53 protein-coding genes, 1 tRNA gene and 2 pseudogenes (2 of these 56 running past the window's edge) are annotated in these 57,243 nt (G+C 70.1%); 34 read left to right on the plus strand and 22 right to left on the minus strand.

Features of this window, described 5'->3' with window-relative positions:
* Positions 1-6, minus strand: partial view of a BlaI/MecI/CopY family transcriptional regulator gene (locus MMF94_RS06070; RefSeq protein ID WP_241035269.1) — the beginning only. It extends 363 nt beyond the left edge of the window; 6 of the gene's 369 nt are visible here — the first part of the coding sequence; it begins with the start codon at positions 4-6; the stop codon falls past the left edge of the window.
* A 166-nt stretch (positions 7-172) separates the two neighbouring features.
* Between MMF94_RS06070 and MMF94_RS06075 the strand changes: the two genes are divergently transcribed.
* From MMF94_RS06075 to MMF94_RS06120, 10 genes are all read left to right on the plus strand, one after another.
* Positions 173-427 carry an SHOCT domain-containing protein gene (locus MMF94_RS06075; RefSeq protein ID WP_241035270.1) on the plus strand — a complete coding sequence of 85 codons (255 nt, stop codon included), beginning with the start codon at positions 173-175 and terminating at the stop codon, positions 425-427.
* Positions 428-621: 194 nt separating this feature from the next.
* Positions 622-1,560: a cytochrome c biogenesis protein CcdA gene (locus tag MMF94_RS06080; RefSeq protein ID WP_241035271.1), complete on the plus strand. Its 939-nt coding sequence runs from the start codon at positions 622-624 to the stop codon at positions 1,558-1,560.
* 137 nt (positions 1,561-1,697) lie between these two features.
* Positions 1,698-2,291: a redoxin domain-containing protein gene (locus MMF94_RS06085; RefSeq protein WP_241035272.1), complete on the plus strand. Its 594-nt coding sequence runs from the start codon at positions 1,698-1,700 to the stop codon at positions 2,289-2,291.
* Positions 2,292-2,296: 5 nt separating this feature from the next.
* Complete coding sequence (locus MMF94_RS06090; protein ID WP_241035387.1) at positions 2,297-2,593, plus strand: glutaredoxin family protein; 297 nt, start codon at positions 2,297-2,299, stop codon at positions 2,591-2,593.
* A 97-nt stretch (positions 2,594-2,690) separates the two neighbouring features.
* On the plus strand, positions 2,691-3,299 hold the full coding sequence (locus MMF94_RS06095) for a TlpA family protein disulfide reductase (RefSeq protein WP_241035273.1): 609 nt from the start codon (positions 2,691-2,693) through the stop codon (positions 3,297-3,299).
* Positions 3,296-4,141, plus strand: a complete 846-nt coding sequence (locus MMF94_RS06100) for a cytochrome c biogenesis CcdA family protein (protein WP_241035274.1) — start codon at positions 3,296-3,298, stop codon at positions 4,139-4,141. Before MMF94_RS06095 ends, MMF94_RS06100 begins: the two co-directional genes overlap by 4 nt.
* A 239-nt stretch (positions 4,142-4,380) precedes the next feature.
* Entirely contained in the window at positions 4,381-4,575 is a 195-nt protein-coding gene (locus MMF94_RS06105; protein WP_241035275.1) for a hypothetical protein, read from the plus strand.
* Positions 4,576-4,858: 283 nt separating this feature from the next.
* On the plus strand, positions 4,859-6,937 hold the full coding sequence (locus MMF94_RS06110; RefSeq protein WP_241035276.1) for a copper resistance CopC/CopD family protein: 2,079 nt from the start codon (positions 4,859-4,861) through the stop codon (positions 6,935-6,937).
* An 88-nt stretch (positions 6,938-7,025) separates the two neighbouring features.
* Positions 7,026-7,280 (plus strand): hypothetical protein, encoded by a 255-nt coding sequence (locus MMF94_RS06115; protein WP_241035277.1) that lies wholly within the window; start codon positions 7,026-7,028, stop codon positions 7,278-7,280.
* 913 nt (positions 7,281-8,193) lie between these two features.
* Positions 8,194-8,832 carry a DUF305 domain-containing protein gene (locus tag MMF94_RS06120; protein ID WP_241035278.1) on the plus strand — a complete coding sequence of 213 codons (639 nt, stop codon included), beginning with the start codon at positions 8,194-8,196 and terminating at the stop codon, positions 8,830-8,832.
* Positions 8,833-9,115: 283 nt separating this feature from the next.
* Here MMF94_RS06120 and MMF94_RS06125 read toward each other — a convergent pair whose 3' ends face one another.
* Complete coding sequence (locus tag MMF94_RS06125; protein ID WP_241035279.1) at positions 9,116-11,200, minus strand: heavy metal translocating P-type ATPase; 2,085 nt, start codon at positions 11,198-11,200, stop codon at positions 9,116-9,118.
* Positions 11,201-11,705: 505 nt separating this feature from the next.
* Here MMF94_RS06125 and MMF94_RS06130 point away from each other — a divergent pair.
* The gene (locus MMF94_RS06130) at positions 11,706-13,142 is read left to right on the plus strand and encodes an MFS transporter (protein WP_241035388.1); all 1,437 of its coding nucleotides are present in this window, start codon (positions 11,706-11,708) and stop codon (positions 13,140-13,142) included.
* Positions 13,143-13,715: 573 nt separating this feature from the next.
* Here MMF94_RS06130 and MMF94_RS06135 read toward each other — a convergent pair.
* The gene (locus MMF94_RS06135) at positions 13,716-14,354 is read right to left on the minus strand and encodes a TetR/AcrR family transcriptional regulator (RefSeq protein WP_241035280.1); all 639 of its coding nucleotides are present in this window, start codon (positions 14,352-14,354) and stop codon (positions 13,716-13,718) included.
* Positions 14,355-14,445: 91 nt separating this feature from the next.
* On the opposite strand from MMF94_RS06135, the gene MMF94_RS06140 reads away from it, so the two are divergent.
* The 4 genes from MMF94_RS06140 to MMF94_RS06155 all read left to right on the plus strand — a co-directional run bounded on the left by MMF94_RS06140 (position 14,446) and on the right by MMF94_RS06155 (position 19,543).
* The gene (locus tag MMF94_RS06140; protein ID WP_241035281.1) at positions 14,446-15,828 is read left to right on the plus strand and encodes an MFS transporter; all 1,383 of its coding nucleotides are present in this window, start codon (positions 14,446-14,448) and stop codon (positions 15,826-15,828) included.
* 54 nt (positions 15,829-15,882) lie between these two features.
* Complete coding sequence (locus tag MMF94_RS06145) at positions 15,883-16,530, plus strand: hypothetical protein (protein ID WP_241035282.1); 648 nt, start codon at positions 15,883-15,885, stop codon at positions 16,528-16,530.
* 170 nt (positions 16,531-16,700) lie between these two features.
* A complete protein-coding gene (locus MMF94_RS06150; RefSeq protein ID WP_241035283.1) occupies positions 16,701-18,368 on the plus strand; it encodes an ArnT family glycosyltransferase in 1,668 nt (555 codons plus the stop codon).
* 248 nt (positions 18,369-18,616) lie between these two features.
* Positions 18,617-19,543, plus strand: coding sequence for a decaprenyl-phosphate phosphoribosyltransferase (locus tag MMF94_RS06155; RefSeq protein WP_241035284.1), 927 nt, complete (start codon positions 18,617-18,619; stop codon positions 19,541-19,543).
* Positions 19,544-20,064: 521 nt separating this feature from the next.
* Here MMF94_RS06155 and MMF94_RS06160 read toward each other — a convergent pair.
* The 4 genes from MMF94_RS06160 to MMF94_RS06175 form a co-directional block, all read right to left on the minus strand.
* The gene (locus tag MMF94_RS06160) at positions 20,065-20,547 is read right to left on the minus strand and encodes an SRPBCC family protein (RefSeq protein ID WP_241035285.1); all 483 of its coding nucleotides are present in this window, start codon (positions 20,545-20,547) and stop codon (positions 20,065-20,067) included.
* Positions 20,544-20,852 (minus strand): ArsR/SmtB family transcription factor, encoded by a 309-nt coding sequence (locus tag MMF94_RS06165; protein WP_241035286.1) that lies wholly within the window; start codon positions 20,850-20,852, stop codon positions 20,544-20,546. Before MMF94_RS06165 ends, MMF94_RS06160 begins: the two co-directional genes overlap by 4 nt.
* A gap of 491 nt (positions 20,853-21,343) precedes the next feature.
* The gene (locus MMF94_RS06170) at positions 21,344-22,018 is read right to left on the minus strand and encodes a permease prefix domain 1-containing protein (protein ID WP_241035287.1); all 675 of its coding nucleotides are present in this window, start codon (positions 22,016-22,018) and stop codon (positions 21,344-21,346) included.
* The gene (locus MMF94_RS06175) at positions 22,000-22,338 is read right to left on the minus strand and encodes a PadR family transcriptional regulator (protein ID WP_241035288.1); all 339 of its coding nucleotides are present in this window, start codon (positions 22,336-22,338) and stop codon (positions 22,000-22,002) included. Before MMF94_RS06175 ends, MMF94_RS06170 begins: the two co-directional genes overlap by 19 nt.
* A gap of 234 nt (positions 22,339-22,572) precedes the next feature.
* Between MMF94_RS06175 and MMF94_RS06180 the strand changes: the two genes are divergently transcribed.
* Positions 22,573-22,935 carry a hypothetical protein gene (locus MMF94_RS06180; protein WP_241035289.1) on the plus strand — a complete coding sequence of 121 codons (363 nt, stop codon included), beginning with the start codon at positions 22,573-22,575 and terminating at the stop codon, positions 22,933-22,935.
* Between the two features lie 482 nt (positions 22,936-23,417).
* Here the strand turns inward: MMF94_RS06180 and MMF94_RS06185 are convergent, their stop codons facing one another.
* The gene (locus MMF94_RS06185) at positions 23,418-23,687 is read right to left on the minus strand and encodes a hypothetical protein (RefSeq protein ID WP_241035290.1); all 270 of its coding nucleotides are present in this window, start codon (positions 23,685-23,687) and stop codon (positions 23,418-23,420) included.
* Between the two features lie 1,326 nt (positions 23,688-25,013).
* Here MMF94_RS06185 and MMF94_RS06190 point away from each other — a divergent pair.
* Positions 25,014-26,129 (plus strand): annotated as a pseudogene (locus MMF94_RS06190) (recombinase family protein); the annotation flags it as partial.
* A gap of 532 nt (positions 26,130-26,661) precedes the next feature.
* Here MMF94_RS06190 and MMF94_RS06195 read toward each other — a convergent pair.
* Positions 26,662-26,746, minus strand: a tRNA-Leu gene (locus MMF94_RS06195).
* A gap of 90 nt (positions 26,747-26,836) precedes the next feature.
* Here MMF94_RS06195 and MMF94_RS06200 point away from each other — a divergent pair.
* On the plus strand, positions 26,837-28,153 hold the full coding sequence (locus MMF94_RS06200; protein WP_379660272.1) for a M20/M25/M40 family metallo-hydrolase: 1,317 nt from the start codon (positions 26,837-26,839) through the stop codon (positions 28,151-28,153).
* On the plus strand, positions 28,154-28,927 hold the full coding sequence (locus MMF94_RS06205; protein ID WP_241035291.1) for an SDR family oxidoreductase: 774 nt from the start codon (positions 28,154-28,156) through the stop codon (positions 28,925-28,927). It begins immediately after the preceding gene.
* 18 nt (positions 28,928-28,945) lie between these two features.
* Here MMF94_RS06205 and MMF94_RS06210 read toward each other — a convergent pair whose 3' ends face one another.
* The gene (locus MMF94_RS06210; RefSeq protein ID WP_241035292.1) at positions 28,946-29,185 is read right to left on the minus strand and encodes a DUF5703 family protein; all 240 of its coding nucleotides are present in this window, start codon (positions 29,183-29,185) and stop codon (positions 28,946-28,948) included.
* A gap of 114 nt (positions 29,186-29,299) precedes the next feature.
* Complete coding sequence (locus tag MMF94_RS06215; RefSeq protein ID WP_241035293.1) at positions 29,300-30,244, minus strand: aldo/keto reductase; 945 nt, start codon at positions 30,242-30,244, stop codon at positions 29,300-29,302.
* Positions 30,245-30,293: 49 nt separating this feature from the next.
* On the opposite strand from MMF94_RS06215, the gene MMF94_RS06220 reads away from it, so the two are divergent.
* The 7 genes from MMF94_RS06220 to MMF94_RS06250 all read left to right on the plus strand — a co-directional run bounded on the left by MMF94_RS06220 (position 30,294) and on the right by MMF94_RS06250 (position 37,942).
* The gene (locus tag MMF94_RS06220) at positions 30,294-31,115 is read left to right on the plus strand and encodes an undecaprenyl-diphosphate phosphatase (RefSeq protein ID WP_241035294.1); all 822 of its coding nucleotides are present in this window, start codon (positions 30,294-30,296) and stop codon (positions 31,113-31,115) included.
* A 127-nt stretch (positions 31,116-31,242) separates the two neighbouring features.
* On the plus strand, positions 31,243-31,947 hold the full coding sequence (locus MMF94_RS06225; RefSeq protein ID WP_241035295.1) for a histidine phosphatase family protein: 705 nt from the start codon (positions 31,243-31,245) through the stop codon (positions 31,945-31,947).
* Between the two features lie 51 nt (positions 31,948-31,998).
* Positions 31,999-32,565: a DUF3090 domain-containing protein gene (locus MMF94_RS06230; RefSeq protein WP_241035296.1), complete on the plus strand. Its 567-nt coding sequence runs from the start codon at positions 31,999-32,001 to the stop codon at positions 32,563-32,565.
* A 22-nt stretch (positions 32,566-32,587) separates the two neighbouring features.
* Complete coding sequence (locus MMF94_RS06235) at positions 32,588-33,382, plus strand: SCO1664 family protein (RefSeq protein WP_241035297.1); 795 nt, start codon at positions 32,588-32,590, stop codon at positions 33,380-33,382.
* A 146-nt stretch (positions 33,383-33,528) separates the two neighbouring features.
* The gene (locus tag MMF94_RS06240) at positions 33,529-34,401 is read left to right on the plus strand and encodes an LLM class F420-dependent oxidoreductase (protein ID WP_241035298.1); all 873 of its coding nucleotides are present in this window, start codon (positions 33,529-33,531) and stop codon (positions 34,399-34,401) included.
* A 125-nt stretch (positions 34,402-34,526) separates the two neighbouring features.
* Entirely contained in the window at positions 34,527-35,975 is a 1,449-nt protein-coding gene (gndA, locus tag MMF94_RS06245) for an NADP-dependent phosphogluconate dehydrogenase (protein WP_241035299.1), read from the plus strand.
* A gap of 74 nt (positions 35,976-36,049) precedes the next feature.
* Positions 36,050-37,942, plus strand: a complete 1,893-nt coding sequence (locus MMF94_RS06250; RefSeq protein ID WP_241035300.1) for an ABC transporter ATP-binding protein/permease — start codon at positions 36,050-36,052, stop codon at positions 37,940-37,942.
* Here the strand turns inward: MMF94_RS06250 and MMF94_RS06255 are convergent.
* Entirely contained in the window at positions 37,937-38,803 is an 867-nt protein-coding gene (locus MMF94_RS06255; protein ID WP_241035301.1) for an extracellular solute-binding protein, read from the minus strand. The two genes, MMF94_RS06250 and MMF94_RS06255, sit on opposite strands and share 6 nt — an antisense overlap.
* 200 nt (positions 38,804-39,003) lie before the next feature.
* Here MMF94_RS06255 and MMF94_RS06260 point away from each other — a divergent pair, with 200 nt between their 5' ends.
* The gene (locus MMF94_RS06260) at positions 39,004-39,750 is read left to right on the plus strand and encodes an SDR family NAD(P)-dependent oxidoreductase (RefSeq protein WP_241035302.1); all 747 of its coding nucleotides are present in this window, start codon (positions 39,004-39,006) and stop codon (positions 39,748-39,750) included.
* A gap of 110 nt (positions 39,751-39,860) precedes the next feature.
* The gene (locus MMF94_RS06265; protein WP_241035303.1) at positions 39,861-41,099 is read left to right on the plus strand and encodes a YVTN family beta-propeller repeat protein; all 1,239 of its coding nucleotides are present in this window, start codon (positions 39,861-39,863) and stop codon (positions 41,097-41,099) included.
* On the opposite strand, the gene MMF94_RS06270 is transcribed toward MMF94_RS06265, so the two are convergent.
* Both MMF94_RS06270 and MMF94_RS06275 read right to left on the minus strand, forming a co-directional pair.
* Positions 41,089-42,147 (minus strand): NAD(P)-binding domain-containing protein, encoded by a 1,059-nt coding sequence (locus MMF94_RS06270; protein ID WP_241035304.1) that lies wholly within the window; start codon positions 42,145-42,147, stop codon positions 41,089-41,091. The two genes, MMF94_RS06265 and MMF94_RS06270, sit on opposite strands and share 11 nt — an antisense overlap.
* 41 nt (positions 42,148-42,188) lie before the next feature.
* A complete protein-coding gene (locus MMF94_RS06275) occupies positions 42,189-43,190 on the minus strand; it encodes a threonine ammonia-lyase (RefSeq protein WP_241035305.1) in 1,002 nt (333 codons plus the stop codon).
* A 93-nt stretch (positions 43,191-43,283) separates the two neighbouring features.
* On the opposite strand from MMF94_RS06275, the gene MMF94_RS06280 reads away from it, so the two are divergent.
* Positions 43,284-43,724 carry a hypothetical protein gene (locus MMF94_RS06280; RefSeq protein ID WP_241035306.1) on the plus strand — a complete coding sequence of 147 codons (441 nt, stop codon included), beginning with the start codon at positions 43,284-43,286 and terminating at the stop codon, positions 43,722-43,724.
* A 67-nt stretch (positions 43,725-43,791) separates the two neighbouring features.
* Here the strand turns inward: MMF94_RS06280 and MMF94_RS06285 are convergent, their stop codons facing one another.
* Positions 43,792-44,391 (minus strand): TetR/AcrR family transcriptional regulator, encoded by a 600-nt coding sequence (locus MMF94_RS06285; RefSeq protein ID WP_241035307.1) that lies wholly within the window; start codon positions 44,389-44,391, stop codon positions 43,792-43,794.
* A gap of 62 nt (positions 44,392-44,453) precedes the next feature.
* On the opposite strand from MMF94_RS06285, the gene MMF94_RS06290 reads away from it, so the two are divergent.
* The gene (locus MMF94_RS06290) at positions 44,454-45,338 is read left to right on the plus strand and encodes an oxidoreductase (protein ID WP_241035308.1); all 885 of its coding nucleotides are present in this window, start codon (positions 44,454-44,456) and stop codon (positions 45,336-45,338) included.
* A gap of 156 nt (positions 45,339-45,494) precedes the next feature.
* Here the strand turns inward: MMF94_RS06290 and MMF94_RS06295 are convergent, their stop codons facing one another.
* From MMF94_RS06295 to MMF94_RS06305, 3 genes and pseudogenes are all read right to left on the minus strand, one after another.
* Positions 45,495-47,204, minus strand: a complete 1,710-nt coding sequence (locus MMF94_RS06295) for a glycerol-3-phosphate dehydrogenase/oxidase (protein WP_241035309.1) — start codon at positions 47,202-47,204, stop codon at positions 45,495-45,497.
* A gap of 47 nt (positions 47,205-47,251) precedes the next feature.
* Positions 47,252-48,770, minus strand: a pseudogene (gene glpK / locus MMF94_RS06300) (glycerol kinase GlpK).
* Positions 48,771-48,802: 32 nt separating this feature from the next.
* Positions 48,803-49,612 (minus strand): MIP/aquaporin family protein, encoded by an 810-nt coding sequence (locus MMF94_RS06305; RefSeq protein WP_241035310.1) that lies wholly within the window; start codon positions 49,610-49,612, stop codon positions 48,803-48,805.
* Positions 49,613-49,848: 236 nt separating this feature from the next.
* Here MMF94_RS06305 and MMF94_RS06310 point away from each other — a divergent pair, with 236 nt between their 5' ends.
* Complete coding sequence (locus MMF94_RS06310; protein WP_241035311.1) at positions 49,849-50,613, plus strand: IclR family transcriptional regulator; 765 nt, start codon at positions 49,849-49,851, stop codon at positions 50,611-50,613.
* Positions 50,614-50,698: 85 nt separating this feature from the next.
* Positions 50,699-52,210: a glycerol kinase GlpK gene (gene glpK, locus MMF94_RS06315; RefSeq protein WP_241035312.1), complete on the plus strand. Its 1,512-nt coding sequence runs from the start codon at positions 50,699-50,701 to the stop codon at positions 52,208-52,210.
* A gap of 227 nt (positions 52,211-52,437) precedes the next feature.
* Here glpK (MMF94_RS06315) and MMF94_RS06320 read toward each other — a convergent pair whose 3' ends face one another.
* Positions 52,438-53,115, minus strand: coding sequence for an HAD hydrolase-like protein (locus MMF94_RS06320; protein ID WP_241035313.1), 678 nt, complete (start codon positions 53,113-53,115; stop codon positions 52,438-52,440).
* 121 nt (positions 53,116-53,236) lie between these two features.
* Here MMF94_RS06320 and MMF94_RS06325 point away from each other — a divergent pair, with 121 nt between their 5' ends.
* Positions 53,237-54,358 carry an App1 family protein gene (locus tag MMF94_RS06325; protein ID WP_241035314.1) on the plus strand — a complete coding sequence of 374 codons (1,122 nt, stop codon included), beginning with the start codon at positions 53,237-53,239 and terminating at the stop codon, positions 54,356-54,358.
* A 28-nt stretch (positions 54,359-54,386) separates the two neighbouring features.
* On the opposite strand, the gene MMF94_RS06330 is transcribed toward MMF94_RS06325, so the two are convergent.
* Genes MMF94_RS06330 through MMF94_RS06340 form a run of 3 tightly spaced genes read right to left on the minus strand, consistent with a single transcriptional unit; the run spans position 54,387 to position 57,002 of the window.
* Positions 54,387-55,328, minus strand: coding sequence for a sucrase ferredoxin (locus MMF94_RS06330; protein WP_241035315.1), 942 nt, complete (start codon positions 55,326-55,328; stop codon positions 54,387-54,389).
* 8 nt (positions 55,329-55,336) lie between these two features.
* The gene (locus MMF94_RS06335; RefSeq protein WP_241035316.1) at positions 55,337-56,623 is read right to left on the minus strand and encodes a cupin domain-containing protein; all 1,287 of its coding nucleotides are present in this window, start codon (positions 56,621-56,623) and stop codon (positions 55,337-55,339) included.
* Complete coding sequence (locus MMF94_RS06340) at positions 56,613-57,002, minus strand: BatC protein (RefSeq protein WP_241035317.1); 390 nt, start codon at positions 57,000-57,002, stop codon at positions 56,613-56,615. The genes MMF94_RS06335 and MMF94_RS06340 overlap by 11 nt, the downstream gene beginning before the upstream one ends.
* Positions 57,003-57,173: 171 nt before the next feature.
* Between MMF94_RS06340 and MMF94_RS06345 the strand changes: the two genes are divergently transcribed.
* Positions 57,174-57,243, plus strand: partial view of a TerC/Alx family metal homeostasis membrane protein gene (locus tag MMF94_RS06345; RefSeq protein WP_241035318.1) — the 5' end (the start) only. 947 nt of this gene lie beyond the right edge of the window; only the first 70 of its 1,017 coding nucleotides appear in the window; the start codon lies at positions 57,174-57,176; its stop codon lies beyond the right edge, outside the window.

Here is a 57,243-nt window from a genome sequence, read left to right on the forward strand (position 1 = left end):
GCGCATGCCACCTCCACGACATCGACCGCGCCCACCCGATCCAGCATAGATCGAGCTACTACCTCCGTACGGAGAGCGTAGGTTCGGGGGTGTCGAGCCTGTCGACGATGCCACCCGCCGCCTTGAGGTTCGGGGCGTCGACCGACAGAACGAGATCACAGATGAGGACGGGATGATGTGCGGGATTTCGGTCGGCATGGGCCTGTCGGGACTCATGGTCATGTTGACGGTCGTGGCGGTGCTGGCACTGGTCGGCGTCTGGCTGGTCCGCGGGTTGCGCACCGAAGGTGGCGACGTGAACCGCCTCGGCACCGGCCCTGTGGACAGCGATCCCGCGCGCGAGTTGCTGCGCCGCCGCTTCGCCGCCGGCGAGATCGACGACGCGGAGTACGAGCGGCGTCTGTCCGCCCTCACCTGGTGGCGATAACCCGAGGCGTGCCCGTCATCTCACGCTTAGGTGTTCCAGCGGGGCATGGCGCGGCCCTGCGCGCACATCGGGAGCGAGTCGCGCTCGCCAGGACTAGTCGCCGTTGTCTCTGATCCGTTGCTACTGTCTCCGTACGTAGGCAGTAGATGGGTCGTGGTGGAAGTGGGGCCGAATGGCTATAGGCGAGCGCGGCAATGGGTGAGCTGCTGGTGGGGACGACGCTGTTGGTGTCGTTTCTGGGTGGGGTGGTGGCGTTGCTGGCCCCATGTTGTGTGTCGGTGATGCTGCCCGCATACCTGGCGACCGGGTTCCGTCACCGCGGCGGAGTGTTACCCGCGACGCTGGTCTTCGGCGGCGGGATCGCCACGGTGATCCTGCCCATCGGATTGGGCGCCGCCGCGCTGAGCAGGCTGTTCGTCAATCAGCACTTGGTCATCTACCTCATCGGTGGCGTCCTGATGGGCGTGGGCGGGGTCGCTGTGCTGGGCGGCCGGGCACTAAAGCTGCCCATGCCCGCCGGCCGAGGCGCGGCGGGTGGTGGCTTCGGGTCGGCGTACCTGCTGGGCGCGTTCTCGGGGATCGCCAGCGCCTGCTGCGCACCGGTGCTGGCCGGGGTCGCAGTGCTGGCCGGAGCAACGGCGTCGTTCCCCACCGCGCTCGCCATCGGGCTGACCTACGTGGCCGGCATGGTCGCGCCGCTGGCCGTTGCCGGGCTGTTGTGGGACCGCCGCCGCGACCGCGCGACCCGCATGCTCACTGCCCGCTCGGTACACCTGCAGCTCGGCGGCTGGTCACGGCGGCTGCCACTGGGCACGCTGGCCAGCGGACTGCTGATGATCGGCATGGGTGCGCTGAGCATCGTGGTCGCGTTCACCGGACCGGGCATGGACACCGGCGGGTGGCAGACCCGCTTCTCCGCCTGGCTGCAGCACATCGTCACCCTCACCACACACGCGCTGTCCTGGATGCCGGGCTGGGCGGTCGCAGTCGCACTGACCGCGGGTGTCGTCCTGCTGGCCCGCCATCTGCTGCGCGCACGACCCGCGGCGACGTGGACAGATCCCGGGCCCGCCGACCCGCAACTGCCCATGCCCTCGGCGGCCGATACGGCTACAGGAAAGGACACCCAGTGAGCGGGGACCGGTCGAAGGCCCGAACCAACACCGCAGCCAGATCTAAAACTGCCAAATCCGGAGCCAGCGGGTCGAGTAGGACGGCACTCCGTACGCCGCGCCGCTCCCCGCTCCCGATCGCAGTCGCGTTGGTAGCGGTGCTGGTTGTGGTAGCGCTGTTCGCCATCTACCGCGCGAACACCGGCACTGCCACGGGCGCAGCAAGTGACCGCTACGACGTCGGCTCGCCCGGGATTGGCGCGGTCGCCCCGGATTTCCTGCTGCCCAACGTGACCGCGCCCGCCGGCACGGGTGGGACGCCTGCGACCACGCGCCTGAGCGACTACCGCGGGAAGACGGTCCTGCTGTACTTCCACGAGGGGCTGGGCTGCCAGCCGTGCTGGGATCAAATCCGCGACCTGCAGAAAGATCCCGCCGCCCTGGCCGCGATGGGAGCAGATCAGCTGCTGACGATCACCACCGGCCCCCAGGACCTCGTCGCGCAGAAGATGCACGACGACGGCCTGACCGAGCCCGCCCTCGTGGACTCCGACCTGCGCGTCTCCACCCAGTACCAGGCCAACCGGTACGGAATGATGGGCAGCTCAAGCGACGGGCACACCTTCGTGCTCGTCGGGCCCGACGGCATCATCCGGTGGCGCGCGGACTACGGCGGCCCGCCCCGGTTCACCATGTACGTGGCACCTGAACAGCTGATCGCTGACGAGCGCGCAGCCCGAGCGGGCTCGTGACCGCGATGCCCGGGCCGGTGACCAACGATCAGGAGATGACCGGGACAACGGTCGAAGTCACAGTCCTCACTCAACCCGACTGCCGGTTCTGCGAACTCGCCGCCGAGGTCCTGGCCCGGGTCGGGCGGGATCACCCGCTATCGGTGCGCCACATCGATCTGGCCAGCCCCGACGGGCGCGATCTGGCCGCGCAACATGGCGTGCTGTTCGCCCCCGGGATCCTGCTCGACGGACAGATGTTCAGCTACGGGCGGCTCTCGGAACGCCGGCTGCGTCGCCACCTGACCCGGACCACACGGTGACCCGCCGGGGCTCGGACCAGTGCGTCATCCGATAGCTTCGCGCCCGCGCACGACAGGGTCCGGCTCTCCCTCTGCGACAGTGCGGCGGTGTCGGCTGGTGGTCGCGGCTGCGCTGCTCATTGTGACGTTAGCGGCATGCGCGACCAGCAAAAACGCTGTCGCCACCGGCGACGACTTCACCTTCGTCGCGCCCGGCGGCCAATCCCGCATCTTCTACGACCCGCCGGCCATCCGTGGGACCGTCCATGGGCTGTCGGGCGACAGCCTGCTTGAACCCGGCCACACGATCGGCATCGACGACTTCCCCGGCCAGGTTGTGGTGCTAAATGTCTGGGGCTCGTGGTGTGGCCCGTGCCGGGCGGAGGCCCCGGGGCTGGAGCAGACCTACGAGCAGACCCACGCCTCAGGGGTCACTCTGTTGGGCATCGACGTGCGCGACGACCGCGACGCCGCCGCCGACTTCGTCCGCGAGCACGGCATTACCTACCCATCGATCTTCGACAGCCCCTCTCGGTCCCTGTTCGCGCTGGAGGGCTTCCCCCGCAACACAGTGCCTTCCACCGTCGTTCTCGACCGCCGGCACCGGGTGGCCGCGGTGCTCCTCACTGCGCTGCGGGTGGCGGAGCTGATGCCCGTGGTTCAGCGGGTCGCCGCCGAACCCGCTGATCCACCACGGCCTGGACCGGTGAGCGGAGCGGCGCCGTGAATGGCCTGACCGAGCTCGCCATCTCCGGCCCCCTGCTGATCGCGGTGCTGGTCGCGGCCGTCGCGGGCGCGGTGTCGTTCGCCTCCCCGTGCTGTATCCCGCTGGTCCCCGGCTACCTCGCCTACCTCGCCGGACTAGCCGGCGCCACGCCAAGCACCAATCCGCGCCCCTCCGCGGCGAGCATCGGCGGTGGAGGCTCGACCGGGGATCCTGGGCTCGGCGCCGCATCGCCGACGGTCCGGATACGGCGGACCGAACGTGCCCGCCTGGTCGTCGCAGCGCTGCTGTTCGTCGCCGGGTTCACCGCAGTGTTCACGGCCGGGATCATGAGCGTGTTGGGACTGTCCGACCTGCTCGTGCTCAACGAGCAACTGCTCGAGCGCCTGGGCGGGGTCGTCACGATCGCGATGGGGTTCGCGTTCCTCGGGCTGATCCCACCACTGCAGCGCGACGTGCGGATCCACCACCGGCCCCAGCGCGGACTGTGGGGCGCCCCGGTGCTGGGCGCGGTATTCGGGCTGGGCTGGACCCCGTGCCTGGGACCCACCCTCACCGGGGTCCTCGCCCTCGCCGCCGGCACCCAGGTCGGACCGACCACCCCGCGCGGGCTGCTGCTAGTGCTCGCCTACAGCCTCGGGCTCGGCCTGCCGTTCGTGGCGCTCGCCGTGGGCGCGGGCTGGGCGGTACGTGCCACCGGCTGGCTACGCCGCCACACCCGCATCATCCAACTCGCCGGCGGCGTGATGCTCCTGGCAGTCGGGCTGCTGCTGGTCACCGGGCTGTGGGGGCTGTTCATCGCGTGGCTGCGCGCCCCCATCGGCGGCTTCACCACCCCGTTGTAAAGGAGACGAGCGCGCCTCACGTGACCCTGGCCTGACCTGTGCCTGGAGCTGCGCGACGAGGTACCTCGTACGCCTCGCGGCCCGCTTATTCGCCACTGCCGATCAATCCGTGCCAGCTCGGTCTCCGCGCAGGTGCGGGCGGGTGACATGGCGATCGGCCCGAGAACTAACTACTGTCTCCGTACGGAGGCAGTAGAAGACCGTGGTGTCGGGGCCGCCATTTCTCCTGAAGGGGGACCATGCAGTCGTTGCTGTACGGAGTGGCCGTACTCGCCTGTCCGGTCGGGATGGGCGTGATGATGTGGATGATGATGCGCGGGCAGCGCCGCAGGCCCGACGACGCCAGCGCCGAGCAGCAGCTCGCCGCGTTGCGCGCGGAGATCGACATCCTCAAGGCCGATCGGGCCGGGCAGTCCACATCAGGACATTCGTAGTGTCGGGCTGGTTCTCCGTGGTGATCGCCGTGTTGTTCTCTGGGGTGGTTGCGGTGCTGGTGATCTCCGCGGCGTACGTGTTCTGCGTGCGCCCCGTGCTCAGCGCGCGCAGGCACGGCCATGGCCGGGCGCGTGGATTCAGCGTGGGTACGGCCTGGACGGCCGAACCTGGCTGCCAGCTCATCGAGCGGCCCGCGGAGCGTGACGCTCCACTCGCCTACCAGCCTCATCATCGACACGAGATGCCAGCAGATGCGGAGCGGCGGCCCTGAGTCCGCAACTGATGTCCACAGCAGCAGCCGATTTCTTCCCCGATAGTCGTCGCCGAACGCGCCGGCCGCGCAGCGTGTTACTCGGGCTGCTTGTTGCGCTGCTGTGGCTGGCGCTGCCCGCCCCCGCCGCGTCCGCGCACGCGTACCTGCTCGCGAGCACCCCACCTGACGGCTACGCGGTGCCCACTTCGCCAACCGCGCTGAGCCTGGACTTCGACCAATCCGTCACCATCGGCGCCACCCCGATGGAGCTGACCGATACCGCTGGCGCCCCCCATTCGGTTGGGCCCGCGATGCTGTCGCTGGGGGGACGACGGCTCTCGGCCCCGGTGCCTGCACAGTTGGCGAACGGGGGGTACCGGATCCGCTGGGAGGTCACCGCCGATGACGGCGATCTGGTGTCGGGAACCATCACCTTCACCGTCGGGCCCGGCGCGATCGCTCCCGCCGGCGGGTCCGGCGGCGCCGCGGTGGAGTCGCCGGTCGTGGTCGTAGCCCGCTGGGCACTGTTCGCCGGGCTGGCCCTTGCGCTGGGAGGGGTGGTCGGTGACCGGTTCACCGGCCGCGTGCTCCACGAGGTGGACGCCGACCGGGCCGCACGGCCACGGCCACTGACCATTGTCGGGGCCGGGCTGGGCGCGGTGGCCGCGGTCGTGCTCGCCGCCGCGCAAGTCGGGCTGAACCTGGGGCAGCTGGTCAGCACCGGGCCCGGGCGGGTGCTGGGGGTCGAGATCCTCGCGTTCGCCCTCACGGCTGCCCTCGCTGGTCTGGGCCGTCATCACCAGGGCCCGATCGTGCGGACCAGCGTCGCGGTCGCTCTGCTGGCCGTGGTGGCCGCCGAGGGGCTGCGGGCCCATCCGCATGAGGACAGCCCGATCCTCGGGACCGCGCTGACCATCGCCCACCTGTTCGCCGCCGGCATCTGGATTGGCGCCCTCGTGCACGTGCTGCGCGTCGCCCACCGCTGGCGCGACCGGGTCGGCTGGACGCGGCTACTGATCCATGACTACGCCCGCCTGGCGCTGATCCTGGTCGCGGTGGTGGTCGCCACCGGCACCGCCGAAGCCATCATCGTGCTCCCCACACCCGCGTCACTGATCACCACCGCATACGGGCTGGTGCTGCTGGGCAAAATCACCCTCGTCGCAGTGGTCCTCGCGATCGCCACGCTGGCGCGCCGCCGCCTACGGCACTCCGTCCGTGCCGCGGCGGGGCAACCGTTGGGGCGCGCTGTCCGGGTCGAGGCCGCCGGACTGGTCGGGGTCCTCGCCGCCACCGCGGTGCTCGTCTCCGTGACGCCGGCTGGCCCCACCAGCACCGATCTCGCCGCGCCACCCCCGCCGGTCGGGCCGGTCGTGCCGGTCGGCACCCTCGCCGGGCAGATCACCGTGAACGCCAGCGCCAGCGCTGGGCAGCTCGTGATCCGCATGAGCAGCCCCGACCGTGACGACCTGGGCACCGACGACACCGGCCCCGCCCATACCGGCTCAGACAACAACACCCCCGTTGTCGCTCAAGGTGGCGCCAACGGCGACGGCGCAGCGCCGGCGGACTACCGGATCAGCGCGCTGCTCACCGCACCAGGAGCCGCCCCTGCCGCACTCACGCTGCGGGGCTGCGGGCCGGGTTGTTTCACCAGCCCGGTGACCTGGCAGCCCGGCAACAACCAGCTACGGCTGACCGTCGCCGCAGCACCCTGGTCCGGCGGCGCCGCCACCCTGGACATCCCATGGCCGGCGACGAGCGACCCGACCCTGCTACCCGCCGTGCTGGTCGCCATGCGCGGGGTCAAGCAGATGACCGTGCACCAGGCCGTAACCAGCAACTACACCGGCGACCCCGGCGCGGAAACCCCGTTGTCCTTCAGCGGTACGGACTACCTCGCTACTGAGCCCTACGGCAGCGGCGGCGGCAAGCCAGTGATCCTGACCAGCCGACCCGAGGAGACCGAGATCGGACTCGGGTTCCCCGGCGGCATCGCCATCCGCCTGTCGCTAGGCCCCGATCATCGGATCCTGCACGAGGTGGCGACCACCCCCAACCACCTGATCACCTCCACGTTCGAATACCCACCCGACGCGGGGCCGTGAGAGCGAAACCTCGCTGGCATTCGCTCTCTCCGGCCGCCGGTGCGGCGACCGTGCTGACAGGCCGACGCCCGGCCGGAGCCTCAGGGTATTGATCAGGGCAGCAGCTGCGGCACGGGAGCGCGGGGAGATCGGGGAGCGGGGCATCGGGGCGCGCCAGTCGAGCCCTGCGGCGATCACCAAGACATGGGCCCGCGCGACGCTGCCGGCTGGTGCCGCTGTACCGCTGGGAGACATCGCCGACGTGACGATCGCCGTGGAGGCCGAGCAGGCTATCGCTCGACACGCGGCCGGCTCCGGCGGCACGTCGACGTCAGCGAAGCGGCACGGCAGGAAGGCCGGGTGAGCGCCGAGACCCTCGCCCGGGTCGACACGCCAACACCCGGCGACCAGCAGGAACCACTGCGAGAGCCGGTTCCAAGCGGTTCGAGGCGTGCGCACAGGCGTGCAGTAGTTGTGGCGACGAGTGCGCGCGGCACGCAGAGATCGGGATGGAGCACTGCCGACGAGTGTCGGCGTTGTGAGGCGGCTTGCCGCGAGCTCCTTGCCTCACTTTGATCAACTCGGCTGACCGGCGGACCGAGCCGCGAGTAATCCAGGCTCTCCCGCGCTCGAACCGTCGCCGACGGCCGAGTGAACGCTGGTCCACGCTTCGAACCGTCATCGGCATCGTCGCGACCGTCGGGCATCATGGGACGCGATGGGTGAGGGAGCAGCACGGCCAGCGGCCACGCGTCTGTCCGCGTGGCGACTGATCGTGCTCGCGTTCACCCTCGCCGGAATCGTCGCGATGCACGGGCTCGCATCGACCGACCCCGCCGGGCAGCATCAAAGCGCGCTCGATGTGACGATGGCACCAGGAACCCACGAGCCGCCGACTGTGCCCGCTGTGCCTGCTCATGGCCAAGGACAGAACGCGATGCCGGCAGCCCATGCTGTGCCCGTCGATCTGCTTCCTCGGCTCAGCGACGACGTGGTCCTGACGCCGGGCAATCAGCACGATGGGCACGACCTGATGGCGGCGTGTCTGGCCGTTCTGCTGGGTCTGCTTGCCGCAGTCGTTCTCGCGCTCCTCCGATCCTGGCGCGGACCCGACTGGATAGCCAACGCCACCCGTCGCTGGTCCACCGCAGCAGCAGCGAGAGCTCCGCCCCGGCCGCTGTTCCTATCCCTGTGTGTGTTCCGGAACTGAGGAGAAGCGCGCCCGGCGCATCCCGGGCCGCCGCCCCTTAGATTCCGCACACCCAGAGGAAGCTTTCATGCCGATTAACCAGTTCGCCGTGCGCGCCGCCGGAACGGTCGCCGCACTCGCGCTGTCTCTCACGCTGGCCGCTTGCGGCGGCAACACCCCCTCGACACCGAACTCACCAGCTGGCGCCGCCTCGACCGCCGCGCAGCCGAGCCAGCAGTTCAACGACAACGACGTCCACTTCACGCAGATGATGATCCCGCACCACCGTCAAGCGATCGCAATGGCTGAAATGGCCACCGGCCGCGCCCAGAACCCAGACGTCAAGGCGCTCGCACAACAGATCAAGAACGAGCAGGACCCCGAGATTCAGACCATGACCGGGTTCCTCAAGGCCTGGGGAGCTCAGGTACCGCAGGACGATGCCATGAGCGGCATGGACCACAGCAGCATGAGCAACGGCGACATGACCGACATGTCCGGGATGATGAGCCCTGAGGAGATGACCCAGCTCAGCAGTGCCAGCGGAACCAACTTCGACCGGATGTTCCTGCAGATGATGATCGCCCACCACCAGGGCGCGGTCACGGACGCACAGCAAGAGCTGTCCGAAGGCATGAACGAGCAGGCGAAAACCCTCGCCTCGAGCATCGTTACCACGCAGACCGCAGAGATCAACCGCATGCAGCAATTGCTGCCGACGCTCTGATCTCACCGGCTGTCCCGGTTCAGCCGGGGGCAGTGGCGGATCCCGCACTGCTCCCGACTGGCCATCTCGACAATGTATGGGCGAGTGACGTCGCTACCTCAGCTCCGCGATCACCGTGGCGCCGACCGGCCCGTACCCGCCGAGCGCGAACACCCCCACCACGACGCCTCCCATCGCGCGCGGGTGGCAGCGCGCACCCTTTTGGACGTCCGACCGTCACCTGCGCCACCTACTCGAATATGCCGTCCGGCCGGTGCGGCCGGATGCCGCACCGGCGGCATGGCTATGCGATCGGTTGGGCTGGAGGAGTGGGGTGTAGGTCGACTCGGCGCAGGAGCTGAGCGTTGAGCGCGACCACCACGGTGGACAGGCTCATTGCCACGGCGCCTACGGCTACCGGCAGGACGAACCCGACCCCGGCGAGCACCCCGGCGGCCAGCGGCACCGACAGCACGTTGTAGCCGGTGGCCCAGGCCAGGTTCTGCCACATCTTGCGGTACCCGGCCTCGGACAACCGACGGGTGGCGAGCACTCCGCGCGGGTCGTCGGAGGCCAGTACCACTCCGGCCGACTCGACCGCGACGTCGGTACCGGCGCCGATCGCGATCCCCACGTCGGCCCGGGCCAGGGCTGGCGCGTCGTTCACACCGTCGCCGACCATGGCGACCCGCAGGCCGCGGGCCTGCAGCTGCGTAACGGTGGCGTCCTTGTCGGCGGGTAGCACCTCGGCGAACACCTCGTCGACGCCGATTTCGGCGCCGACCGCCTCGGCCACGTTCCGTGCGTCCCCGGTGATCATGACGACCCGCACCCCGGCCGCATGCAGCTCCCGTACGGCCTCGCGCGACTCGGGCCGGATCTCGTCGGCCAGCGCCAGCGCTCCGAGCACGTGCCCGTCGCGCACGACGTGCAGCATCGACGCGCCACGCGCCGCCCACACTGCACTCGGTTCGGCGAGTTCGGCAGGCGCCGCGAGGTCGAGCTTGCGGAGCATCGCGGGCCCGCCGACGGCGACGTCGCGGCCGTCGACCGTGGCGCGGACGCCCCGCCCGGTCAGCGAGCGGAAGCCGGTGGCCTCCGGGATGTCGCCTGCTGCGCGCGCCGCCGTGACGATGGCGCGGGCCAGCGGGTGCTCGGAGTCGGACTCGGCGGCGCCGGCCGCGCCAAGGAGCTCGGCATCGGTGACGCCGGCGACCGGCAGCGCCGCGACGACCGCGGGCTCACCTCGGGTGAGGGTGCCGGTCTTGTCGAACAGCACCGCGTCCACCGACCGCATCCGTTCCAGCGCGAGCCGGTCCTTGACCAGAATGCCGGCCCGCGCCGAGACGGACGTCGAGATCGCGATGACCAGTGGGATGGCCAGGCCCAGCGCGTGCGGGCACGCGATCACCAGCACGGTGACGGTGCGCTCGACGGCCGCGGTCAGGTCCCCGAGGGCGGACCACACCGTGAAGGTGACCGCGCCGGCGAGGGCGGCGAAGTAGAACAGCACTGCCGCGGCGCGGTCGGCGAGGGCCTGGGCGCGGGACTTCGAGACCTGCGCCTCGGCGACCAGGCGCTGGATTCCGGCCAGCGCGGTGTCGTCGCCGACCGCCTGCACGCGCACACGGATCGCGGAGTCGGTGGCGACCGTCCCGGCCACCACACGGTCCCCGGCGCCGCGCAGCACCGGACGGGACTCGCCGGTGACCATCGACTCGTCCATCTCGGCCGATCCGTCCGAGATCTGCCCGTCTGCCGGCACCCGTGCGCCGGAACGGATCAGCACCACGTCGCCGACCTGCAGGTCGCTCAACCGGACGGGCGTGGCGGTGCCGGTGGCGTCGACCCGCTCGGCGGTGTCGGGCAGCAGTTCGGCCAGCGCTTCCAGGGCTCCGGAGGCTTGGCCCAGCGCCCGCATCTCCAGCCAGTGCCCGAGCAGCATGATCACTATTAGGAGCGCGAGCTCCCACCAGAAGTCGAGCATCAGCCCGCCAACGCCCAGCGTGGTCAGCGCGCTCGCGACCGCGGCCACGGTGATCGCCAGTGCGACGAGGGTCATCATCCCCGGGCGGCGGCCACGGAGTTCGCCGACCGCGCCGGTCAGGAACGGCCACCCGCCGTAGAAAAACAGGACCGTGCCGAGTACCGGCGCCATCCACGCGGCCCAGCTTGGGACGTGGTAACCGAGCAGGTCGGCGACCATGTGGCTGGAGAACACCACGGGCACCGCCAGGGCCAGGCTCACCCAGAACCGGTCGCGGAACACCGCGGCGTGATCGCCGTGTCCCGCGTGGTCTTCGTGCCCCGCAGCCTCGGCCGGTGCAGGTTGTTTCTGGCCGGTTATCACGTGCCCGGCCTGCGGGTCGTGACGGTCGTGGCTGTCCATGAGAGACCTCCGTTGAAGAACGTGATCGATATATACCCACCGGGGGTATCAAAGGCAAGCGGGTTCGCTCGGCCGCGGGTGATGGTGGCGGGCATCACAGCGGCGGCGAGCGCCACGGTCGTCATTAGGCGGCTGCCTCGATACCCACCCCGGAGTCCAGCAGCACTGAACCGTCCAGGGGATGACCTGCGACCACTGCGCCGGTCCGGCGACGGCTGAATCACCAAGATCCCGGAGTCACCGACGTCGCCGATGACGTCGCCGCCGGCCGATTGATCGGTGACCGGCACGGATCCAGTCGCTGACGGCGCCGTGCGAGGTTGTCGAGGAAGCCGGCCACGCGGTCGCCGGCAACTGAGAGATCGCGGCACGTCCGGTGCTGAACCATGACGGTGCTGTACCCCTAGGGGGTATTAGGCAATACGAGTGAACATCGTGTCGCCCGCCGTCAACGGTGCTAGCGTCCGCCGCGGCAAGATACCCCCTACAGGTATGGAGTAATGAGATGTCGAAGACGAAGGCCTCGTCGCCCGCCGGGCGGCGGTGGGCTCTTGGGGTGATTGCTGCCGCGCAGTTCATGGTCATCATGGACACCTCGATCATCGGCGTCGCTCTGCCGAAAATGCAGGCTGACCTGGGCTTCTCGCCGGAGGGCCTGTCGTGGGTGTTCAACGCCTACGTGGTCGCGTTCGGCGGCCTGCTGCTGCTGGGCGGGCGGCTGTCTGACCTGTTCGGCGCTCGTAACGTGTTCAACGCCGGATGGGCCGTTCTGCTCGTCGGATCGATCGTTGCCGGTGCGGCCGGCACGGCCGGCTGGGAGCTGACCGGACGCGCAGTCCAGGGTGCGGGTGCTGCGCTCATCGCGCCCGCCGCGCTGTCGCTGTTGATGATGCTGTTCGGATCCGAGCCGAAGGAGCTGACCAAGGCGCTGGCCCTCTACGGGGCCGCTGCACCGGCCGGCGGCACGGCCGGGGTGTTCCTCGGCGGTGTGATCACCGAGTATCTCAGCTGGCCATGGGTGTTTTACCTCAACGTGCCGATCGCCCTGGTCATCCTCGCCGTCACCCCCGCCTTGATGCCCGCGGGCGGCGCACGACGCGGCTCGATCGACATCGGCGGTGCACTGACGGTCACGGTTGGTCTCGCTCTCGCGGTGTACGGGATCGTCCGAGCACCGGAAACAGGATGGGATTCGGCCTCGACCCTGCTTACGCTCGGCGCGGCCGTGGTCCTGCTAGGGATCTTCGTGGCGATCCAGGCTCGGCGCCGTGAGCCACTGATGCGCCTGGGCATCTTCCGGGCGCCGAACCTGGCCGCGGCGAACGTCGCACAGCTGCTACTCGGCGCGGCGTGGATCCCGATGTGGTTCTTCCTCAACCTCTATCTGCAGCAGGTGCTGGGCTACACCGCGTTCCCCAGCGGCGCCGCGCTCCTGCCGATGACCATCGTGATCATGCTCGGAATGATCGCGCTGGCACCGCGGCTGATCGCCAGGTTCGGCCCGAAGGCAATGACCGTCACGGGGCTCGCCGTACTGGCCGTCGGAATGGCGTGGATGGCGTTCATCCGGCCCGACGGAAACTTCTGGGTCGACGTACTACCGGCTTCGATCGTCGCGGCGCTGGGCATGTCGATGGCATTCATTCCCAGCCTCGGCATCGCGATCTCAGCGGCTCGCCCCGAGGAAGGCGGCCTCGCCTCGGGAATCGTCAACACCAGCTACCAGGTCGGTTCAGCACTCGGGCTCGCTGCCATCACCGCGCTGGCCACCAGCCAGGGCGCCGGCGCCCTCGATGACCTACCCCAGCTGACCGACGGCTTTTCCGCGGCGTTCGTCGGCGCCGCCGTGATCGCCGCCGCCGGCGCGGTACTTGCCGGGTTCACCCTGCGCGGTGCGCCCAGCGCTCACAGGCAGGTGCAACCGGCCGATTCGACCGCGTGACGCGGCATAGGAACACCTAGCGACCGCCGGGCCTGCGACCATCGCCGTCGGCCCGGCGTGCCGCTCACCACTGCCGGAAGAAACTCCGATGCAACGCCTCGTCCCACTCGAACCCGATCAGGCACCGTCCACATCCCGCATCCTGCTCGCCAGGATCATCGACCGACACGGCGGCGCCAGCACCATGGTCCACTCGCCCCGCGCTCTTGTAGGGCTATCTCAAACTCTCCCGCGCCATGAACCGTGTTGCCCCGTCCCGCCCCTGGCGGTCCAGGAGTGGATGCCAACTGTGCCCGGCCGCCCAAACAGCCGCCGGCCGTGCGGCCGGATTCGCCGCCACCGCCATTGCGGGAGCTGTCTGACGGCAGGCATACGATTTCGAAGCAGCCGGGGCTCTCTGTGCGCAGCTCGCCGCGCGTGTCGGGTGAAGGGTGAGCGCGCTGCGGCATCAGGCACAGTCGCCCGGGCGGCTCGCCACTAAATCAGGACCGGTGCCGGGTCCCAGGGGCCGAGCTCAGGTTGCCCTTCAGACTCGCACTGTCCCACGCCATTGAGCGGGTGTCCCGCGCTGGGTCAGCTCTGTGTGGGTCTGGTGAAGGCGGCTTGCAAGGTGGCGTCGATGACGTGCGGTGCGTCCTCGGCTGCGATGCGACCGGCGGCGATCTCGTCCGCGGCGCCATGCATCACCAGGTGGGTCGTGGCGAGCAGCCAGCTCGCAGGGAGGTCGGTGCGGAATGTGCCCTCTCGCTGCCCCCGTTCCAGCAGGCCACGGACGCGAACTTCGGCCTTCTGGTGGAGCTCACGAATGCGTGCCGGGGGCAGCTCCTTCTGCGCTGCGGCAAGCAGTGCGCGGGACTGGTCGACGAGCATCCAACTCGAGGCGATCAGGCGGCTGAACGCCTGACGGGCGTCTCCGTCCAGGTCCACATCCTGCAGGACGGTATCGCCGCGGGCGAGACTGTCGACGAGTGCGGCCTCGATCAGTTCTGGTCGTGTCCGGAAGTGGCCGTAGAGCGTCATGCGGCCCACTCCGGCCTCGGCGGCGATCTGCGCAACCGACGCGTCAGGATCATTCCGCAGCGCATCCACCGTGGCCTGCAGGATCGCCGCCCGGTTCCGCTGCGCATCGGCCCGTGCATTCGCCGCCCTGCGCCCGCCTGCCAATGAGCGTCGAGCGCCGCCGTTGGTCGCACCGGCCTTCATCGCCGCCATCGCACACCTCACAACTCGTACGGGACTGCTTGAGTTAGTCTAGCGGTTCCAACTCGTACACACGTGCGCGACTTATGTTGAAGGAGGAGCCATGAGCGGCTACCCCAGACGCTGGCAGACGCTGGCGTTGCTCGGGATCGCGCAGTTCATGCTGATCTTGGACGTGACCGTGGTGGCGGTGGCGCTGCCGCTGATGGGCGCCGACCTGGGCCTGGACCGGCAGACGGTTACGTGGGTGGTCAGCGCCTACACGCTCACCTTCGGCGGCCTGATGCTGCTGGGCGGGCGGATCGCCGACCTGATCGGCCCGAAGACGATGGTGATGCTCGGCCTGGCCGTCTTCACCGTCGCGTCCCTGATCACCGGGGCCGCTCAGGATGGCTTCATGGTGCTGGCCGGCCGGGTCGGCCAGGGCCTCGGCGCGGCCATGCTGTCACCGTCGGCGCTGTCGGTCGTGGTGCGGATGTTCGACGGCGATGAGCGGAACAAGGCACTCGGGATCTGGTCCGCACTCGGCGGTGGCGGCGCCGCGGTCGGCGTGCTCGTCGGCGGCCTGCTCGCAGCCGGCCCCGGCTGGCCGTGGGTGTTCTACATCAACGTGCCGATAGGCGTGATCGTCTTCATTATCCTGACCCGCCAGTTGCCGACGCTCCAGCCGGTTGAGAGCGGCGAGCGGCGCAGCGCGGACGTGCTCGGGGCCCTGCTGGTGACCGCGGCGACCGGGTCGGTGATCTTTGCGATGATCGGCGCCGGCGAAGCCGGATGGCTCGCACCGCAGACGCTGATCACCTTCGCGATCGGCATCGTGTTCTACATGCTGTTCGCCTGGCGGCAGCGCGCGGCGGCAGCGCCGTTGATGGACCTCGGACTGCTGTTTCGGCGCCCGGTCATGGCGGGCACATTCGTGATCGCGATCGCGACCGCGCTGATGGTGGCGGTGTTCTTCCTCGGCTCGTTCTACCTGCAGAACCACGCCGGTCTCGGGCCCTTGGTCACCGGGCTGCTGTTCCTACCGGTGGCGATCGCGACCATGATCGGCGCTCAGCTCGGCGGCCGGATCATCGGCAGATTCGGCGGGCGGGTCCTGGCGATCATCGGTCTGATCATCGCCGCAGCAGGCCTCGCGATCCCCGCGATCTTGCCAAGCACCGTCGGCGTGGTCCTAGGCGTCAGCGTCGGATCGGCCGGGATCGGCACCCTGTTCGTGGTCGCCTCCGCCACCGCACTCGGGCAGGTCGCCCCACATGAGGCCGGCATCGCGTCGGGGATCGTCTCCACCTTCCACGAGTTCGGCGCCTCCATCGGCGCCGCGGTGACCTCAAGCATCGCAGCAGCCAGCCTCGCCACCCAGGTTGAGGGCGGCTACGTCACCGCGTTCATCGTCGCGGCCATCGCCGCTGTGATCGGGGCGGTCATCTCCGGCGCACTGATTTCCGGGCGCCAGGCATCGGCGACCCCGGCGGCCACTATGTGACCGCCAGACCGGTCTCAGCGTCCTTTCAACTTGGGCTCTCTAACCTTCCCGCCCGTGACCCGAGCGCCGGCGCAGCTGAACATGGCCGCGCTCGGCCATGCTGCGGATCCGGTGAAGCCTGCATGTTCTGGCCTCTCAGGTCTGCGTCACCTGGCCCTACTGGCAGTGGTGGCAGTGATCGGTGGATTGCTGGTTCTGTGCTGCTGCTACGAGGACGCGAGTGAGGCGCACTCGGCTGACGCGCGAAGCGCGACGCCGCAGCTCAGCGATCTGCTCCACGCAGTAGCCGCACCCGATCCTCTCGCCGAGTATCTGTCCGACGTCGTTGAGGACGGGTCCCGGACGCTGTTCGTCGATACCGACGCCCTGGTGAGCCGACGCGAGGCCGGCTCCGGCTCGGTCACGGCAACCGCAGAGGTACGCGGCCCGGATCTCGACCCGCTCGTGGACGTGACGGGCACCGCTGTGTATGAGGGGCTCGTCGCCGTCGCTGCGCCGCATTCGGATTGCGATCCTCATGCCGATGGTTTGGACGCCATAGTCCTGTCGGCCGCACCCGCGCTCGATGGTATGCCGGGGCTCACCGTGCTCCACGCGAACGTTGATGCGCCTTCCGCCGGGGCTGGCTGGGGCTGGCACGCCGTGCTCCATCAGGCCACACCGGAATCGCCTCCCTATCTGCTCTGCGTCTTGCGGACATAGGCCGTACGGATAGCTGGCTCCACTGTCCGGACAGCGTCTTCGACGCATCCGCGGTATCCGACGGTCTGCTGAGGCGCCATTTCCTTCTTTAGGCGCTGGACGCCTCCTCTTGTCTGCAAGGTGATTGAACTGTGTCTGCCAAAGAACGTGTGGGTCCAACCCACGAGGCGATGGTCGACGACCCCGGCCACGCGCGCCGCACGCCCTGCGGGACGGGTTCGTCCGATGAGGTAATTGACACCGTCGAACTTCGTCCGCGACTGCCAGCGTTGCAGTGGTGGGTTCTGTCGATCGTCGCGGTCGTGGTCGTGCTGTCTGTCGTGCGTGCGTTTGGGCCGCTGACCTATCCTGGTGATATCTGGCGGCAGAGTGACACTGCCACTATCGCACGCAACTTCGCTACAAACGGCATGAACATCTTTTTTCCGCAGATCAACTGGGGTGGGGCGGGCCCCGGATATGTGGAGACCGAGTTCCAGCTGCTGCCGTGGCTGACCGCGGTGCTGTATCTCGTCTTCGGTGAACATGTCGTGTTGGGCCGGCTGATCTCGTTGGGTTTCATGCTGGTAGCTGCGGCCGCGTTCTGGGGCCTGGCTCGGCGGCTGCTGCCGGCTACCGCGGCTCGGTGGGCGCTGGCAGCGTTCTTCCTTTCCCCGGCGTTCATGCGCTGGGGGACGGCGTTCATGCCCGAGGCGACGGTGTTGGCGTTCTACATGCTTGCCGTGCTCGGGTTCTGTCGGTGGCTGCGCGAGGACCGGGTCATCTTTTTGGTGTGGGCCGCGGCGGCGACCTCGATGGCGGCGCTGGTGAAGCCGACGTCGCTGCACATTGGGGCGGTCCTAGGGCTGTGGCTGGGCTTCGCTGCCCGGGGCCGGTTGCGCCGGCCCTCCCTGTACGTGGCCGGCCTGGCGGCGTTGGTGGCGCCGGTGCTGTGGCTGCGCCAGGCGGCGTGGCTGCACGCCACCTACGGCAACACCTTCGGCGTGATCTCTGGCGGTGACAGCAAGTGGGGCAGCCTCGAGCTGTGGCTGAGCCCCGGCTTTTACGTGGGCAACTTCCGCAGCGAGGCGATTTTCATCTACGGACTGATCGGGGTGCCACTGGCGGTCCTCGGCGCCGTGTGGCTGTGGCGGCGCCGCTCGAGCACGTCTCTCACCGTGCCATTACTCGCGGCCGGGGTGATTGCGTTGGCCGTGTACTACTTCGCGGTGGGCCGCTACAGCAGCACCGATCTGGGGATCCAGTACCACGTCTACTCGCTGCCCTACGCGGCACTCGCCATCGGCGCCGGATTCACTCCGGTATTGCATTGGGCCCGTAGGCGATGGAGCCTTCCGATTATCGGTGTGACCGGTGCCGCGATGGCCGTGCTGTTGGGCGCCCAGGCGGTGAACGTGTTCATCCAGTCATTGTCGGACCGCTCCGGAGTCTTCGGGGCGTGCGCGACGCAGCTCGATGCGGTGTCGGGTCCGTGGGACTTGGTGGTGGTCAGTACCACCAGCCGCACGATTGAGGACGGGGTAACCAACAACTACCAGGAACCGATCGTGTTTTTCCTCGCCGATAGGCGGGGCTGGAGCCTGCCCGCCGACAAACACGACCCTGGGAGTGTGGAGGGCCTGCGCGCCGCGGGGGCGGGGTTCCTGGTGGTCGGCGATCCGCAGCTCGTTCCGTCTGGCGGGCCGCTGGCGAGTTGGCTGGCCGACAACGCCAGCCAGATCCGCTCCTCCGCTCAGGACGGCTGCGCGATCTGGGACCTCAACCAATCCCCCCGCTCCTCATCAGCCTCCGCGGGTCGGAGCGCTCCCGACTCCAAGAACCCACGTGGCAACCCATGAACCCACGCGCCCCACATGGCAACACCCAGACGGCTCGCGGCCATGGTGGCCCGAGCCGCGTGGAGCCCCACCTGCCCAACCGACCCAAGAAAGGTTCAGCTCGTGGCTGAGCTCTTCGTCATTTCTGCTGCGATCCCCCCGCCTGACTGTAGCCCGGTGTCATGCCGCACGACGGAGCCGCAGCCGAGACGCGATCGATCGTGCTGCCGCCTGCTCGCCGTCCGCCGTCTCTCCTGGAAGGGCGACCGATGACCAGTACCGACGTGCCCACGCAGGCGTTCGCGCCACAGCCACACCGCACGCCTACCAGCGTCGCTCGCGGCGTGGTCAAGACGATGCGGCCGCGGCAGTGGGTGAAGAACGTCTTGGTGCTCGCGGCGCCATTCGTCGGTGGTGACCTGTTCACCGAGGGAATCGCGATCAACCTCGCGATTGCGTTCGTGGCGTTCTCGCTCGCCGCGTCCGGCATCTACCTGGTCAACGATGCGAACGACGTCGCGGCCGACCGGGTGCACCCGACGAAGCGCAACCGTCCAATTGCAGCCGGGATCGTCCCCGCCCCGCTCGCGTTGGTCGTGGCTGGCGTGCTGCTGCTGGGCTCGCTCGCGCTGAGCCTGCTGGCCAACGTCAGCCTCGTGATCGTCGTGGGGGTCTATATCGGGGTGCAGCTGGCGTACTGCTTCTGGCTCAAGCACCAACCGGTGCTCGACATCTGCATCGTCGCGTCCGGCTTCCTACTGCGTGCCATCGCGGGTGGCGCAGCCACCGGCATCCCACTCTCGCAGTGGTTCCTGCTGGTCGCCGGGTTTGGGTCGCTGTTCATGGTGGCCGGCAAGCGGTACGCGGAGATGATGCTGGCCGAGCGCACCGGCGCCAAGATCCGCAAGTCGCTCGAGAGCTACTCCTCGTCTTACTTGCGGTTCGTCTGGGCGCTCTCGGCCACGGTGCTGATCACCACGTACTCCCTGTGGGCCTTCGACATCGGCGTGGAGCAGCACAACACCGTCTGGTCGGTGATCTCGATCGTGCCGTTCGTGATCGCCGTGCTGCGGTACTCGGTGGACGTCGACTCGGGCAACGGCGGCGCGCCCGAGGAGATCGCGCTCGGCGACCGCGTGCTGCAGGTACTCGCGCTCCTCTGGATCGCAGCTCTGGTGCTCACGGTTTACGCCTAGCCCGGCGCATTCACGCCGGTGTGATCAAGAGAGCCATGCGTGGACGTGGGGAGTGCTCCCCGAGCTGGAACGAACGGGCTTGTCGAAAACCTCGTCCGTCCAGGCCCGAGGGGCACTCTACGGGTGAGCGCACGGTCGACCGCGAGCTAGCCGGTGGTCAAAGGACCGCTTTTGTCTCGCGACCTCCGTCCTTGCACGGTGTGACGGCTGCTGGGATTCGATGTGCTGTTTCCGTTCGTGACGTTGGCTGCCATTTCTTTCTGCGCCTGGCAGTGGACGACGAGCTGCGAGGGCCTTGCCGACACCGTGCCGCTCGACGTCGACCGTGATGGTCGGCCGGACCCGGTCTCGGTCACCGGATCCCTTCAAGCATTCGGTGCCTACGCGCGGACGACCGGGCTGGCCCGTGCGCCCGTGGATGACGTCTGCCTGCCACTCCCTGAACCGAGTCGGGTTCGTGGCGTAGGCGAAACCTCGGCGCCGGGGCGGTCCACTTCCGCCGTGGCGATGATCGGTGACGTTCAGCTCTCCGGCTCGAACAGGGCGGCGTATCGGGCCAGGTACAGCGGCCATCCCTGATCTGCGTCGATGCCTTCGCTGACCGACTGCCATCCGGGACCGTGTCGGTCGAGGTGACGGTGCTCAAGTTCAACGCGGGTGCGGTTCGGACCCTCGGGGACGAACCGGACCTCGACCTCGCTCGTGAGATCCGGGTTGGTCTCGACCTGCCATTGCGGGCCGATGTCCCAACTGAACACCACGCGGTCCGGCGGCTCGTAGTCCAGGATCCGTGCCCAGCGGCACTCACTGCCGTCGATCGCACGGTCGTAGATGTGCCCACCGACGCGCGGCTCGAACACCGTCTCTGCGATTGGGGCCGCGAGCAGGTTGTGCTCTGGCGGCTTGAAGTCGCCGAACCGTTCGGTGAACGCGGTGAAGGCCTGTGTGATCCCCGCGTTGACCACGACCTGCTTGCGGACAACAGTGACCTCGGTTCCGGTCATGGACTCTCCTCTGTCGCTTGTTCGGCAACATCCACGTAGCTGGCCAGAGCTCTCTGCCAGAAGGTGTCGAGCTGATCTCGCAAAGCGGCGACTGCTGTCGGATTGAGCCGGTAGATCCGTCGTGTTCCGACCGCGCGCTCACTGACCAGGCCGGCATCCTTGAGGACTTTCAGGTGCTGGGACACCGCAGACCTGGTCACCGGCAGCTCGGCAGCGAGCTGCCCCACCGCTTGCGGCCCCTCCGCGAGGCGGCTCACGATCGCGCGCCGCGTGCCGTCCGCCAGCGCGCTCCAGCCGTCGCCCACTCGGTCAGCATCCACTAACGGTTAGCGTCCACTAATGGAGCTGCGGCGTCAAGGGCACAGCATGAACACTGATGTTCCCCACGGCCGCGGCTGATTGCGGCGATCTGGTTGTCACACGAGCTGAGTGCGCCGTGCCGCCGACTTGGCTTGTGGTGTCAAGTGCTCGGATGACAGTTGACCGATGAAGCCATCTGGGTGCAGCGCCCTTGCGGAGCCGACTACTGCCTGCGGGCAGCGTTGAGTCTGTGCGAGAAACCTATGCGCAAGATGACTTAGTCGCTAATGACTGACCCACTCTCAAAACTACTGAGCGAGGACAAACGCCACCGCCGCCCACCTAAGTGGTGAGCACCGTCGCGCGGATCGGTGGGCGCTTCTGTGCAAGGCGCATCGAGGCAACTAACAGCGTGGTCACTGTATTGGACAGATTCGCAACCTAACGTCCCCGCCATCAGGCGCGCAGCGGACGGTGACCTGCTCGGGGGGCGCCCTCAGGTCGTGACGGCACTCCGTGCGCGGCGGCAGCGGTGAAGGGTGGCGATGCTGTAGGCGAGCCGGACGAGGCTGGCGGCTGCGGCCATCGCGGTGAGGATCTCGGGATGGCCGGATGTGGACGCCGCGAGGTGAGGGAGGGCAGCGAGGACGAGGAGGTCGCCGACGATGCATGCCAGACCGAGCAGCGACGTCATGTCGAGCATGTGGCGCGGTGTGGGATGTATCCAGCGGCTGAGCCGACCGGTGCCGGCCAGCACGAGCGCGCCCGCGCTGCAGCCGAGCATGGTGAGCGGCAGGGCGGGAATCGAGGACCAGAGCGCGCTTGGACCGCGCTGCCACCAGTTGGGCGGCGCAAGCAGGAGGAGCCAGGTGATGCCGACGAACGGGCCGGTGAGCAGGTAGCTCAGGCTGACGCGGCGAGCGTGGGTGTTGGCCAGCTCGTCCGCGAACGCTTTCGCGACGAAGTGTGCGGTGCCGAATTCCTCGAGCGCCGCGGCGACCGCCGCGTCTGGTGTCGCACCGCGGGCGCGGCGTGTGGCTGTTGCTGTGTGGAGGCCGTCGCGGAGCTCCTCGAGGATGGCGGCGCGGGTGCGGCGCGAGCCGATCAGCCGCACATCGACGTCGTGGAGGTAGGCCTCGATAGCCGGCTCCGCTATCCCGCGGGTGCGCATTCTCTCCCCGTCAACAGCGAGGTGACAGCGATGGAGAACTCCTGCCAGCCGACGCGGGCGGCGGCCAGCGTCTGCGCCCCCGCAGGCGTCAGTTGATAGGTGCGCCGCCGGCGCCCGGTATCGGACGTCCACTGGCTGCGCACCAGCCCCGCTCGCTCCAGCCGATGCAGGGCGGGATAGATGGTGCCGGTAGGCAGATCGATGCGACCGCCGCTGCCGGCTCGAAGCGCCTCGATCACTGCGTAGCCGTGCAGGGGGCCAGGCTCCAGCACGGCTAGGAGCAGCCCGTCGAGGTGCCCCTTGAGCGACTCCGCTCGCATGCGTAGCGACGCTACTCCTTCGGGGTGCCAGTTCGGTCGAATCCGGCGGACCGTGCGAGTCGAGCAGTAGGGTTCCTATGCATAGGGGAGCTACTTATCGGGCGGTGTGGCGTGGTCGACATAGTCGTCGGGGTTCATGTGCTCTGCGGCCTGGCTGCTGTCACGGCGGGTGTGGTGGCGACGCGGACCCGGAAGGGCAGCCGGCGACACCGACGAGCCGGTCAGGTGTGGCTCGTGGGGCTGGCCGGGCTGTGCGTCACCGCGCTGATCCTGGCGAGCATGGACTGGGCGCATCGATGGCACCTCATCGTGTTGGGCGGGATGGCGGCTGTCCTGGCCGCAGTAGGTTTCCTCTGGGCTCACCGGCGGTGGAGGGGTTGGCGAGCGACGCATATCGTCGGGATGAGTTGTTCGTTCATAGCGGTGCTGACCGCGTTCTATGTGGACAACGGGCCTCGCCTGCCGGTGTGGAACTTGCTGCCGCCGATCGCGTTCTGGTTCCTCCCGAGTGCGGTGGGGCTGCCGCTGTTGGTTCGGGCGCTGCGCCGCCACGTCGGTCGACGTTCGGCTGGCAGTTTCACGGGTGCTGGTCAGTGACCCGCGGCGGGAGAGGTTTCGCGTGCGCACCGCGCTACCACGGTGATCGGTCGAACGCCCTCGTTTGGTGCTCTTGACTGCTTCGGCGATTGCGCGCCACGCCACCCTGCGAGGCGGGTGGCGCCGGTGCGCTCGGCGGCGTCAAGCGAGGTGAGCCCATCCCAATCAACCCGGTTGAGGTCTGCGCCTCGCCTTCGGAAGGCAGGTTTTCGGCAGTGCCGTGCTGGCCGCGCTGTGCCGAGCGAGCGGGCACGCCCGGTGCTGCGCCGCGCTGCGCCCTGACCGTGATCAACACCAGCTGACGGGCACAACCTGCGTCATCAAACGGCACTCCGGCAACGGTGGCGCGCGCCAGGGCGGCCCGCACAAGGACCCGCGCGGCTGGCAAGCTATGGGGCCGGCAGTGCCGCGTCTATCAGGAATGCCAGCCGTGGTCCTGGGCGGCCGAACCACTTGTAATGAGCATCTGTTCGCAGACGCAATCACACCTCAAGGGCTCGGTAGTCTGCTGAGATATCGGCGTGCATTGCCTGAGACATCTGAAGGATCAGGTCGTCGAGTCTCCCGAGCGCCGCAACAACCATCCGTTTCGTAAGCGCGTCACTACGCTCGAGGAGAAGCTGGTCGATGAATGCGACGTCAAGACGCACCCGCGCGAGCTCTCTCACAACATCTCGTCGCGCCGCTTCTACGAACGCTCCGGCATAAACCGACGTCCGTTCCCGTATAGGCGTGACTCGCGACTCATCCATTCGAGGCACCCTTGTCGCGAGTGTGGCTGTGGCGTGGCTGGAGCGTGGTTCAGAACGCGTCAGCCGTTGCCGGCCCGGCCAGGAGGGTGCGGAAGACGACATCGGACAGGCGGCACCCGGAGCGGGTCGCCGGGGCTGGATTAACTCACGCGCCGGCGGAAGATGGAGGAGCCACACTAGGTGAGTGGTGGCCCATGTACACCACGTCACCTGTTAATACACCACGCGCTCGACCTCCTCAGCAATTCTCGCCGTCGCGCGACTTCAGCCCAGATCGCAGCTCGTGTCACGACCGCTGAAGCGGTAAGGACCAGGGCTCGGCACCCTTCCGCCGCTGCCGCACTCCCCGGAGCACCAAAGGCGGTGTTGAGCACTCTGGCTACGGCGTAGTGGCGGAATCTTGAGATCGAGGCGGTACTAGGCGAACCGTCGGCCAAGAATGGCCTAACAGAATTATCGGTCAAGAATTGATCTCGTCCAGCGTTCGCGAGAGGCGGTGAAGCCACTGTCACACATCGTGCGGGTTGCGGCGGATTCCGCGGTCGGAGCGCTGACACCACAAGCCTCATCGGTGGGCGCCACGTACTCAACTCTTTCCCCACGCGCAGCAGCCGTTGGGTGAACCGGCGGTAGCGCCGGACGGGTGCCGTTCGTAGAGGTGCGGGGCGCCGGAGAGGAAGACGGTGCTGGTGCATCGAGCCATGAGGAAGTCGCCGCGCGTAGTCGAGCAGCGTGCGGTGGGATCGCCGAGTTCCTCCTGGCGCGACGTTGCTGCTGGCCGCCTAGAGGAGGGCCGGGCCGCACACCTTGCGCCACTCGAAACCGATGACCCGGCGATACCTCGAGCAGATTGGTTTGACGCTATCGGCCGAGCGAGGTCGAGCGGGTGGCGGTTCGTGCCAAGCCTGGAGTGTGAGGTGGCGCGGGAGGCGGATCGATTTCCGATGGAGCCACCACCCGTTGCTGCTACGCGGTCGATTCGTGATCAGGCACGGCCACGCTCCCGCATACCCGGGCGAGAAGCGTTCCTCGCGGCCCATCCATATCGCTGATCGAGGACGCCATGGCCCCCTTTCACCGCACCGGCGAGAGCGCGAAGGCGCATGAGATCGGGCTCGGGTCGTGCGAGCAGAACCGCGGGAGTTATCCACAGCATGACCTGGACTTGCCGCCACGACTCGGGCCGGACGCTACGGTCGGCACCAACGACGGGGCGGCACCCGTCGTTGTTGTGCTACCGCAAGAGGCGCCTCTGCTCACGCCCGGGGCCGCCCGGGCCCTCCTCGCGCTCGTGAGGTCGTGCTGCGAGGGCCGCGACCGAGCGGGGTGACGGAGACGGTTACCAGGTTCGCCTTCTACGGCCGGGTGTCGACCGAGGACCAGCAGGATCCCGAGGCCTCTCGGAACTGGCAGCTCGCCCGATCCCGAGCGCTGACGGACAAGCACGGAGCGATCGAGGCTGAGTTCTTCGATATCGGCCAGTCGCGGTCGATTCCCTGGAAGCGACGGCCCGAAGCCGCCCGGCTTCTCGATGCTCTGAAGGACGATCAGCGTGGGTTCGACGCGGTCGTCATCGGTGAACCGCAGCGAGCCTTCTACGGCAACCAGTACGGACTGACGTATCCGGTGTTCCAGCACTACGGCGTCGATTTATGGGTTCCTGAGGTCGGGGGACCGATCGACCCAGAGTCCGAGGCGCACGACCTTGTTATGTCGGTCTTCGGTGGCATGTCCAAGGGGGAACGGAACCGCATCAAGATCCGCGTCCGCTCCGCGATGTCTGCACAGGCGAAGGTCGAGGGCCGGTTCCTTGGCGGTCGACCTCCGTACGGCTACCGCCTGGCCGACGTTGGGCCTCATCCGAATCCTGCAAAGGCAGCCGACGGGAAGCGGTTGAAGCAGCTCGAGCCGGACCCTGCCATCGGGCCCGTCGTCCAGCGGATCTATGAGGAGTACCTCGCCGGATACGGGATCTTTGCCATAGCTCAGCGTCTCACGTCGGACGGAATCCCATCGCCAGCTGCAGCCGATCCGACTCGGAACCCACATCGAACCGGGATTGCTTGGTCGAAAAGTGCCATCCGAACGATCCTGACCAACCCGCGCTACACAGGTCGACAGGTATGGAACAAGCAGCGCAAGCAGGAGTCTCTGATCGACGTTGAGGACGTGGGACTCGGACACCGCACGAGGCTGATGTGGAACGCGGCCGATGCGTGGATCACGTCGACGGATCGGGCGCATGCGGCGCTGATCACCGACGAGGTGTTCGAGCAGGTGCAGGCGCGCATGAGGTCGCGGGGCACGTCATCGAGCCGTAACTCGGTCGTGCGGGTCCGGCGTCCGTATGCGTTGCGCGGAATGGTCCTCTGCGACGCCTGCGGGCGAAGGATGCAGGGGACCTGGAACCACGGGCGGGCCCACTACCGTTGTCGTTTCCCGAACGAGTACGCGATCGCCAACAAGCTTCAGCACCCGCTCGCTGTCTACCTCCGCGAGGACGCTGTCCTCGGCCCGCTGGACGAGTGGCTGGCGGATGTCTTCGATCCAATGCGTATGGACGAGTCCCTGAACGCGCTCGCCGACTGTCAACCCGATGCCGATCCAGCCCTCGACGCAGCGAAGTTGGAGCTGGCCGCCTGCGACCGGAAGCTAGCCACGCACCGCGCCGCTCTGGAAGCCGGGGCTGACCCGGAGATGGTGGCCGCGTGGAGCAACGAGGTGCGAGGCCAGCGCGAAGCGATCCAGGCCCGGCTGGGGCACCAACAGAGAGCGCAGCACCGGCGACTCAGTCGGGAAGAGATCGGCTTGCTGGTTGAGGCGTTCGGTGGATTGCTCGCGGTGCTCCGTGCGGCTGACCCGGCGAGTAAGACCGAGGTCTACCGACAGCTCGGACTGTCGGTTACTTACCGGCATGAGGACCGCACTGCGACGGCTACGGTGTGCCCACGGGTACCCGTGGGCGTAATGGTTGTGTCCGAGGGGGGACTTGAACCCCCACGCCCGTTAAAGGGCACTAGCACCTCAAGCTAGCGCGTCTGCCATTCCGCCACTCGGACAAGCTGCGCGACCTCCCGGCCCGCGAGCAGAAGGATAGCCCACACGTCCCAGGGCCCCGCGAGGGGACCTCCGGTGGTAGGAAGATCGGCGTGGCCAGCACTCTTGCAGCGGAGGACGAGGTAGTCGAGCTCACGTCCGAGCTCATCCGGATCGACACCACGAACACCGCGGATCCCGAGACTCTCGTCGGCGAGCGGGAGGCCGCGGAGTACGTGGCGGCGAAGCTGACCGAGGTCGGCTACGAGGTCGAGGTGCTCGAGTCCGGTGCTCCCCGGCGCAGCAACGTGTTCTGCCGGCTGAAGGGCGCCGACCCGGACCGGGGGGCGCTGCTCGTGCACGGCCACCTCGACGTGGTGCCCGCCGACCCCGCTGAGTGGTCGGTGCACCCGTTCTCCGGGGCGGTGCAGGACGGCTACGTCTGGGGCCGCGGCGCCGTGGACATGAAGAACATGGTGGGGATGACTCTCGCGGTCGCCCGCCGGTTCAAGCGCGACGGGGTGGTGCCGCCGCGCGACATCGTCTTCGCCTTCGTCGCCGACGAGGAGGCCGGTGGGAGCTACGGTGCCCAGTGGCTCGTCGCGAACCGGCCCGATCTGTTCGAGGGTTGCACCGAGGCCGTCGGTGAGGTGGGCGGGTTCTCCCTGACCCTTGCCGAGGACCGCCGCGTCTACCTCGTGGAGACGGCCGAGAAGGGGCTCGCCTGGATGAGGCTGCGCGCTCGGGGCAAGCCCGGGCACGGGTCCTTCCTGCACGACGACAACGCCGTGACGAAGGTCGCCGAGGCGGTGGCGCGGCTGGGCAACCACCGCTTCCCGCTGGTGCTCACCGACACCGTGCGCGCGTTCACCGAGCGGATGGCCGAGCTCACCGGGCAGGAGTTCCCCGAGGACGACCTGGAGGGGGCGCTCGCCAAGCTCGGGCCGCTCGCCCGGATGGTGGGCGCCACCGTCCGCGATACCGCCAATCCGACCATGCTCTCGGCGGGCTACAAGGCCAACGTCATCCCCTCGTCGGCCGAGGCGGTGGTCGACTGCCGCGTGCTGCCCGGGCGGGAGAAGGCGTTCCTGCGTGAGGTCGACGAGCTGCTCGGTCCGGACGTCACGCGGGAATGGGTGCAGAATCTGCCCGCGGTGGAGACGCCGTTCGGCACCCCGCTCACCGACGCGATGGCCGCCGCGTTGCTCACCGAGGACCCCGGCGCGACGGCCGTGCCGTACATGCTCTCCGGTGGTACCGACGCGAAGTCGTTCCAGTCGCTCGGCATGGAGTGCTACGGCTTCGCCCCGCTGCGCCTTCCGCCCGACCTGGACTTCGCGTCGCTCTTCCACGGGATCGACGAGCGGGTGCCCGTCGAGTCGTTGAAGTTCGGCTGCCGTGTACTCGACACCTTCTTGAGGAGTTGCTGAATGGATCTCACGGGCAAAGCCGCCCTGGTGACCGGCGGGGCGTCGGGGATCGGGGCCGCCGCGGTGCGGAGACTGGCCGCTGCCGGGGCCGTCGTCGCCATCGCCGATCGGGACGAGGCCGGGGCGCGCGCTCTCGCCGAGGAGGTGGGCGGGCTAGCCCTGCCGGGCGACGCGTCGGAGCCCGACACGATGGCGATGGCCGTCGACGTGGCCGAGGACGCGTTCGGCCGGCTCAACATCGTGCTGCTCAACGCCGGGGTCACGGCGGGTCAGTCGGGCGTGGAGACGCTCGACCTGGCGGCGTACCGACGGATCATGGGTGTCAACGTCGATCACGTGGTCTTCGGGCTGACGGCGGCGGTGCCGGCCCTGCGGCGGGCGGGCGGCGGCAACATCGTGGCCACGGCGTCACTGGCAGGCCTGGTTCCCTTGCCGGGCGATGCCCTCTACACCCTGACGAAGCACGCGGTGGTCGGGTACGTCCGCGCGGTCGGGCCCACGCTCGCGCCCGAGGGGATCCGGGTGAACGCGGTCTGTCCCGGCTTCGCCGACACCCCGCTGATCGCGCGCGTCAAGCCGAAGTTCGCCGACTTCCCGCTGCTCGCCCCGGAGGACGTGGTGGCGGCGATCGAGTCGATCCTCGAGCGCGGGGAGCCGGGGGAGTGCTGGTTCGTGCAGCCCGGGCGCGAGCCTGCCCCGTACGCCTTCCGAGGGGTGCCGGGCCCGAAGGACGGCACACCCCCGCCGACGGGGGTGTCGTGGGCGGACCACTGACCCCCTGATGGGGACGGGCTAGACGGAGAGCTCGGGGAGCATCCTCGAGCTTCGCCGCCGGCGCAGCCACACCTTCCGGACACCGCCCGGGTAGAGCCGCACGCGCGAAAGCTCCCAGCCGCCGAACTCGGCCTGGATCGCCAGTCGCACCGCCGCGGTCATCCGGGAGACATCTCCGGGAAGCTGGACCGGGCGGTACTCCCAGTCTCCGTCTGCAGAATCCCCCTCGATCGTGCCGGTCGGGCCGCTTCGCTCCACCGGCTCACCTCCCCGCCAGCTCGCCCACCTGCAGAATCCGACGTTGTGGTGAACGCCGGGTGGAATCCCCACACCATAGGCCCGGCAGGGGTGACGTGCCAGGTTCTCGCGCGCTCAACGCGTGGCGCTCACGTCGTCGAGCGCGGAGCGTATCTCGGCCGGCAACGTCACCGACTCGGCCGCCATCGACGCAGCCAGCTGCGCTGCGTCCCGGGCGCCGACGATCGCCGCGGCCACACCGGGCCGGTCGCGCACCCACGCCAACGCCACCGAGAGCGGTGAGGTACCCAGTCCGTCGGCCGCCGTGAGCACGGCCTGCACGATCCGGGCCGAGCGCTCGTTGCGCCGCGCCTCCACGTAGGGCGCCAGCGTGGGCGATGCCGCGCGCGAGTCGGCCGGGGTGCCGTCGGCGTACTTGCCGGTGAGGACGCCGCGCCCGAGCGGAGCCCAGGCCAGGAGCCCGAGGCCGTGGTGCTGCGCGGCCGGGAGGAGCTCGTGCTCGACGTCGCGGGACAGCAGGGAGTACTCCACCTGCGCCGACACCGGCACTGTGATGCTGCCGAGGGTTCGCCCGCGCTCGGCCACCGTGGCGAGTTGCCATCCCGCGGGAGCGACGAGGCCCGCGTAGCGGACCTTGCCGGCCATCACGGCCAGCTGCACAGCGGAGAGCGTCTCCTCCAGCGGGACGGTGGCGTCGAAGCCGGGCAGCTGCCAGAGATCCAGGTGGTCGATGCCGAGCCGAGCGAGCGTGGCGTCGAGCGCCGCGAGCAGAGCGCCACGCGCCGCGCCGTCCCCGAGCGGGCCACCGGGCAGCGAGGCTCGCCCGGCGATCACGAGTTGCTCACGCGCCACGGCGGACGCGAGGACCCCACGCAACGTCTCCTGCGCGGCGCCGTCGCCATAGGCGTCGGAGGTCTCCACGAGGGTGCCGCCGGCGTCGACGAACGCGGCGAGCTGAGCCTTCGCGGCGTCGGCATCGGTGTCGGCACCCCACGTCAAGGTGCCGAGGCCGATGTGCGACACCTCCAACCCGCTGGTCCCGACCCGTCGCCGCCGCACAAGAAGAGCCTAGGCGTGCCCACGACCGGGGTCTCGGTACGGTCCGCGCGTGACTTGGCTGGAAGTGCTGGTTCTCGGTGTTGTGCAAGGTTTGACGGAGTTCCTGCCGATCTCTTCGTCGGCCCATCTACGGATCGTCTCCGAGGTCTTCTTCGGGCGCGACGCGGGCGCGGCGTTCACCGCGGTCACCCAGCTGGGCACCGAACTCGCGGTGATCGTGTTCTTCGCGCGCGACATCGGGCACCTCGTCGCCACCTGGTTCCGGGGCTTCACGAACGCAGCCGTCCGTACCACGCCGGACTACCGGATGGCGTGGCTCGTGATCATCGGCACGATCCCGATCGGTCTGCTCGGTGTGATCTTCGAAGACCAGATCCAGACCGCGGCACGCAACCTCTGGCTCATCGCGACCACGCTGATCCTGTTCGGCCTGCTGCTCGGACTGGCCGAGCGGGTCGGCCGGCAGCGGCTGGAGCTGGACCAGATGAAGCCGGTGGACGGCGTCCTGCTCGGCTTCGCGCAGGCGATGGCGTTGATCCCCGGGGTCTCCCGTTCCGGCGGCACGATCACCGCGGGGCTGTTCCTCGGCTTCACCCGCCCCGCCGCCGTGCGCTACTCGTTCCTGCTCGCGATCCCGGCCGTGGTGGCATCGGGGCTGTTCCAGCTTCCCGACGTCTTCGCCGGTGACGGGCCGAGCCCGCTGCAGATGGCCGTCGCCACCATCATCGCGTTCGCCATCGGCTACGCCTCGATCGCGTGGCTGCTGCGCTACGTCGAACGGCACAGTGTGTACCTCTTCGTCTGGTATCGAGTGGTTCTGGGGGCGGTGCTGTTCGTGGCGCTGGGTGCGGGCTGGCTCACGGCGACCTGACCGTCCCGATCGTGGCTCGGCACCGCAGCCGCAGCCCTCGTCCGTCGGTGGCACGTAGGCTCGGTGATCGTGACCGGACCCCGACGGGCCCGGCGAGGCCGCGACGAAACGTGGGAGAGGAGCTGACGTGACCACGCTCATCCTGCTCCGCCACGGCAGGTCGGCGGCCAATGCGGCCGGTGTCCTCGCCGGGCGCAGCCCCGGTGTGGAGCTGGACGACGTGGGGCTGGCGCAGGCGCAGAAGCTGGTGGACCGGCTCACGGGCGTGCCCGTCTCGGAGATCGTCTGCTCGCCGATGGTGCGGTGCGAGCAGACCATCGCCCCGCTGGCGAAGGACCGCGGACTGACGTCGGTGCCGGAGCCCGAGCTCGCCGAGGTGGACTACGGGTCGTGGACCGGGGCTGCGCTCAAGACGTTGTTCAAGGAGCCCTTGTGGAAGGTCGTGCAGGCGCACCCGTCCGCGGCCGTGTTCCCGGGCGGTGAGGGGCTGGCGGGCATGCAGGCCCGTGCGGTGGCGGCCGTGCGCAGGCACGGGGCGCGCATCGCCGAGGAGCACGGGCCCACAGCGGTGTGGCTGGCGTGCACCCACGGCGACGTGATCAAGGCCGTGCTGGCCGACGCGCTGGCCACCCACCTGGACAACTTCCAGCGCATCGTGGTCGACCCGGGCTCGATCAGCGTCGTGCACTACACCGACACGCGGCCGTTCGTCGCGCGGGTCAACGACCTCGGCGGCGACGTCGCCGGGCTGATCCCGCCGAAGCCGAAACGCCGGCGCAAGTCGACCTCTCGCAGCTCGGACGCGGTGGTGGGCGGCAGCACCGGTACCTGATCGACCGAGGACGTGCCGTGCGGGCCGCGGTGGCTTACTCTCGATGGCGTCATGTCACGCGTCATCCATGTCTTCCGCCAGCCCGAGCGCTTCGTCGCCGGGACCGTTGGCGAACCCGGCGACCGCTCCTTCTACCTGCAGGCCATCGAGGACGCTCGCACGATCAGCGTCCTGCTCGAGAAACAGCAGGTCTCGGTTCTTGCCGACCGCATCAGCGCGTTGCTGCAGGAGGTGGCGCGCCGGTTCGGCGACGAAGTTCCCGAGGGCACCGGTGGCAGCGATCTCGACCCGCTCGCCGTGCCGCTCGAGGAGGAGTTCCGGGTCGGCACCATGGGCCTGGGCTGGGACGCCGACTCGCGCTCCATCGTCGTCGAACTGCTCGCGGTCACCGACGAGGAGGTCGACGAGTCCGTCGTCCTCGACGACACCGAGGAGGGCCCCGACGCTCTTCGCGTGTTCCTCTCGCCGGTGCAGGCCCGAGCCTTCGCCGACAGGGCGGAGCGGGTGGTGTCCGCCGGGCGACCGCCCTGCCCGTTGTGCGCCGAGCCACTCGACCCGGAGGGTCACGTGTGCGTGCGGCTGAACGGCTACCACGAGCGCTCCCCGGTCGGGGACTGACGAGAGACCGACGCTGACGCACGTGGACCCTCGCGACCCGGCTGTGCCGGAACTACTCCGGCGAGGCCGGATAGAGATCACCGGACGACTGGTGGACGCCTCGAACGCCACCTTGTTCGGCACCATCACCAGCAACGGGCTCGAGGCGCAGTGCGTCTACAAGCCGGTGCGCGGTGAGCGCCCGCTCTGGGACTTCCCGGACGGCACGCTCGCCGGGCGCGAGGTGGCGACATACCTGGTGTCGGAGGCCGCCGGCCTGCATGTCGTGCCGGCCACCGTGCTGCGCGACGGCCCGTTCGGGCCCGGGATGGTGCAGATCTGGGTGGACACCGACGAGGAGCGCGAGCTCGTCGACGTCTGCGCTCCGAAGGACGTTCCGCCGGGCTGGCTGGGGGTGCTGCGGGCGCGCGGTGACCGCGGCGAGCCCGCCGTGCTCGTGCACGCCGACACACCGGAGCTGCAGGCGATGGCCGCGTTCGACGTGGTCACCAACAACGCCGACCGCAAGGGCGGCCACGTCCTCGCCGGCGTCGACGGCAACGTCTACGGCGTCGACCACGGGCTGTGCCTGCACACCGAGGAGAAGCTCCGCACGGTGCTGTGGGGCTGGGTGGGCAGGCCGTTGCCCGAGCACGTCACGGACGCGATGAGCCGCCTGCGCTCCGAGCTCGACGACGGGCTCTGCGACACGCTGGGCGAGCACATCACCCGCCGCGAGATGCGCACGTTGTCGGCCCGCGTGGACGCGATGCTCGCCGACCCGTGCTATCCGGAGCCCTCCGGCTTCGGCCCCGCCATTCCCTGGCCGGCCTTCTGAGCCTGCGGTGCGTACGTACCTCTGAATCCTGCGTTCACCGACGCTGCACGCCATTGCCTGGTACCGGTAGGACCAGGCAAACCGGAGTGTTCTCCGAGTACTGTCATTGATGCCCACATGGGACATGCGGTAGAGGAGTTACGCACGTGGACATCGGCCTGCACATCGCGAATTTCACCTTTCCGGCGGGGCCTTCCGGGCTCGCCGACGACCTCACACGGATCGTCACCGTGGCTGAGGACGCGGGCTTCGGGCGGGTCAGCGTCATGGACCACATCTGGCAGATCCGCGGCATCGGGCCGGTCGAGGACGACATGCTCGAGGCGTACACCACCCTCGGCTACCTTGCGGCGCGCACATCACGGGTGCAGCTGCTGGCCTGGGTCACGGCGGCGACGTACCGGGAGCCCGGGATGCTCGCGAAGATGGTCAGCACGCTGGATGTGCTCTCGGGCGGACGTGCCTGGCTGGGTATCGGCGCCGGGTGGAACGAGGAGGAGGCGAACGGGCTCGGACTGCTGTTCCCGCCCACCGCCGAGCGGTTCGAGCGACTGGAAGAGAGCCTGCAGATCTGCCTGCAGATGTGGGGGGCCGAGGACGGCCCCTACCAGGGGAAGCACTACCGGCTCGCGCGGACGCTGAACGTCCCGCAGCCGCTGAGCCGGCCGCACCCGCCGATCCTGATCGGCGGCGGCGGGGAGAAGAAGACGCTGCGGCTCGTCGCGCAGTACGCGCAGGCCTGCAACCTGTTCGACGGGCCCGAGGTGGAGCACAAGCTGGACGTGCTGCGTGGGCACTGCGAGGCGGTCGGCCGCCCGTACGACGAGATCGAGAAGACCGTCATGATGCGCCTCGACCCCGGCGAGAACGGCGAGAAGATCGACGCGATCATCGGGCGCCTGGAGCAGCTGGCGGCGCTGGGCGTCGCCGAGGTGCACGGCTACGTGCCCGGCATGTGGGAGATCACGCCGTTGGAGCTCCTCGGGCGCGAGGTCGTGCCGGCCGCCGCGAAGTTCTGACGTCCTGCCGCCCCGCCGGGCGCCCGCGAAATTCCGGGCGTCCGGCGGGGTCGGCGTGAGGCGGGCGACGAGCTGAGCGATGCGCTCCGCGGGTAACGTCGCCGGGGCCGAGGTGAGGGAGAGCGATGACCGTGGCAGACGCAAAGAGCCGTATCGGAGTCACCGGGCTGGCGGTGATGGGGGCGAACCTCGCCCGCAACATCGCCCGGCGGGGCACCGCTGTGGCCGTGCACAACCGGACGCCGGCACGCACGCGCGAGTTCATGGAGGCATACGGGGACGAGGGCGCCTTCACGGCCGCGGAGAGCATGGAGGACTTCGTCGCCGCGCTGGAGCGGCCGCGCCGGATCATCGTGATGGTCAAGGCCGGGGCCCCCGTCGATGCGGTGATCGAGGAACTCTCCCCGCTCCTCGACGAGGGCGACATCATCATCGACGCCGGCAACTCGCACTTCCCCGACACCAAGCGGCGCACCGATGCCTGCGCAGAGCGCGGGCTGCGTTTCATGGGCGTCGGAGTGTCCGGCGGCGAGGAGGGCGCGCTGCTCGGGCCCAGCATCATGCCCGGGGGCGACCCCTCGGCATATGCCGAGGTCGAGGACATCTTCACGGGCATCGCCGCCGTGGTCGACGGAACGCCGTGCTGCGTGCACGTCGGCCCGGACGGCGCAGGCCACTACGTGAAGATGGTGCACAACGGCATCGAGTACGCCGACATCCAGCTCATCGCCGAGGCGTACGACCTGCTCACGCACGTGGCAGGGCTCGATGCCCCGGCGATCGGCAAGATCTTCGAGGAGTGGAACGCGGGCGACCTCGAGTCGTACCTCATCGAGATCACCGGCGAGGTCCTCCAGAAGACCGACGCACGCACCGGAGGCCCGCTCGTCGACGCCATCGTCGACCAGGCCGAGCAGAAGGGCACCGGCCGCTGGACATCGCAGGACGCTCTGGAGCTCGGCGTCCCGCTCACCGGCATCACCGAGGCCGTGTTCGCGCGCACGCTCTCCTCGCTGCGCCAGGAGCGCAAGGCGGCAGCCGCCACGCTGGCCGGGCCCGTGCCGGGAGCCGGGGAGAACCGCACCGATCTCGTCGAGGACATCCGCCAGGCGCTCTACGCGAGCAAGGTCGTGGCGTACGCGCAGGGCTTCGCGCAGATGCGGGCCGCGTCGCAGGCCAACGACTGGAACCTCGACCTCGGCGCCATGGCCACCATCTGGCGGGGCGGCTGCATCATCCGCGCCCGGTTCCTCAACCGCATCCGCGAGGCCTACGCCGAGCACGAGGACATCGAGAACCTGCTGATGGTGCCGTACTTCACCGAGGCCGTGGCCAACGCACAGGACGCGTGGCGGCGGGTGGTGGCCACGGCGACGGAGCAGGGCGTGGCGATCCCGGCGTTCTCGTCGTCGCTGTCCTACTACGACGGCTACCGCCGCGAGCGTGGCCCGGCCAACCTCATCCAGGGTCTGCGCGACTACTTCGGCGCCCACACCTACCGCCGGATCGACGCGGAGGGCTCGTTCCACACGCGGTGGGCCCAGGACGGCACCGAGGTGAGAACCGACGCCTGACCCCGGGCATCTTGGCGTCGCGGCGGTTCTTGGCACACTTCGCAGCGCGTGGGGCCGCCTCGCAGCGGGCCGGCGTGCTGCGAGCACGCACCACACGCTGCCACGTCACGTTGGGGACGCCGCTGCCGTGGCTCGCGGCGCTGTTGGTGGCCTATCTGCTGGTCCCGATCGGTGCGTTCCTCGTGCGGCTGGCGGAAGCGCCGGCTGACCAGCTCACGGTGCCGGGTATCGGCGATGCGCTGGGCGTCTCGGTGGTCACGGCCACGGTCGCCACGGTCGTCATCGCTGTCGGCGGCATACCGCTGGGCTACCTGCTGGCGCGGGCCCGCGGCCGTGCCGCCGAACTGCTCGGCGTGGCGGTGCAGTTGCCACTGGCCCTTCCGCCGCTGGTCAGCGGCTTGCTGCTGGTGTATGTGATCGGTCCGTACACGATGCTCGGGGAGCTGTTCGGCGGCGGGCTGACCGATGACCTGACCGGGGTGGTGCTGGCCCAGGTCTTCGTGGCCGCGCCCTTCCTGATCATCGCTGCGCGGTCGGCGTTCGCGGCGTTGGATCCCGAGCTCGCCGACGTCGCTGCGACCCTGGGCCACGGGCGCTGGTCGCGGTTCGTGCGGGTGGCCCTCCCGGGGGCCTGGGCCGGGATCCGGGCCGGCCTGCTCCTGGCCTGGCTGCGCGCTTTCGGGGAGTTCGGGGCCACCGTCGTGCTCGCCTACCACCCGTACTCGCTGCCGGTCTTCACCTACGTGGAGTTCGGCAGTTCCGGGGTGGACACCACGCTGATCCCCGTGGCCACGGCATTGCTCGCTGCCGTGGTGGTGCTTGCCCTGAGCGGGGCCGCGGGACACCGGTACGGCGGACGGCACGCGCGGGTGGCGCCGCCGCCGCCGCGCGCCCCGGCCGCCCGCCCTCCCGAGCGGCTCGGCTTCGACCTCGACGCCCGGCTGGGCGGGTTCCATCTGCGGGTGAGCCACTGCGCGCTCAGCAGTCATCTGGCAGTGCTCGGGCCGTCCGGGGCGGGGAAGTCACTGATGCTCAAGTTGCTCGCCGGACTCGTCCCGCTGCGCGAGGGAGGGGTGCATCTCGGGGGCCACGCGCTCACCGGGATCGACCCCGAGCGCCGCGACGTGGGCTACGTGCCGCAGGATTCCTGCCTGCTCCCGCATCTGCCGGTGTGGCGCCAGATCACCTTCGGGGTCGGCACTGACCCCGCCGTCGCCGCCCACTGGCTCACCCGACTGCACCTCGACGGCCTCGAGGACCGGCTGCCCCACCAGCTGTCGGGCGGGCAGCGCCGCCGGGTCGCGCTGGCCAGGGCGCTCGCCCGCCAGCCCCGGCTGCTGCTGCTCGACGAGCCCTTCACCGGGCTCGACACGCCCGTGCGCGACGAGCTCCGTCGCGAGCTGCGGCGCGTCCAGCGCGACACCGCGGTGACCACGGTGCTCGTCACCCACGATCCCGAGGAGGCGGCACTGCTCGCCGACGAGGTACTGCTGGTGGCCGACGGGGCGCTGCTGCAGAGCGGCCGCCAGCGGGAGGTCTTCGCCCGCCCGGCAGGCCCGGCCGTCGCGCGTCTGCTGGGCATCCGCAACCTGCACGCGGGCCGCATGCGTGACGCCGGAGCGCTCGAGTCGGCGGGAACGGCGATCGCAACGGGCGCGGCCGGCCTTCCGGCCGGGACCGACGTCGAGTGGTGCATCCGCCCGGAACACGTCGAGCTCGACTCGGGGCCCGCCGGCGCCGGTGAACACGGGGCAACGGTCATCGACGTGGTCCACATGGGGGCCGTCGCCGAGCTGCTGGTCGTGCTGGACGGGGGCTGCGAGCTCACCGCCGTCAGCGCGGGCGACGGGCCGGCGACGACCGGTGCGCGCTGCCGCGTGCGGCTCCCTCCGGAACGGATCGTCGTTTGGCCGACGCCGGCCGATCGGGTTGACGGTGGGCCGGCCGTCGCTGTGAGCAATTCATGAAGCGGGAATCTGCGGGTGCAGCGCCGCGGGAACCGCGTTGGCCGCGCCGGAGACCTTCGGCGGCGACGTCAGCCTGAATCCGTTGGCCGTCAGCGCCGAGGTGCCGTCGTGACCGAGCAGATAGTTGACGAAGGCCACTGCACCGGCCTGGTCGGGTGCGTTGTCGAGCACGGTGACCGTGTAGTTCGCCGCCAACGACTGCGGGGACACAGCGATCGTCGGGATCTTGTCGGGCGTCGCTTCGGCGGAGTAGAAGAACCCGGCGTCGAGCTGACCGGACTGCAGCCGCCCGACCAGCTCGGTCTCCGGGAACACCTCCGCCTGGTCTGCGGCGAGCTTCGAGAGGCCGTTCTGGTCGAGCGCCTGCACCGCCAGTTTCCCCTTCGGATCAGTGGTGGGATCGGTGCGGCCCAAGCGGAAGCCCGGCTCGGCGAGCACCTGCTGCCACGGCTTGGACTTCAGGTCGGCGGCGAACTTGCCGTTCGGGTTGTAGCCGATCACGAGCGGCGAGGACGCGAACGTGGCGAACCACGACACCTCCTTGCCGTTGGCCGCGCCCTCGAGGGTCGAGTTGGTGGCGGGGCTGGCGCTGATGAAGACGTCGGCCTGCTTGACCTTGCCCTTGATCTCGTTCGCCAGCGCGTCCGAGCCGCCGCCTTCCCCCTGGTACTGAAAGCCGCTGGCCGCCGCGAACTTCGGTCCGATCGCTCGCTCCATCACGTTCACGAGGGAACCCGCGTAGAGGACGTGCACGGGCCCGCGGTTCGCGGCCGGGGCTGCCGTGTTCGGGCCCGAGCCTGTACACCCAGCCAGCGCCAGCCCGGCCACCACCAGCACACCCACCACACTCCACGACCGCATCAGATCCTCCGGCTCGTTCCTGCCACAGCGCCCCGCCGTGGAACCACTCCACCTCAATGTTCCGCAATTGCGGCGAGAAACCGAAGCTGATCACCGCTGGCGAGGAAAAATGAGAATCTCTGGGCCGAATCTGCTATTTGTATTCCGCCCCGGCCGCCCGATTCCGACCGGGCACCAGGTGCCGGAGGAGACTGGGCGGCATGCGGATCCTGATCACGGGAGGAACGAGCGGGCTGGGGCTGGCCATGGCCCGCGCACTCGTCGAGGACGGGCACCGGATCGTCATCACCGGCCGCGCCGCCGAGCGTGCCGCGGAGGTGGCCGCGACGCTGTCCGGCGAGGTGCACGGCATCGGGATGGACGTTCGTGACAGTGGATCGGTGCGTGCCGGGCGCGACCGCACGATCGACCTGCTCGGTGGCCTGGACGTGCTGGTCAACAACGCCGGTATCGGCATGCGCACGGTGAACCCGCGGTTCATGGTGGAGCGCCGGCCGTTCTGGCAGGTGCCGGAGGAGGGGTTCCGCGACGTGGTGGACACCAACCTGACCGGCTACTTCCTCGTCGCCTCCGCCGTGGTGCCCGACCTGCTGGCGTCCCCCGGTGGCCGGATCATCAACGTCAGCGTGAACTACGCGACGATGACCCGGGCCGGGTTCGTGCCGTACGGGCCTTCTCGGGCGGGCTCGGAGGCGTTGTCCCGGGTCATGGCCGCCGATCTGGCCGACACCTCTGTCCGGGTGAACATTCTCCTTCCCGGGGGCGGCACCGCGACCGGCATGACGGAGGGCGTTGTGGCCGGCGCGGCACACCTGCTGTCCGCCGACGTCATGGCCGAACCGGTGCGCTGGCTCTGCTCTCCGGCCGCCGCCGACACCCATGACCAGCGCATCGTCGCCACCGAGTTCCAGGACTGGCTCGCGGACGCAGACTCCCGGCGATCCTGAAACTCGTCACCCGGACGGCGTGCGGGAGATCGTGACGAACGCTGTCGCTGTGCCCGCTGGGCCGTCTCAGCGATGGAAAAGCCTGGTCACGGGCTCGTATCGTCCGGCGGATGGGGACCGACGACGGCACGCGGTGGCGTGGGTTCGCGTCCAGCGGGGCCGGGAGCCGCGCCCGCAGGCGGTTCGCCGCGCTGCTGCCGGCCGTCGTGGTGGCCGTCGCGTCCTGCGCCGGCGTGCCGCACGTCGCGCCACCGCCTGCGGGCGGGCCGGGGGCCGCCGCGCCGGCCGGGCCCGCCCCGGCCCCCGTGGCCGACGGGCTCCCCGGGATGCCGCCGGTGCTCGACCCACGCAACATCTACTCCGCCACCGGGCCGACGATGTTCACCGATGCGGCGAAGGCAGCGAAGCCCTTGGTGTACGTGCCGCACACGAAGAGCGGCGATGTCTGGGTGATCGACCCCGCCCGCCTCGCCGTCGTGGCGAGGTACGAGCTGGGCGGCGAGTTGCAGCACGTGGTGCCGTCCTACGACATGAAGACGCTCTACGCCACCGACGACATCACGAACAAGATGACGCCGTTCGACCCGAGGACGGGCGAGCCCGGACCGAACATCCCGGTGCAGGACCCGTACAACATGTACTTCACCCCGGACGGCCGCACGGCGATCTCCGTGGCCGAGGCCCAGAAGCGGCTGGTGTTCTACGACCCGCACACCTGGCAGGAGCAAGGCGACCTGCCCACCCCCGACTGCGCCGGGATCGACCACGCGGACTTCACCGCCGACGGGCGCACGGCCGTGTTCAGCTGCGAGTTCGCCGGGCGGGTTGCGGTGGTCGACGTGGCGTCGCGCCGCTTGCTCCGCATGATCGACATGCCCGTGCGGAACACGACGATGGGCCCGCAGGACGTCAAGCTGGCTCCGGACGGCTCGGTGTTCTACGTCGCCGACAGCGAGCAGAACGGGCTGTGGGTGATCGACGGCGCGGCCACCGAAGTGCTTCGCGAGATCCCCACCGGGCACGGCGCGCACGGGATCTACCTCTCCCGCGACGCGCAGCGGATGTTCGTCACGAACCGCCACGAGGGCAGCGTCAGCGTGCTCGACGCCTACACGGGCGCCCCGATCACGAAGTGGTGGATCCCCGGTGGCAGCCCGGACATGGGCAACGTGACCCCGGACGGCCGGCAGTTGTGGCTCTCGGGCCGCTACGACCGCGCGGTCTACGTCATCGACACCACCGACGGGCGCCTGATCCACACGTTCCGCGTGGGGCACGGGCCACACGGGCTGTGCGTGTGGCCGCAGCCCGGTCGCTATTCGCTGGGGCACACCGGAATCACGCGCTGAGGGGCTCCCGCAGCAACGACACCACCTCGTGCGCGGCCGCCCGCCCGGCCCTGTTGGCGCCGATCGTGCTCGCGCTCGGGCCGTAGCCCACGAGATGGATGCGCGGGTCGGAGCGGACGCGGGTGCCGTCCACCGCGATCCCGCCGCCCGGGCCGCGCAGCCCCAGTGGGGCGAGGTGCCCCAGCGCTGCTCGCCAGCCGGTGGCCCAGAGGATCACGTCGGCCGCCACGGTGGTGCCGTCGGCCCAGCTCACCCCGTCGGGGGTGATCCGCTCGAACATCGGCAGCCGGTGGAGCACGCCCGACTCCTGGGCCGCGCGAACCTGCGGGGTGAGCATCAACCCGGTCACGCCGACCACGCTCTGCGGTGGCAGCCCTGCCCGCACCCGCTCCTCGACGCGGGCCACGGCGGTGCGTCCCGCGTCCTCGTCGAAGGGGGCGTCCCTGAACTCCGGCGGCCGACGCGTCACCCACGTCGTGGCCGCAGCGACCGTGGCGATCTCCATGAGCAGTTGCACGGCGGACGTCCCGCCGCCGACCACCACCACCCGCAGCCCGGCGAACTCCTCCGGTCCGCGGTAGTCGGCCGTGTGCAGCTGGCGGCCACGGAAGGCGTCCTGCCCGGGGTAGCGGGGGCGGAAGGGGCGGGTCCACGTGCCGGTGGCGTTGATCAGGGCACGGGTCGTCCACGTGCCCGCGTCGGTCTCGACGAGCAGTTCGGGCGCACGGTCGCGAACGGCCGCGACGTGCACGGGGCGGCGCACCTGCAGGTCGAACTCGCGCTCGTACGCGGCGAAGTACTCGGGCACCACCTCGGCTGCGGGCCGCGACGGGTCGGCGGGCGCGAACGGCAGGCCCGGCAGGTCCTTGATGCCGTGGACCTTGTCGATCCGCAACGTCGACCAGCGGTGCCGCCATGCCCCGCCGGGGCCGTCCTCGCCGTCGAGCACGACGAAGCCGGCACCCGGCTCGAGCCCGGCCCGGCGCAGGCCGTACGCCGCGGACAACCCCGCCTGCCCGGCTCCGATCACCACGACGTCGCTACGCACAGCCGTGGAACACCGGACGCGCCGCGGGGCTTCCGCGCAGCTCAGCGCGTAGCGGGAACGGGGCACCGGGGGAGCGGACCGGCCGCGAACCGTTCGACCCAGCCGGCCACGTCCGCCGTGGTGACGTTGCCGCCGCAGATCACCAGACCGAGGCGGGCGTCCGGGCCGACACGGTCGAGCACCTCGGGGGCGGCGGCTACGAGGCAGCCGGCGGCGGGCTCCGCCCACACCTTCGCCTCCTCGGCGAGGGTGAGGGCGCCCGCGACAGCGTCGGCATCCGGCACGACGAGGACGTCCTCGACGAGGGCGCGGACGTGGTCGAGGGTCAGCTGCGACACGTGCGGCGCGCAGAGCGTGCTGGCGATCGAGGTCGGCGTGATGCCCACGGGCGACCCGCCCTTGAGCGCGCGCGCCATCGCGTCTGCTCCCTCGGTCTCGACACCCCAGATGCGCACGCCGGGCAGGAGGTGCCGCATGGCGGTGGCCACCCCCGAGATCAGGCCGCCGCCCCCGATGCTGACCAGCACGTCGGTGACGTCGGGTGCGTCGGCGGCGAACTCGGCGCCGACGGTGCCCTGGCCGGCCATCACGATCGGGTCGTCGAAGGGGTGCACGAGCGTGAGCCCGCCCGCCACGAGCTCGTCGAGCAGGGCGAAGGCGCTCCCCATGTCCGGCGTGAGGCGCACGGTGGCGCCTGCGGCCCTGCAGGCCGCGATCGACCGCTGCGGCGCCGACTCCGGCATCACCACGGTGGCGGCGACGTCCAGCGAACCGGCGACGTCGGCCAGCGCGATCCCGTGGTTGCCGCCACTGACCGCCACTGCGCCTGCCGCGAGCTCGGCGGGGGTGAGGCCGAGCAGCTTGTTGAACGCGCCGCGTGGCTTGAACGAGCCCGAGCGCTGCAGCAACTCCAGCTTGAGCGTGACGGGCACCCCGAGGTGTGCGGTGAGGCCCGGGCTGGCGACGGTGGGGGTGCGCAACACGTGCCCCGCGATGCGTTCGGCCGCTGCCGTGATGTGGTCGATGGTGATCAGGTCGCTCACATGGCAACGCTAACCCCCACATGTGGCCGCGGTCGCAGACGGGCTGCTCCCGGGGGATGGCGGAGCTGTGCCGGGGCGTGGTGGGGTTTGGCTGTGCTGCGTGCGTCGCGGATCGGCCTGCTGAGCACCCGTTACGAGATCGCCCGCGATGGAGCGACGCTGTGCACGTGGAAACCGTCTGCGTTCTTCGGCGGCGGTTCCTTCGTGCTCGAAGGCCGTCGCTACGACGTGGCGCGCGGCGGCTGGTCGTGGCGCCGCTACCGGCTGCTCGACGAGTCCGGCGAGCTCCTTGCGATGGCCGACGCCGTGGGCCGCGGCGAGTGGACGCTCGAGACCGGCGGCCACACGTACTCCTTCGAACGCCAGTCGCTGATCCGCAGTGAACACGTGCTGATCCAGGACGACGCCGTGGCCGGGTCGGTGCGGCGCATCAGCACGTGGCGGGGTGAGGCGGAGGCCGACCTTCCCGGCCTGCCCTTGCCCGTGCAGGTGTTCGTGCTGGTGAGCCTGCTGGCCGTGTGGGACGAGGAGTAGCCCGTTCCCGGGTGGGGCGCCGTCGCACCCGCCGGTCACTCGAACCGGTCGCCCGCACGCACTCGTGCTAGCTCCGGGGCCGGAGCCCGTGGACGAGCGTCTCGATCGTGTCGGCGATCAGGGCGTCCGGGGGCCGGTCGGGGAGCATCCCGCTGACGATCAGCGCGGTGAGCCCCTGGACCGTGGCGAGGATCGCAGTGGCCGCCTGATCGTTGTCGAGGTCGACGACGTCGTGGCGGTCCTGCGCCTCGCGGATCATGGCCGACGACGCGGCGAAGGCCCGATCGGCGGCGCGCCGCAGGGAATCGGCCTGAGGCCGGTTCTTGCTCGCGAACATCATGTCGAGCAGGGCCGGGTGGCGGGAGGCGAAGGTCACCCACGCCCGTGCGAAGGCGGTGAGCCGGACCGTGAACGATCCGTCCGCCTCCTGCACCGCCGCGTCCAGTTCGCGCCCCAGCCGTTCGAAGCCGTTCTCTGCGAGGGCGTCGAGCAAGGCCTGCTTGTCGGGGAAGTGGCGGCGCGGGGCGCCGTGGCTGACCCCCGCCTGCCGGGCGACCTCGCGGAGTGACACCTCGCCCACCCCGGTTCGTTCCAGCATCTGCTCGGCACATCTCAGCAACGCCTCACGGAGGTTGCCGTGGTGGTACGCGGTACGTGCCGGGGGCATGTCGGCAGGGTACCTCGATGTAGTCGTTGACAACAATGTATCCGCTGCCTACTTTGGCGGCCATGAGTACTCCCGCAGCGGATGCTGCCCGGATTGCCGGACGTCGGTTCGTGGTCACGGGGGCGAGCAGCGGGCTCGGCCTCGCCGCCGCCCGAGCGCTCGCCAGGGGCGGTGCCCGGGTCGTGCTGGCCGTTCGTGACGTCACCGCGGGCGAACGTGTCGCGGCGGAGCTGGGCGGCTCCACCGAGGTCCGCGCCCTGGACCTGGCCGACCTCGGCTCCGTGCGGCGGTTCGCCGAGTCCTGGGACGGCGACCTCGACGTGTTGATCAACAACGCCGGGGTGGGGAACCTACCGAAGCGCCGCGTCACGGCCGACGGGTTCGAGCTGCAGATGGGCACCAACCACTTCGGCCACTTCGCGTTGACGAACCTGTTGCTGCCGCACATCACGGACCGCGTGGTCACGGTCGCGTCGAACGCCCACCGGTCCGGCGGCATCGACCTCGCCGACGTCAACTGGGAGTCGCGGCCGTACCGGGTCTTCGCCTCCTACGGCCAGTCGAAGCTCGCCAACCTGCTGTTCACGCTCGAACTGCAGCGGCGCCTCGTCGCCTGCGGTTCTCCCGTCCTCGCGCTCGCCGCGCATCCCGGCGTGGCAGCGTCGAACCTCGTCCGCGACCTGCCGGCCGCCCTGGTCGTCGCCGCGAAGGTCGTCGGCACTGTCGTGCGGCAGAGCGCCGAGGCCGGCGCGGCGCCCACCCTCTTCGCCGCCACCCGGGACCTCCCCGGTGCCAGTTATGTCGGCCCGGGCGGCTTCAACGAGATGCGTGGACGCCCCACCCTCGTCGGGAGGTCGCCGGAAGCTGCCGACCCCGACCTCGCCCGCGATCTCTGGACACTGTCGGAGAAGCTCACGGGCGTGACGTTCCCGCTCGGTTCCGCCTGACGACTCCCTGGTCCGGCCCGAATTCCGAGAGCGGGCCGGTACGGCGAACCGCCGCTGGGCAGACGGACTCGCCCCCGAGTCGGGGGGACGTCGGCTCGCGGGCGAGCCCGTCACCGCTGCCTGCCACCACCCGCGCGGACGAGGGCGGCAGGCTGGTCACCGCACCGGCACGACCTCCGGTGCGCCCATCCGGGCGGCGTCTGCCGTCTCGTCGTCGGGCATCTTCTGGCTCTCCCGCTCGGCCTCGACGCGCTTGCGGTAGTGCTCGACCTCCCGATCGATCTGTTCCTGGCTCCACCCGAGGACCGGCGCGACGAGCCGCGCGGCCTCCTCGACCGACCCGAGCCCCCGGTCGAAGGTCTCGATCGAGATCCGGGTGCGGCGAGCGAGCACGTCGTCCAGGTGCCGGGCGCCCTCGTGCGAGGCCGCGTAGACGATCTCGGCACGCAGGTGGTCGGGTGCCCCGGTCAGCGGCTCGCCCAGCGACGGGTCGTGTGCGACGAGGTCGAGCACCTCGTGGATCAGCGACCCGTACCGCCTGAGCAGGTGCTGGATGCGAGCTTCGTGCACGCCGTACTGCTCGGCCAGGAGGTGCGAGGAGTTCTTCAGCGCGGCGAAGCCCTCGGCGCCCAGCAGCGGGACGTCCTCGGTGACCGACGGCGGCACCTTGGCGTAGAGCCCGTGCACCGCGGCGTCGACGGCGTCCTTGGCCATGACGCGGTAGGTGGTGTACTTGCCGCCCGCCACCACCACCAGGCCCGGCACGGCATGCGAGACGGCGTGCTCGCGCGAGAGCTTCGACGTCGACTCCGACTCGCCCGACAGCAGCGGCCGCAGCCCGGCGTACACGCCCTCCACGTCGGCGTGGCTGAGCGGTTCCTCGAGCACCGTGTTGACGTGTTCGAGCAGGTAGTCGATGTCCGCCGCGCTCGCTGCCGGATGGGCCAGCCCGAGGGTCCAGTCGGTGTCGGTGGTGCCGATGATCCAGTGCCGCCCCCACGGGATGACGAACAGCACCGACTTCTCGGTGCGCAGGATCAGGCCCGCGTCACCGCGGATCCGGTCGTGCGGGACGACGAGATGGATGCCCTTGCTCGCCCGGACGTGGAACTGCCCGCGCTCACCGGCGAGACTCTGGGTCTCATCGGTCCACACCCCGGTGGCGTTGACGACCTGACGTGCGCGCACGCTGAACGTGCGGCCGGACTCGAGATCGTGCACCTCCGCCCCGGTGACCCGCTCACCCTCGCGCAGGAGCCCGATCACCCGTGCCCTGGACGCCACGTGCGCGCCGTAGGCCGCAGCCGTGCGCGCGACGAACATGGTGTGGCGGGCGTCGTCGACCTGCGCGTCGTAGTACTCCAGGGCGCCCACCAGCGCGTCCTTGCGCAGCGACGGGAACACGCGGCGGGCGCCCCGCCGCGTCAGGTGCCGGTGGTGCGGCACACCCCGGGGCCGGCCGGACAGCAGCCCCAGCGTGTCGTAGAGCGCCACACCCGCGCCGGCGTAGGCGCGTTCCCACACGGGGTGCTTCAGCGGGTAGATGAACGGCACCGGCCGGACCAGGTGCGGAGCCAGCTTCTCGATGAGCAGGCCCCGCTCCTGAAGCGCCTCGGCGACGAGACGGAAATCCAGCATCTCGAGATAGCGCAGCCCACCGTGGATGAGCTTGCTCGACCTGCTGGACGTGCCCGACGCGAAGTCTCGGGCCTCGACGAGCCCGACGCTGAGGCCGCGGGTGGCGGCGTCGAGGGCGGACCCGCTGCCCACGACACCGCCCCCGACGACCAGCACGTCGAGTTCGGTCGAGCCCATTGCCTTCAGCGCAGCCTCACGGGCCTGCGGAGAGAGCGCAACCGATCTCATGGCTGATTCCTCTCATCGTGATGGCCCGGTTGCGGGCCGGGTCGTGCTCAGTCGACGTCCACCCAGTCCAGAGTCCTGGTTACCGCCTTCTTCCAGCGTTCGTACCCGGCCGCACGCTGCTCGTCGCTCCACTGGGGCTGCCAGCGCTTCGACTCGTTCCAGTTGGAGCGCAGCTCGTCGGTGTTCTTCCAGAACCCGACCGCGAGGCCTGCCGCGTACGCCGCGCCCAGAGCCGTGGTCTCCGCGACGACGGGCCGGCTCACCGGCACGCCGAGCACGTCGGCCTGGATCTGCATGCACAGCTCGTTGGCGGTGACGCCGCCGTCCACCTTGAGCACGTCCAGCGTCACGCCCGAGTCCTTCTCCATCGCCTCGGCCACGTCGCGGCTCTGGTAGCAGATGGCTTCGAGCGTGGCCCTGGCCAGGTGGGCCGTTGGTGTTGTAGCGCGAGAGCCCGACGATCGCGCCGCGGGCGTCCGAGCGCCAGTACGGGGCGAACAGCCCGGAGAACGCAGGCACGAAGTACACGCCACCGTTGTCCTCCACCTGCCGGGCCAGCGACTCGCTCTCCGCGGCGCCCGAGATGATGCCGAGCTGGTCGCGCAGCCACTGCACGGCCGACCCCGTGACGGCGATCGAGCCCTCCAGTGCGTACACCGGACGATCATCGTTGAACTGGTAGCAGACGGTGGTGAGCAGCCCCGCCTTCGACCGCACCAGCTCGGTGCCCGTGTTGAGCAGCATGAAGTTGCCGGTGCCGTAGGTGTTCTTCGCCTCGCCGGGCGCGAAGCACACCTGACCCACGGTGGCGGCCTGCTGGTCACCGAGGTCGCCGGTGATCATGACCTCGCCGCTCAGCGGCCCCCTCAGCATGGTGGTGCCGTAGCACTCGGGGCACGAGCTCGGCTTGATCTCGGGCAGCATCGACCGCGGGATGCCGAAGAAGCCGAGCAGCTCGTCGTCCCAGTCGAGCGTCTCGAGGTTCATGAGCATCGTGCGGCTGGCGTTCGTCGGGTCGGTGACGTGGACACCGCCGTCCTTGCCGCCCGTGAGGTTCCACAGGACCCAGGTGTCGGTGTTGCCGAAGATCGCGTCGCCCCTCTCGGCGGCCTCCCGGGCGCCGTCGACGTTCTCCAGGATCCACTGGATCTTCCCGCCGGAGAAGTACGTGGCGGGCGGGAGGCCTGCCTTCCGCCGGATCACATCGCCCTTGCCCTCACGTTCGAGGGCGGAGGCGATGCGGTCGGTGCGGGTGTCCTGCCAGACGATCGCGTTGTAGAGCGGGCGCCCGGTCCGCTTGTCCCACACGACGGAGGTCTCGCGCTGGTTGGTGAGGCCCAACGCCACGAGGTCCGACGCCTTGAGCCCGGTCTTGACGAGAGCGGTCTGGAGCACGGATGACGTCCGCTCCCAGATCTCGACGGGGTTGTGTTCCACCCAGCCGGCCTGCGGCAGGATCTGCTCGTGCTCGAGCTGGTGGCGCCCCACCTCGTTGCCCGAGTGATCGAAGATCATGAAGCGGGTGCTGGTTGTGCCCTGGTCCAGGGCTCCGACGAACTCGGCCATGAGTTGTCTCCGCTTGTGTTAGTGGGGCTCTGTCAGCGAGGGACGTCGCGGCCCACCGGGGTGGGCTCGTGTTCGGCGTCCGCAGCAACGATGAAACGGTTGATGCAGAGCTGGAACAGCGCGCCACCGATGAGCCCGCCGATTATCGGCGCCACAATCGGTAGCCACCAATATGGTGTGCCGTTCTGATCAGTCCAAGCACCTGCGTACCCCGTGATGTATGACGCGAGGCGGGGCCCGAAGTCACGGGCGGGGTTGATCGCGTAGCCCGCGTTGGCGCCCCACGCCATGCCGATCCCGACCACCAGGAGCCCGATGACCACCGGGACGAGGTTGGACAGGGGTGGGTTGTTCCGCGCGTTGACGAGCGCGAAGACCACGAAGACCAGGATCGCGGTACCGATGATCTGGTCGAAGAAAGCGGTGGTGATGCTGATGCCGGGCTCGCCGTTACCCGGGAGCGTGGAGAAGATGATCTGTGTCTTGTAGGTGTGCCCCGGGTCGACCTTGTCGATCCAGTCGGCATAGTTGAATCGCACGATGATCGCCGCGACGAACGCCCCCGCCGTCTGCGCGACGATATAGGGCACGACCTTGCGCCAGGGGAAACCCTGGAACGCGGCCAGCGCGAGTGTCACGGCCGGATTGATGTGGCCACCGCTGAGGCGACCTGCCACGTAGACGCCGAGGATCACGCCGATCCCCCAGGCCCAGGCGATGGAGTCGTGGTCTCCGAGTCCGGCTGCCACGACTTGCGCCACCACACCGGCGCCGAACAACAAGAGGATCATGGTGCCGAAGAACTCGGCCGCCAGTTCCCCGATGTACGAGTTCTTCGTCATCGAAGTCCTCCCTGGATGGGATACCGCTCGGACGGGCGGTGCCCGCACGCTAGAAACGCGTGTGACCTGCGGTCAACGGCGGTCGTTCGGCATCGTCGAACGCGCATTCGGACGAACATCACATGCCTCCGAGAAGGTGCACAGCTCACCCACCCGGACGGCCGTAGGGCGCGCCATCGTGTAGAGCCCTTCTTCCACGCGTCGATCGCCTGGTCGACGCGCCGTACGCTCGGCCCGTGCCGGGGTTCATCCAGTCCATCGAGCGAGCCGCGGCGGTGCTGCGGCTGCTCGGTAGTACGGACCGGCCGCTCGGGCTGAAGGAGATCGCCGCGGCCCTCGACCTTCCGCGTCCCACCGCACACGGCATCGTCCGGACGCTGCGCGAGGTCGGGTTCGTCGAGCAGGATCTGGAGACCGCCCGCTACCAGCTCGGCCTGGCGTTGCGCGAGCTCGACAGCGGTGGATGGGACCTGCACGACCTGCGGGCCCGCGCCATGAACTGGGCGGATTCACTCGCAGGGAGCACCGGCCAGGCCGTGCACCTGGGCGTCGTGTCGTCGGGATCGGTCCGGCTCGTCCACCACGTTTTCCGGCCGGACGGGTCGCCGCAGCGGATCCGGACGGGGGAGGAGTTCCCCCTGCACGCCACGGCGCTGGGCAAATGCCTGCTCGCGTTCGCGCCGGTGGCCACGCCGCAGGCCCGGGAGCTCGACCTCCAGCGGTGGACCGGACGCACGTGCACCACCGTGGCGTCGCTGGACGCCCATCTCGCGGTCGCCCGTCGCCGCGGCTGGGCGAGCGACACCGGCGAGTACGAGACGGGAGTAGGCGGTGCGGCCGCACCGCTGCGAGCCAGTGGCGGGCTGGTGGTTGCGGCCATCGGAGTGGTCGGGCCGGTCGAGGAGCTCTTCGGGCTGGGCGGCGAGTTGCGGCCGTGGATGCTCGAGCAGATGGTGGGCGCGGCGCGCGAGATCTCCGCTGCGTTGACGGAGGGACGATGACACGGGCCGCGAGGACCGCGAGTAGTTCCCCCGGACGCCGGTCCTCCTCGGCGGCCGCCGTCTCGGCGCGCGGGGCGGGGGAGCCGTGACCGAGCGTGTCGTCGCCGCGATCGACCAGGGCACCACATCCACCCGCTGCCTGCTGTTCAACCGTTCGGGGCGCATGATCGCCGTCGCGCAGCGGGAACACCGCCAGCACTACCCCCGGCCCGGTCTCGTGGAGCACGACGCCGCCGAGATCTGGCGCAACGTCACACGGGTCGTCCCGGCGGCGCTGCGCAACGCAGGCCTCACCCCGGACAACATCGTCGGGCTCGGGATCGCGAACCAGCGCGAGACCACCGTGATCTGGAACCGGCACACCGGCACCCCGCTCGCACGCGCCATCACCTGGCAGGACACCCGCACGGACGGCATCGTCGCCCGTCTGGTCGAGCACGGGCACGCGAGTCTGATCAAGGACATCTGCGGGCTGCCCCCCGCCACCTACTTCTCGGGCCCCCGGCTGCGCTGGCTGCTCGACCACGTGCCCGGCGCCCGCGACGGCGCGGAGAAGGGCGACGTCCTGTTCGGCACGATGGAGAGCTGGCTCATCTGGTGGCTCACGGGCGGCCCCGACGGCGGCCGGCACGTCAGTGACGTCACCAACGCGAGCCGCACGATGCTGATGGACGTCCGCACGCTCGAGTGGTCCCAGAAGCTGCTCGACGTGCTCGCGGTGCCCCGGCAGATGCTTCCCGAGATCCGTCCCAACGCCGAGGTCTACGGCACATGCACCGCCGTGCTGCCCGGCGTTCCGGTGGCAGGCGCGCTCGGTGACCAGCAGGCGGCCCTGGTCGGGCAGGTCTGCTTCTCACCCGGTGAGATCAAGTGCACCTACGGCACGGGCGCGTTCCTGCTGATGAACACCGGGCCCCGGCTGGCCGAGTCGACCCACGGCCTGATCCCGACCATCGGGTATCTGCTCGGCGACAAGCCGGTCTACGCGCTGGAGGGCGCGATCGCGATGACCGGGTCGCTCGTGCAGTGGTTCCGCGACTCGCTCGGGATGATCGGCACGGCCGCCCAGATCGAGACACTCGCGAGCTCCGTGCCCGACAACGGGGGCTGCTACATCGTCCCCGCGTTCTCGGGCCTGTACTCGCCGCGCTGGCACCCGGATGCGCGTGGCGTGATGGTGGGGCTCACGTCGTTCATCAACCGCGGCCATCTCGCCAGGGCGGTGCTCGAGGCCACCGGGTGGCAGACGCGCGAGGTGATCGACGCGATGAACGCCGACTCCGGCGTGCCGGTCACCCGGCTCAAGGTCGACGGCGGGATGACGGCGAACCACCTGCTGATGCAGTTCGTCGCCGACGTCCTCGACGTGCCGGTGGAGCGGCCGCTGGTGTCCGAGGCCGTCTCGCTGGGAGCGGCGTACGCGGCGGGACTCGCGGTCGGGCACTGGTCCGACCTGGAGGTGCTGCGCAGCAACTGGCACCGCGCGGCCGCGTGGGAACCGGCGATGGACGAGGGCCTGCGCCGTCGCGAGCACGAGAACTGGGGTCGTGCGGTGAACCGCAGCTACGGCTGGGTGCAGACACCGGGCCCGGAGTGACTGTCCGGCTCCGCAGAGGACAAGATCGGCGCGAGATTGGCGTGTTGGCCCTTGGTGGGGTGCGTAGCCGGATCTCGCGGCATCTCCCGGAGCAAGATCAGCGCGAGATTCGCTTGTTGGCCCCTGGAAGGGCGGCTGGCCGGATCTCGCGGCGATCTTCGTTACCCGCGCGCAGGAATGGGGCGACTTGCCGGCGGGGAAGGGGCCGACTCGCAGGGGTTGCCGGGTCAGGCGCGCGTGGCGGGCGGAAGGGTGGACCACACCGCTCCGTCCCGCAGCACCTGCGCCAGCTGGTGCAGGTCGGCCACCACCAGGGCGGCCTCGTCCAGTTCGCCGGGCTCCGCGTACCCCCACGACACCCCGATCGTGGGGATGCCGTGCTCGGCCGCGCCGTCGACGTCGTGGTGGCGGTCGCCGACCATCACCACTGGCTGACGTGCCGGGTCGACGCCCAGCCGCTCGATCACGGAGCCGACGACGGCGGCCTTGCCCACCCGGCCGCCCACGTGGTCGGCACCGCCGACGACCTCGAGGAACCCGGCGAGCCCGGTGCCGGCGACGATCTTGCGCGCCAGCTCCTCGGGCTTCGACGTGGCGACGGCCAGCTGCAGGCCCGCCTCGCGCAGGCGTTCGAGCAGGGCGGGCACACCGGGGTAGACCGGCGTGACCGTGGCGGCCACGGCGTCGTAGGACGACCGGTAGGCGGTGATGGCGGCGGAGGTCTGCTCGTCCGTCAGGCCGAGCTGCGGGAGTGCCGTCTCGAACGGCGGCCCGACGAGCGTGCGCAACGTCTCGGGGGGCGGCACCGGGAAGCCGACCTCTGCCAGTGCGGCAGCGAGGTGCTCGGTGATCGTGCGGGCGGAGTCGACCAGGGTGCCGTCGAGGTCGAGCAGGACAGTGCGCACCGACCTGAGACTACGGCCCCCGTGCTTCCCACCCCGCAGCCGGAGGGCTCGAGCGCGTCGCCGGCGGCCACTCGCCGATCCCGGGGTGGCAGCGCGATCCGGGGTGCGGTAGCCCTGTCCCGTGACCGACTCGGGAAAGCTGATCATCGCCGCCGCACTGCGCGTGGAGGACGCCGTCGAGTCGGCGGTCAGGGCGGTCGCCCGCCTCCGTGGCCGCCGGCACCCCGTGATCATTCCCTTCATCGGCCACGGAACCACCCGGCGCGCGCGGGTGGGAGCCCGGCTCGTGCTCGGGCGCGAGGCCGTCGCGCCGTCGGTGCTGGAGACCGCCGAAGGAGGGGACGCGCCGACGCCGCAGTCGCGCCGGGCGGTGTTGCGAGCGAGCATCGCGCGGTTCCTGACGGCCGAGGTCCCGGACGCCGAGGTGACCCTCCACCTCCCGGGCGGTGACGTCGTCGTCCGCACCGACCGGGACGGGTACGTCGACCACGAGGTGGAACTACCGGACGTCGATCCCGGCTGGCTGGAGGTCGGTCTCACCGGGCCCGCGGGTGCCAGCGCGACGGCACGCGTGCTCATCACCGATCCCGAGGCTCGCATCGGCCTGGTCAGCGACGTGGACGACACGATCGTGCACACGGGGCTTACCCGCGGTCTGGAGTTCCTGCGCGTCACGTTGCTCACCGACGTCCGTGAGCGCACGCCCCTGCCCGGCGCAGCGGCCCTCTACCGGGCGCTCGTCACTGCGGTGGACGAGCCCGCTCGCCCGGTCTTCTACGTCTCGACGAGCCCGTGGAACCTGCACGAGATGCTCCTGCAGTTCGTGGGGCTTCGCGGTTTCCCGCTCGGTCCGCTGCTGCTCACCGACTGGGGACCGTCCCATACCGGGTTGTTCCGGATCGGGGCACAAGCCCACAAGCTCGGGCTGGTGCGGCGGCTGCTCGACGAGCACCCGCACCTGCGGCTCATCCTCATCGGCGACAGCGGGCAGGAGGACCCCGAGATCTACGCGACGATCGCACGGGCCATCCCGCAGCGGGTTGCTGCGGTGTACATCCGCCGCACCACGGGAGCCGACCCGGTGCGCATTCGGCAGGTCGACACGCTCGCCGCCGAGATCACCGCAGCCGGGGTGCCGATGCTCGCAGTGGACGACAGCGCGCAGATCGCAGCGCATGCCGCAGCACTCGGACTGCTCGACGAGGACGCGGTGGCCACGGTCCGCGCCGAGCTCGCGCACTGAGCCGCGAGGCCCTGACGCTCGTCGCGGCTCAGGTGTCGGCGTCGCGCAGGGAGCCCTGCGGGGTCCCCACCGTGAGGTCGACCAGGTCGAACACCCGCATCCAGCCGGTCACCGTGGCTGCGCACGTCAGCGGCCGCCCCGTCTCCACCCGGCGCTCGCGCACCCACACCGTGCACCCGGGGTCGGCCAGCTCCACCCGCCAGCCGGAACTGCCGTCCGCGAACTGCTCGGCCGAGATGCCGACGAGCCCCAGGGCGTCGACGCCCGTGGCTCCGGTGGCCGCGACGGCGTGGTGCTGCGCGGCCTGGACGGCGGGCGGCAGCGACGAACGTCCGCGCACCCACGGCGCATCCAGCCGCCCCGCGGTGTAGTCGCGCAGGACCGCGGGCGCCTCGCTCGGACCCGGCCCGCCGAGAACGAACCCGTGGGGGAGCAGCACCAGTGCCGGGGCGAAGCGGCAGCCGCCGATGTGACTGCACTCCCAGACGTGCTCGGGGTCGGCGGCGACCATCGCAGCGGCGACGGGGCGTCCACGCACGGCACAACAGGTGTCGTGCCGGCCGTGGGTGCAGACGAGGGCCATCGGACCGGCGTACGGCTCTCCCGGGGCGTGCACGGCCGTAACCAGATCCGACTCGTCGACGAACGTGCCCGTGCGGATCGACTCGTGCCCCGGGCGCGAGTCGACACGGAACCAGCGGCGCACCGCGCCGGGAGCGGGCATCCCGTCGGCCGGGGAGTTCCGTGCGGCGCGGCCCGGCCTGCGGATGAGCACCACCCGACCGTTCTCCGCCATGGACCAGGCCGAGATCGCCGCCACCGCGGCCGAGTCGATCCCCGACTGCGCGAGGGGGATCCGGCCCCATGGCCCCGGATGCTCGATCAGGAACCAGAGGTCGGCAGGCGGTGCGCTGCCTTCCCGCGGGTCCTGGGCGGCGTCCGCGACGAACGAGCAGCGAAGCCAGGGCACGGCCGGGGTCATTCGTGAGTGGCCGGCACCAGCACACCCTCCCGAAGCAAGCGGCGCACCAGGACGACCTGGTCGGCCTCGTCCATGCCCGGGAGGCTACCCACGGAGCAGGTTCCTCCGCTCGTCAGCGCACGCACCGCGGCCTCGGTGGCGGCCGGCAGCGTGATCTGCCGATCGGGCAGGGCGAGGACGACCTGCTCGCCCTGGTGAACGAGCCGGTACCGCAGACCTGCGCGGCGCCGCACCCCGTCGCCCGCGGCGAGGTGCTCGACGAACGTGGCCACGGCCACCGGACGCACCGGCTCCGGCCTGCCACCCGCCCAGACCCGGCCGCGCACGCGGCGGGCCACGTCGTCGGCGCTCACCCGGTCCAGGGCGGCGGCCAGGGCCGCGCGGACCGCGTCGACGTGCGGGGCGAGCTGCGCGGGATCGGCGACGTCGATGCCCAGAGGGAGCGAAGCCCGCAGCTGCTCGTCGTGTGCGACGAGCGCGGTCAAGGCCTCCACCAGCGCGAACCGGGTGACCACGTGGACGCCGACCGTCAGGTGCGCCGACACGTCGCCCAACGCGGTGGCGGCGTGCAGCCATCCCCGCGGCAGGTACATCACGTCGCCGGGTTCCATCACCGTGTCGATCACGGGTTTCTCGTCCCGGGCACGAGCGGCCACCGCCGTCGCATGGGCGTTCCATGGCTGGTCACGCAACGGATCGGGATGCACCGGCGCGTGCACGGTCCAATGCTTGCGCCCGGCGAGCTGCAGCACGAACACGTCGTGCACGTCGTAATGGGCCGAGAACCCGCGCGACGACGGCGGCGTCACGTACGCGTTGGCCTGGACCGGGTGCCCGAGCTCCTCCGACAGCGCCACGGCGAAGTCGATCACCGCCGGCCACGTGCGGTGCAGCGCCTGCAGCACCACGGTGGTGCCCTCGGCGAAGAGCGCGGCGACCTTGTCCTCATGGACCTGGTCGCCGATCTCCGCGCCCACCCCGCCCGGACCGGTGAACGAGCTGGAGTCGACCACCGACCCGTTGCGCGCCAGGCGAAGGAACGGCGTGCGCAGGCCACGCCGCGAGAGCAGCTCGTCCACACCGTCCAGATCCAGCAGGTCGCGGAAGGCATCGGCGTCAGCGCCGCGGACGAGCCGCGGCGCCCGGCCCCAGTACCGGGTGCCGAACTCGGCGGCGTCCAGGCCCGTGACGCGGGCGAGAGCGGCGCGTTGCAGCGGTGCCGGGCACCCCGTCACGGGCTGCCCGGCACCACCCCCCGCAGGTCCGGTTACCTCAGCGGGCACCGCTGTCGGCTCCGCCGTCCGCGCCGCCGTCGTGGACGCCGGGGGTGCCGCCGCCTGCTCCGGAGTCGGCTGGGCCTTCTGCCCCGGAGTCGGCTCCGCCGTCCGCGCCGCCGTCATGCACGCCGGGGGTGCCGCCGCCTGCTCCGGAGTCGGCTGGGCCTTCGGCTCCGGAGTCGGCTCCGCCGTCTGCTCCGCCGTCGTGGACGCCGGGGGTGCCGCCGCCTGCTCCGGAGTCGGCTGGGCCTTCGGCTCCGGAGTCGGCTCCGCCGTCTGCTCCACCGTCGTGGACACCGGGGGTGCCGCCGCCCGCGCCCGAGTCGGCAGGCCCTTCGGTCCCGCCGCCGGCCGTGGTCATCATGTCGTCGTCGTCGAGCGCCATCGAGCTCCTCCTCTGCTGGTGCGTCACCACAGCGATGACGGGCGAGGACTACCCCCTCTCTGCGGTTTTAGGCGGCGTGCCCGCCTTCCCGCCGGGTGACGCATAACGCATCGGTCGCGATGCCCTTGGGTAATGCGTCGGTAATGCCGATCGGAGGGTGTGGAGGATCAGGTGCTGCAGATCAGCGGGGTGACCTGGGCAGCGACGATCGGGTTGATCGTCGTGCTTCTCGTGATCGACC

It is taken from the genome of Pseudonocardia alaniniphila, from assembly GCF_022524485.1.
GTDB classification, from domain to species: domain Bacteria; phylum Actinomycetota; class Actinomycetes; order Mycobacteriales; family Pseudonocardiaceae; genus Pseudonocardia; species Pseudonocardia alaniniphila.

Bases quoted from the DNA above. Each gene is read 5' to 3' on its own strand.
- MMF94_RS06140 (WP_241035281.1), top strand. From the start codon at position 14,446: ATGAGCGGCTACCCCAGACGCTGGCAGACGCTGGCGTTGCTCGGGATC.
- MMF94_RS06260 (WP_241035302.1), top strand. From the start codon at position 39,004: ATGCGGATCCTGATCACGGGAGGAACGAGCGGGCTGGGGCTGGCCATG.
- MMF94_RS06230 (WP_241035296.1), top strand. From the start codon at position 31,999: ATGTCACGCGTCATCCATGTCTTCCGCCAGCCCGAGCGCTTCGTCGCC.
- MMF94_RS06125 (WP_241035279.1), bottom strand. From the start codon at position 11,200: ATGGACAGCCACGACCGTCACGACCCGCAGGCCGGGCACGTGATAACC.
- MMF94_RS06185 (WP_241035290.1), bottom strand. From the start codon at position 23,687: ATGGATGAGTCGCGAGTCACGCCTATACGGGAACGGACGTCGGTTTAT.
- MMF94_RS06265 (WP_241035303.1), top strand. From the start codon at position 39,861: ATGGGGACCGACGACGGCACGCGGTGGCGTGGGTTCGCGTCCAGCGGG.
- MMF94_RS06075 (WP_241035270.1), top strand. From the start codon at position 173: ATGATGTGCGGGATTTCGGTCGGCATGGGCCTGTCGGGACTCATGGTC.
- gndA (WP_241035299.1), top strand. From the start codon at position 34,527: ATGACCGTGGCAGACGCAAAGAGCCGTATCGGAGTCACCGGGCTGGCG.
- MMF94_RS06110 (WP_241035276.1), top strand. From the start codon at position 4,859: ATGTCCACAGCAGCAGCCGATTTCTTCCCCGATAGTCGTCGCCGAACG.
- MMF94_RS06135 (WP_241035280.1), bottom strand. From the start codon at position 14,354: ATGGCGGCGATGAAGGCCGGTGCGACCAACGGCGGCGCTCGACGCTCA.
- MMF94_RS06285 (WP_241035307.1), bottom strand. From the start codon at position 44,391: ATGCCCCCGGCACGTACCGCGTACCACCACGGCAACCTCCGTGAGGCG.
- MMF94_RS06295 (WP_241035309.1), bottom strand. From the start codon at position 47,204: ATGAGATCGGTTGCGCTCTCTCCGCAGGCCCGTGAGGCTGCGCTGAAG.
- MMF94_RS06150 (WP_241035283.1), top strand. From the start codon at position 16,701: ATGGTCGACGACCCCGGCCACGCGCGCCGCACGCCCTGCGGGACGGGT.
- MMF94_RS06120 (WP_241035278.1), top strand. From the start codon at position 8,194: ATGCCGATTAACCAGTTCGCCGTGCGCGCCGCCGGAACGGTCGCCGCA.
- MMF94_RS06255 (WP_241035301.1), bottom strand. From the start codon at position 38,803: ATGCGGTCGTGGAGTGTGGTGGGTGTGCTGGTGGTGGCCGGGCTGGCG.
- MMF94_RS06160 (WP_241035285.1), bottom strand. From the start codon at position 20,547: ATGACCGGAACCGAGGTCACTGTTGTCCGCAAGCAGGTCGTGGTCAAC.
- MMF94_RS06155 (WP_241035284.1), top strand. From the start codon at position 18,617: ATGACCAGTACCGACGTGCCCACGCAGGCGTTCGCGCCACAGCCACAC.
- MMF94_RS06170 (WP_241035287.1), bottom strand. From the start codon at position 22,018: ATGCGCACCCGCGGGATAGCGGAGCCGGCTATCGAGGCCTACCTCCAC.
- MMF94_RS06290 (WP_241035308.1), top strand. From the start codon at position 44,454: ATGAGTACTCCCGCAGCGGATGCTGCCCGGATTGCCGGACGTCGGTTC.
- MMF94_RS06130 (WP_241035388.1), top strand. From the start codon at position 11,706: ATGTCGAAGACGAAGGCCTCGTCGCCCGCCGGGCGGCGGTGGGCTCTT.
- MMF94_RS06305 (WP_241035310.1), bottom strand. From the start codon at position 49,612: ATGACGAAGAACTCGTACATCGGGGAACTGGCGGCCGAGTTCTTCGGC.
- MMF94_RS06090 (WP_241035387.1), top strand. From the start codon at position 2,297: ATGCCCGGGCCGGTGACCAACGATCAGGAGATGACCGGGACAACGGTC.
- MMF94_RS06205 (WP_241035291.1), top strand. From the start codon at position 28,154: ATGGATCTCACGGGCAAAGCCGCCCTGGTGACCGGCGGGGCGTCGGGG.
- MMF94_RS06340 (WP_241035317.1), bottom strand. From the start codon at position 57,002: ATGGCGCTCGACGACGACGACATGATGACCACGGCCGGCGGCGGGACC.
- MMF94_RS06080 (WP_241035271.1), top strand. From the start codon at position 622: ATGGGTGAGCTGCTGGTGGGGACGACGCTGTTGGTGTCGTTTCTGGGT.
- MMF94_RS06105 (WP_241035275.1), top strand. From the start codon at position 4,381: ATGCAGTCGTTGCTGTACGGAGTGGCCGTACTCGCCTGTCCGGTCGGG.
- MMF94_RS06175 (WP_241035288.1), bottom strand. From the start codon at position 22,338: ATGCGAGCGGAGTCGCTCAAGGGGCACCTCGACGGGCTGCTCCTAGCC.